The sequence below is a fragment of the Enterobacter chuandaensis genome (assembly GCF_039718975.1).
Taxonomy (GTDB): Bacteria; Pseudomonadota; Gammaproteobacteria; order Enterobacterales; family Enterobacteriaceae; genus Enterobacter; species Enterobacter chuandaensis.
Window position 1 is genome coordinate 4,166,322 of the sequence record NZ_CP097173.1, and the last position, 55,100, is coordinate 4,221,421.

Annotated in this window: 65 protein-coding genes, 2 tRNA genes and 4 rRNA genes (2 of these 71 cut by a window edge); 27 read left to right on the forward strand and 44 right to left on the reverse strand. The window is 52.3% G+C overall.

Going from position 1 to position 55,100, the window contains the following annotated elements; genetic code table 11:
* Window positions 1-589, reverse strand: the 5' portion of a protein-coding gene (gene mreB, locus MX657_RS20030; protein ID WP_000913396.1) for a rod shape-determining protein MreB. 455 nt of this gene lie to the left of the window's left edge; 589 of the gene's 1,044 nt are visible here — the first part of the coding sequence; its start codon is at window positions 587-589; its stop codon lies beyond the left edge, outside the window.
* 282 nt (window positions 590-871) lie between these two features.
* Complete coding sequence (csrD, locus tag MX657_RS20035; protein ID WP_346806553.1) at window positions 872-2,812, reverse strand: RNase E specificity factor CsrD; 1,941 nt, start codon at window positions 2,810-2,812, stop codon at window positions 872-874.
* Between the two features lie 183 nt (window positions 2,813-2,995).
* On the opposite strand from csrD, the gene MX657_RS20040 reads away from it, so the two are divergent.
* From MX657_RS20040 to MX657_RS20105, 14 genes are all read left to right on the forward strand, one after another.
* Window positions 2,996-3,970, forward strand: coding sequence for an MDR family oxidoreductase (locus MX657_RS20040; RefSeq protein WP_080328355.1), 975 nt, complete (start codon window positions 2,996-2,998; stop codon window positions 3,968-3,970).
* A 77-nt stretch (window positions 3,971-4,047) separates the two neighbouring features.
* A complete protein-coding gene (msrP, locus tag MX657_RS20045; protein WP_346806555.1) occupies window positions 4,048-5,049 on the forward strand; it encodes a protein-methionine-sulfoxide reductase catalytic subunit MsrP in 1,002 nt (333 codons plus the stop codon).
* Window positions 5,050-5,649, forward strand: coding sequence for a protein-methionine-sulfoxide reductase heme-binding subunit MsrQ (gene msrQ, locus MX657_RS20050; protein WP_080328357.1), 600 nt, complete (start codon window positions 5,050-5,052; stop codon window positions 5,647-5,649). It abuts the gene before it with no gap.
* A 234-nt stretch (window positions 5,650-5,883) separates the two neighbouring features.
* A complete protein-coding gene (gene aroQ / locus MX657_RS20055; RefSeq protein WP_346806557.1) occupies window positions 5,884-6,336 on the forward strand; it encodes a type II 3-dehydroquinate dehydratase in 453 nt (150 codons plus the stop codon).
* A gap of 21 nt (window positions 6,337-6,357) precedes the next feature.
* On the forward strand, window positions 6,358-6,822 hold the full coding sequence (gene accB / locus MX657_RS20060; protein ID WP_008502856.1) for an acetyl-CoA carboxylase biotin carboxyl carrier protein: 465 nt from the start codon (window positions 6,358-6,360) through the stop codon (window positions 6,820-6,822).
* A gap of 10 nt (window positions 6,823-6,832) precedes the next feature.
* Window positions 6,833-8,182, forward strand: a complete 1,350-nt coding sequence (gene accC / locus MX657_RS20065) for an acetyl-CoA carboxylase biotin carboxylase subunit (protein WP_003860388.1) — start codon at window positions 6,833-6,835, stop codon at window positions 8,180-8,182.
* 108 nt (window positions 8,183-8,290) lie between these two features.
* A complete protein-coding gene (locus tag MX657_RS20070) occupies window positions 8,291-8,533 on the forward strand; it encodes a YhdT family protein (RefSeq protein WP_006178860.1) in 243 nt (80 codons plus the stop codon).
* Window positions 8,523-9,974, forward strand: a complete 1,452-nt coding sequence (gene panF, locus MX657_RS20075) for a sodium/pantothenate symporter (RefSeq protein WP_119916507.1) — start codon at window positions 8,523-8,525, stop codon at window positions 9,972-9,974. The genes MX657_RS20070 and panF overlap by 11 nt, the downstream gene beginning before the upstream one ends.
* 11 nt (window positions 9,975-9,985) lie before the next feature.
* Window positions 9,986-10,867, forward strand: coding sequence for a 50S ribosomal protein L11 methyltransferase (gene prmA, locus MX657_RS20080; protein ID WP_252002206.1), 882 nt, complete (start codon window positions 9,986-9,988; stop codon window positions 10,865-10,867).
* Between the two features lie 138 nt (window positions 10,868-11,005).
* Entirely contained in the window at window positions 11,006-11,746 is a 741-nt protein-coding gene (locus MX657_RS20085) for a carbonic anhydrase (protein WP_265194986.1), read from the forward strand.
* A gap of 330 nt (window positions 11,747-12,076) precedes the next feature.
* Window positions 12,077-13,042, forward strand: coding sequence for a tRNA dihydrouridine synthase DusB (dusB, locus tag MX657_RS20090; RefSeq protein WP_008502861.1), 966 nt, complete (start codon window positions 12,077-12,079; stop codon window positions 13,040-13,042).
* A gap of 23 nt (window positions 13,043-13,065) precedes the next feature.
* Window positions 13,066-13,362 carry a DNA-binding transcriptional regulator Fis gene (gene fis / locus MX657_RS20095; RefSeq protein WP_000462905.1) on the forward strand — a complete coding sequence of 99 codons (297 nt, stop codon included), beginning with the start codon at window positions 13,066-13,068 and terminating at the stop codon, window positions 13,360-13,362.
* Between the two features lie 179 nt (window positions 13,363-13,541).
* Window positions 13,542-13,706 carry a DUF2556 family protein gene (locus MX657_RS20100; RefSeq protein ID WP_014885446.1) on the forward strand — a complete coding sequence of 55 codons (165 nt, stop codon included), beginning with the start codon at window positions 13,542-13,544 and terminating at the stop codon, window positions 13,704-13,706.
* A 138-nt stretch (window positions 13,707-13,844) separates the two neighbouring features.
* Window positions 13,845-15,926, forward strand: coding sequence for a putative bifunctional diguanylate cyclase/phosphodiesterase (locus MX657_RS20105; protein WP_346806562.1), 2,082 nt, complete (start codon window positions 13,845-13,847; stop codon window positions 15,924-15,926).
* Here MX657_RS20105 and envR read toward each other — a convergent pair.
* Complete coding sequence (envR, locus tag MX657_RS20110) at window positions 15,842-16,558, reverse strand: acrEF/envCD operon transcriptional regulator (RefSeq protein ID WP_119916509.1); 717 nt, start codon at window positions 16,556-16,558, stop codon at window positions 15,842-15,844. The genes MX657_RS20105 and envR overlap by 85 nt on opposite strands.
* A gap of 384 nt (window positions 16,559-16,942) precedes the next feature.
* Here envR and MX657_RS20115 point away from each other — a divergent pair, with 384 nt between their 5' ends.
* The 7 genes from MX657_RS20115 (at window position 16,943) to MX657_RS20145 (ending at window position 26,338) form a co-directional block, all read left to right on the forward strand.
* Complete coding sequence (locus tag MX657_RS20115) at window positions 16,943-18,082, forward strand: efflux RND transporter periplasmic adaptor subunit (RefSeq protein WP_346806563.1); 1,140 nt, start codon at window positions 16,943-16,945, stop codon at window positions 18,080-18,082.
* 11 nt (window positions 18,083-18,093) lie between these two features.
* Window positions 18,094-21,207: an efflux RND transporter permease subunit gene (locus tag MX657_RS20120; protein ID WP_333016878.1), complete on the forward strand. Its 3,114-nt coding sequence runs from the start codon at window positions 18,094-18,096 to the stop codon at window positions 21,205-21,207.
* A gap of 303 nt (window positions 21,208-21,510) precedes the next feature.
* Window positions 21,511-21,732 carry a lipoprotein gene (locus tag MX657_RS20125; protein ID WP_008502867.1) on the forward strand — a complete coding sequence of 74 codons (222 nt, stop codon included), beginning with the start codon at window positions 21,511-21,513 and terminating at the stop codon, window positions 21,730-21,732.
* Window positions 21,733-22,185: 453 nt separating this feature from the next.
* Window positions 22,186-23,211 (forward strand): amino acid ABC transporter substrate-binding protein, encoded by a 1,026-nt coding sequence (locus MX657_RS20130; protein WP_080328367.1) that lies wholly within the window; start codon window positions 22,186-22,188, stop codon window positions 23,209-23,211.
* A 66-nt stretch (window positions 23,212-23,277) separates the two neighbouring features.
* Window positions 23,278-24,459, forward strand: coding sequence for an amino acid ABC transporter permease (locus MX657_RS20135; RefSeq protein ID WP_119916512.1), 1,182 nt, complete (start codon window positions 23,278-23,280; stop codon window positions 24,457-24,459).
* A gap of 9 nt (window positions 24,460-24,468) precedes the next feature.
* Window positions 24,469-25,572 (forward strand): amino acid ABC transporter permease, encoded by a 1,104-nt coding sequence (locus MX657_RS20140; protein WP_119916513.1) that lies wholly within the window; start codon window positions 24,469-24,471, stop codon window positions 25,570-25,572.
* Window positions 25,573-25,579: 7 nt separating this feature from the next.
* On the forward strand, window positions 25,580-26,338 hold the full coding sequence (locus tag MX657_RS20145) for an amino acid ABC transporter ATP-binding protein (RefSeq protein ID WP_119916514.1): 759 nt from the start codon (window positions 25,580-25,582) through the stop codon (window positions 26,336-26,338).
* Between the two features lie 106 nt (window positions 26,339-26,444).
* Here the strand turns inward: MX657_RS20145 and rrf (MX657_RS20150) are convergent.
* The 6 genes from rrf (MX657_RS20150) to MX657_RS20175 all read right to left on the reverse strand — a co-directional run bounded on the left by rrf (MX657_RS20150) (window position 26,445) and on the right by MX657_RS20175 (window position 31,662).
* Window positions 26,445-26,560 (reverse strand): 5S ribosomal RNA (gene rrf / locus MX657_RS20150).
* A gap of 43 nt (window positions 26,561-26,603) precedes the next feature.
* A tRNA-Thr gene (locus MX657_RS20155) sits at window positions 26,604-26,679 on the reverse strand.
* Window positions 26,680-26,693: 14 nt separating this feature from the next.
* Window positions 26,694-26,809: ribosomal RNA gene (rrf, locus tag MX657_RS20160) — 5S ribosomal RNA — on the reverse strand.
* Between the two features lie 65 nt (window positions 26,810-26,874).
* Window positions 26,875-29,778 (reverse strand): 23S ribosomal RNA (locus tag MX657_RS20165).
* 183 nt (window positions 29,779-29,961) lie between these two features.
* Window positions 29,962-30,037 (reverse strand) — tRNA-Glu (locus MX657_RS20170).
* Window positions 30,038-30,122: 85 nt separating this feature from the next.
* Window positions 30,123-31,662, reverse strand: a 16S ribosomal RNA gene (locus MX657_RS20175).
* Together the 16S, 23S and 5S rRNA genes with 2 tRNA genes alongside form the textbook arrangement of a ribosomal RNA operon.
* A gap of 471 nt (window positions 31,663-32,133) precedes the next feature.
* Between MX657_RS20175 and MX657_RS20180 the strand changes: the two genes are divergently transcribed.
* Window positions 32,134-32,688, forward strand: coding sequence for a gamma carbonic anhydrase family protein (locus tag MX657_RS20180; RefSeq protein ID WP_080330424.1), 555 nt, complete (start codon window positions 32,134-32,136; stop codon window positions 32,686-32,688).
* Here the strand turns inward: MX657_RS20180 and MX657_RS20185 are convergent.
* Genes MX657_RS20185 through dprA form a run of 6 tightly spaced genes read right to left on the reverse strand, consistent with a single transcriptional unit; the run spans window position 32,664 to window position 36,447 of the window.
* Window positions 32,664-32,912, reverse strand: coding sequence for a DUF1488 domain-containing protein (locus MX657_RS20185; protein WP_080330423.1), 249 nt, complete (start codon window positions 32,910-32,912; stop codon window positions 32,664-32,666). The genes MX657_RS20180 and MX657_RS20185 overlap by 25 nt on opposite strands.
* Window positions 32,909-33,727 carry a shikimate dehydrogenase gene (gene aroE / locus MX657_RS20190; RefSeq protein ID WP_080330422.1) on the reverse strand — a complete coding sequence of 273 codons (819 nt, stop codon included), beginning with the start codon at window positions 33,725-33,727 and terminating at the stop codon, window positions 32,909-32,911. Before aroE ends, MX657_RS20185 begins: the two co-directional genes overlap by 4 nt.
* Window positions 33,728-33,731: 4 nt before the next feature.
* On the reverse strand, window positions 33,732-34,304 hold the full coding sequence (gene tsaC, locus MX657_RS20195; RefSeq protein WP_080330421.1) for an L-threonylcarbamoyladenylate synthase type 1 TsaC: 573 nt from the start codon (window positions 34,302-34,304) through the stop codon (window positions 33,732-33,734).
* Complete coding sequence (locus MX657_RS20200) at window positions 34,297-34,851, reverse strand: DNA topoisomerase family protein (protein ID WP_252002990.1); 555 nt, start codon at window positions 34,849-34,851, stop codon at window positions 34,297-34,299. The genes tsaC and MX657_RS20200 overlap by 8 nt, the downstream gene beginning before the upstream one ends.
* Before the next feature lie 26 nt (window positions 34,852-34,877).
* On the reverse strand, window positions 34,878-35,351 hold the full coding sequence (gene smg, locus MX657_RS20205) for a DUF494 family protein Smg (RefSeq protein ID WP_008503477.1): 474 nt from the start codon (window positions 35,349-35,351) through the stop codon (window positions 34,878-34,880).
* Complete coding sequence (gene dprA / locus MX657_RS20210) at window positions 35,323-36,447, reverse strand: DNA-protecting protein DprA (protein ID WP_346806569.1); 1,125 nt, start codon at window positions 36,445-36,447, stop codon at window positions 35,323-35,325. Before dprA ends, smg begins: the two co-directional genes overlap by 29 nt.
* 128 nt (window positions 36,448-36,575) lie before the next feature.
* Here dprA and def point away from each other — a divergent pair, with 128 nt between their 5' ends.
* From def to mscL, 5 genes are all read left to right on the forward strand, one after another.
* Window positions 36,576-37,085 carry a peptide deformylase gene (def, locus tag MX657_RS20215; protein ID WP_006812188.1) on the forward strand — a complete coding sequence of 170 codons (510 nt, stop codon included), beginning with the start codon at window positions 36,576-36,578 and terminating at the stop codon, window positions 37,083-37,085.
* 25 nt (window positions 37,086-37,110) lie between these two features.
* Window positions 37,111-38,058 carry a methionyl-tRNA formyltransferase gene (fmt, locus tag MX657_RS20220; RefSeq protein ID WP_080330418.1) on the forward strand — a complete coding sequence of 316 codons (948 nt, stop codon included), beginning with the start codon at window positions 37,111-37,113 and terminating at the stop codon, window positions 38,056-38,058.
* A 52-nt stretch (window positions 38,059-38,110) separates the two neighbouring features.
* Window positions 38,111-39,397 carry a 16S rRNA (cytosine(967)-C(5))-methyltransferase RsmB gene (gene rsmB / locus MX657_RS20225; RefSeq protein ID WP_346806572.1) on the forward strand — a complete coding sequence of 429 codons (1,287 nt, stop codon included), beginning with the start codon at window positions 38,111-38,113 and terminating at the stop codon, window positions 39,395-39,397.
* Between the two features lie 22 nt (window positions 39,398-39,419).
* Window positions 39,420-40,796, forward strand: a complete 1,377-nt coding sequence (trkA, locus tag MX657_RS20230; protein WP_080330417.1) for a Trk system potassium transporter TrkA — start codon at window positions 39,420-39,422, stop codon at window positions 40,794-40,796.
* Window positions 40,797-40,942: 146 nt separating this feature from the next.
* Window positions 40,943-41,353, forward strand: coding sequence for a large-conductance mechanosensitive channel protein MscL (mscL, locus tag MX657_RS20235; RefSeq protein ID WP_028014631.1), 411 nt, complete (start codon window positions 40,943-40,945; stop codon window positions 41,351-41,353).
* Here mscL and MX657_RS20240 read toward each other — a convergent pair whose 3' ends face one another.
* The 29 genes from MX657_RS20240 to rplD all read right to left on the reverse strand — a co-directional run.
* Window positions 41,354-41,569, reverse strand: coding sequence for an alternative ribosome-rescue factor A (locus tag MX657_RS20240; protein ID WP_080330416.1), 216 nt, complete (start codon window positions 41,567-41,569; stop codon window positions 41,354-41,356).
* A gap of 57 nt (window positions 41,570-41,626) precedes the next feature.
* Window positions 41,627-42,052, reverse strand: a complete 426-nt coding sequence (gene zntR / locus MX657_RS20245) for a Zn(2+)-responsive transcriptional regulator (RefSeq protein WP_014833516.1) — start codon at window positions 42,050-42,052, stop codon at window positions 41,627-41,629.
* A 2-nt stretch (window positions 42,053-42,054) separates the two neighbouring features.
* Complete coding sequence (locus MX657_RS20250; protein ID WP_346806575.1) at window positions 42,055-42,423, reverse strand: DUF1992 domain-containing protein; 369 nt, start codon at window positions 42,421-42,423, stop codon at window positions 42,055-42,057.
* Between the two features lie 107 nt (window positions 42,424-42,530).
* Window positions 42,531-42,914, reverse strand: a complete 384-nt coding sequence (gene rplQ, locus MX657_RS20255) for a 50S ribosomal protein L17 (RefSeq protein WP_001216368.1) — start codon at window positions 42,912-42,914, stop codon at window positions 42,531-42,533.
* A 40-nt stretch (window positions 42,915-42,954) separates the two neighbouring features.
* Entirely contained in the window at window positions 42,955-43,944 is a 990-nt protein-coding gene (locus tag MX657_RS20260; RefSeq protein WP_002919219.1) for a DNA-directed RNA polymerase subunit alpha, read from the reverse strand.
* Between the two features lie 25 nt (window positions 43,945-43,969).
* On the reverse strand, window positions 43,970-44,590 hold the full coding sequence (gene rpsD, locus MX657_RS20265) for a 30S ribosomal protein S4 (protein WP_004868345.1): 621 nt from the start codon (window positions 44,588-44,590) through the stop codon (window positions 43,970-43,972).
* A 32-nt stretch (window positions 44,591-44,622) separates the two neighbouring features.
* A complete protein-coding gene (rpsK, locus tag MX657_RS20270; RefSeq protein WP_003863312.1) occupies window positions 44,623-45,012 on the reverse strand; it encodes a 30S ribosomal protein S11 in 390 nt (129 codons plus the stop codon).
* 16 nt (window positions 45,013-45,028) lie between these two features.
* Window positions 45,029-45,385 carry a 30S ribosomal protein S13 gene (gene rpsM / locus MX657_RS20275; RefSeq protein ID WP_013099021.1) on the reverse strand — a complete coding sequence of 119 codons (357 nt, stop codon included), beginning with the start codon at window positions 45,383-45,385 and terminating at the stop codon, window positions 45,029-45,031.
* Window positions 45,386-45,531: 146 nt separating this feature from the next.
* On the reverse strand, window positions 45,532-45,648 hold the full coding sequence (rpmJ, locus tag MX657_RS20280) for a 50S ribosomal protein L36 (RefSeq protein WP_000868187.1): 117 nt from the start codon (window positions 45,646-45,648) through the stop codon (window positions 45,532-45,534).
* 31 nt (window positions 45,649-45,679) lie between these two features.
* Window positions 45,680-47,011 (reverse strand): preprotein translocase subunit SecY, encoded by a 1,332-nt coding sequence (secY, locus tag MX657_RS20285; protein WP_003863305.1) that lies wholly within the window; start codon window positions 47,009-47,011, stop codon window positions 45,680-45,682.
* Between the two features lie 7 nt (window positions 47,012-47,018).
* Window positions 47,019-47,453 carry a 50S ribosomal protein L15 gene (rplO, locus tag MX657_RS20290; RefSeq protein ID WP_014885468.1) on the reverse strand — a complete coding sequence of 145 codons (435 nt, stop codon included), beginning with the start codon at window positions 47,451-47,453 and terminating at the stop codon, window positions 47,019-47,021.
* Window positions 47,454-47,456: 3 nt separating this feature from the next.
* Window positions 47,457-47,636, reverse strand: coding sequence for a 50S ribosomal protein L30 (rpmD, locus tag MX657_RS20295; protein ID WP_003863301.1), 180 nt, complete (start codon window positions 47,634-47,636; stop codon window positions 47,457-47,459).
* Between the two features lie 6 nt (window positions 47,637-47,642).
* Entirely contained in the window at window positions 47,643-48,143 is a 501-nt protein-coding gene (gene rpsE / locus MX657_RS20300) for a 30S ribosomal protein S5 (RefSeq protein WP_003863299.1), read from the reverse strand.
* Between the two features lie 14 nt (window positions 48,144-48,157).
* Window positions 48,158-48,511 (reverse strand): 50S ribosomal protein L18, encoded by a 354-nt coding sequence (gene rplR / locus MX657_RS20305; protein ID WP_003863297.1) that lies wholly within the window; start codon window positions 48,509-48,511, stop codon window positions 48,158-48,160.
* Window positions 48,512-48,520: 9 nt separating this feature from the next.
* A complete protein-coding gene (rplF, locus tag MX657_RS20310; protein WP_003863296.1) occupies window positions 48,521-49,054 on the reverse strand; it encodes a 50S ribosomal protein L6 in 534 nt (177 codons plus the stop codon).
* Window positions 49,055-49,066: 12 nt separating this feature from the next.
* Window positions 49,067-49,459 carry a 30S ribosomal protein S8 gene (gene rpsH, locus MX657_RS20315; RefSeq protein ID WP_006178918.1) on the reverse strand — a complete coding sequence of 131 codons (393 nt, stop codon included), beginning with the start codon at window positions 49,457-49,459 and terminating at the stop codon, window positions 49,067-49,069.
* Between the two features lie 30 nt (window positions 49,460-49,489).
* Complete coding sequence (gene rpsN / locus MX657_RS20320; RefSeq protein ID WP_003863291.1) at window positions 49,490-49,795, reverse strand: 30S ribosomal protein S14; 306 nt, start codon at window positions 49,793-49,795, stop codon at window positions 49,490-49,492.
* A 14-nt stretch (window positions 49,796-49,809) separates the two neighbouring features.
* Window positions 49,810-50,349, reverse strand: a complete 540-nt coding sequence (gene rplE, locus MX657_RS20325; protein ID WP_001096202.1) for a 50S ribosomal protein L5 — start codon at window positions 50,347-50,349, stop codon at window positions 49,810-49,812.
* A 14-nt stretch (window positions 50,350-50,363) separates the two neighbouring features.
* Window positions 50,364-50,678: a 50S ribosomal protein L24 gene (rplX, locus tag MX657_RS20330; protein WP_003863287.1), complete on the reverse strand. Its 315-nt coding sequence runs from the start codon at window positions 50,676-50,678 to the stop codon at window positions 50,364-50,366.
* A gap of 10 nt (window positions 50,679-50,688) precedes the next feature.
* On the reverse strand, window positions 50,689-51,060 hold the full coding sequence (gene rplN / locus MX657_RS20335; RefSeq protein WP_002919748.1) for a 50S ribosomal protein L14: 372 nt from the start codon (window positions 51,058-51,060) through the stop codon (window positions 50,689-50,691).
* A 166-nt stretch (window positions 51,061-51,226) separates the two neighbouring features.
* Window positions 51,227-51,481 (reverse strand): 30S ribosomal protein S17, encoded by a 255-nt coding sequence (rpsQ, locus tag MX657_RS20340; protein WP_008503489.1) that lies wholly within the window; start codon window positions 51,479-51,481, stop codon window positions 51,227-51,229.
* Complete coding sequence (rpmC, locus tag MX657_RS20345; RefSeq protein WP_003863282.1) at window positions 51,481-51,672, reverse strand: 50S ribosomal protein L29; 192 nt, start codon at window positions 51,670-51,672, stop codon at window positions 51,481-51,483. Before rpmC ends, rpsQ begins: the two co-directional genes overlap by 1 nt.
* Complete coding sequence (gene rplP, locus MX657_RS20350) at window positions 51,672-52,082, reverse strand: 50S ribosomal protein L16 (protein ID WP_002919759.1); 411 nt, start codon at window positions 52,080-52,082, stop codon at window positions 51,672-51,674. The genes rpmC and rplP overlap by 1 nt, the downstream gene beginning before the upstream one ends.
* A gap of 12 nt (window positions 52,083-52,094) precedes the next feature.
* The gene (gene rpsC / locus MX657_RS20355; protein ID WP_000529945.1) at window positions 52,095-52,796 is read right to left on the reverse strand and encodes a 30S ribosomal protein S3; all 702 of its coding nucleotides are present in this window, start codon (window positions 52,794-52,796) and stop codon (window positions 52,095-52,097) included.
* A 17-nt stretch (window positions 52,797-52,813) separates the two neighbouring features.
* Window positions 52,814-53,146, reverse strand: coding sequence for a 50S ribosomal protein L22 (gene rplV, locus MX657_RS20360; RefSeq protein ID WP_002919773.1), 333 nt, complete (start codon window positions 53,144-53,146; stop codon window positions 52,814-52,816).
* Between the two features lie 14 nt (window positions 53,147-53,160).
* On the reverse strand, window positions 53,161-53,439 hold the full coding sequence (gene rpsS, locus MX657_RS20365; protein ID WP_001138117.1) for a 30S ribosomal protein S19: 279 nt from the start codon (window positions 53,437-53,439) through the stop codon (window positions 53,161-53,163).
* Window positions 53,440-53,455: 16 nt separating this feature from the next.
* Window positions 53,456-54,277: a 50S ribosomal protein L2 gene (rplB, locus tag MX657_RS20370; protein ID WP_000301859.1), complete on the reverse strand. Its 822-nt coding sequence runs from the start codon at window positions 54,275-54,277 to the stop codon at window positions 53,456-53,458.
* Between the two features lie 17 nt (window positions 54,278-54,294).
* Window positions 54,295-54,597, reverse strand: coding sequence for a 50S ribosomal protein L23 (gene rplW, locus MX657_RS20375; RefSeq protein WP_000617546.1), 303 nt, complete (start codon window positions 54,595-54,597; stop codon window positions 54,295-54,297).
* A protein-coding gene (rplD, locus tag MX657_RS20380) for a 50S ribosomal protein L4 (protein WP_000424395.1) crosses the window boundary here: on the reverse strand, window positions 54,594-55,100 show its 3' portion. The gene runs 99 nt beyond the window's last position; 507 of the gene's 606 nt are visible here — the last part of the coding sequence; the start codon falls outside the window, past its right edge — the gene reads right to left on this strand; its stop codon occupies window positions 54,594-54,596. The genes rplW and rplD overlap by 4 nt, the downstream gene beginning before the upstream one ends.

The following is a 55,100-nucleotide window of genomic DNA, read 5'->3' on the forward strand; positions in this document are numbered from 1 at the left end:
CTTCGTCGAAGCGGTCACCACCGATACGCACGGAAGAGGAGTACACCACGCCGTTCAGAGAGATAACGGCCACTTCAGTGGTACCACCACCGATATCCACCACCATAGAGCCGGTAGCTTCAGAAACTGGCAGGCCTGCACCGATAGCCGCAGCCATTGGCTCTTCAATCAGGAATACTTCACGCGCACCTGCGCCCTGAGCGGATTCACGAATCGCGCGACGTTCTACCTGGGTTGCGCCAACCGGCACACACACCAGCACACGCGGGCTTGGGCGCATGAAGCTGTTGCTGTGGACCTGCTTGATGAAGTGCTGAAGCATTTTTTCAGTCACGAAGAAGTCAGCGATAACGCCGTCTTTCATTGGGCGAATGGCGGCAATGTTGCCAGGGGTACGACCCAGCATCTGCTTCGCGTCATGACCCACTGCGGCCACGCTTTTTGGCGAGCCTGCGCGATCCTGACGAATGGCCACAACAGAAGGCTCATTCAATACGATGCCTTGTCCTTTTACATAAATAAGGGTATTCGCGGTACCCAGGTCAATGGACAGGTCATTGGAAAACATGCCACGAAATTTTTTCAACATACTAAGGGATAATCCTGAAAGCTGGGGCGGAAAACAAAATCCGCTTACTTTACCAACCACACGCAGCAGCGACAAGGCGCAAAAATCATCTGCAACGGTGAAAATTTGTGCAGTACGTTTCCTGATGTTACAAAATCATCCCCTGACTCCCTCAGGGCTGAGTTAACAGTCGTGTCCCTCACTAACATTTGTAACCCGTTAAAGGTCGTTCACTGGCTTTTTGCTCGACATACTCAAAGCTACAGGCGCGATATTCTACGTGAAAACAAAGTAAACGGCAGGTCAAACAGAGTATCTTTGCAAATATTTTTTCACGTTGGTGTCAAGCGGCTGAGAGGCGGCAAAAAAATCACCCTGACCGCCCATAACGCCGCGCTCTGTTAACATCTGCCATTCGCCTCTGGAGCGCACGCCCGTGGCAAATACTTGCGTTCGCGTTCCCTTGCACGCTTCAACCAGACTCTGTACCAGCAGCTGATTTTCCGTGCGCTTTTCAATATTCCTTACCAGCCCCGGATGTAATTTTAATAACTCGACATCCAGCTCCTTGATCCAGTTGGTACTGACCAGTGTTAAACCTGCCTGCGTCACTGCTACGCGCGCGCCGAGCGCGTTGATCAAACGTACCACCGGACGCAACCGGCTGATGTGTTGACCCACATCCGCCTCAGCAAGTTCAAAAATAATGCGCTTGCGTTGCGATTTTTCGCATTGCATTAAGGTATCCCGCAGCCAGCGCTGAAAACGCGGGCGAATTAACGACTCCACGGTAACCTGTAATGCCAGATTTTCGTCAGGCCAGAAGGATAAAAACGGAATCAACCGCGTAATTTGCTGGCGGTCATACTCTTCGGACAGCCCAAATTGCAGCACCATCGGCAGATATTCCGCAGAAATAACCTCTTCCGTACCGTCAAAAATACGGCACAGCAGCTCGCGGTGGTGGACGTTACCGTTTTTCAGGACCGCCGGCTTTTGATAAATACGTGGTCCACCGCGACTCAGCATTTGCTCAATCAAAGTACGCCAGCGCACGTTTCCGCGTCCTTTTTCCGGCAGCGAATCGTCATAGACCGCCCAACCGTTCGCCCCCTGCAGCACGGCATTACGGGTGGCCGCTTCCGCATGCTCCATCACCTGCTCTGTCGACTGCCCGCCGCGCCAGGCGCAGATCCCCATATGAACCATATCGTCTCTGTCGAGCATTTTGCTCTGCGGCAGCGCATCGACGGCCTTCAGCAGCTGGCTGGCGATGCTCTCTGACTCCTTCAACGTGCGATGCGGCAGCAACACGGCAAAGTCACTGCGGTGATAGCGGGCCAGCAGCGCGCCCGGGTAGCGCATAATAAAGGTGGAGAGCAGGTTGATCAGCGTAAAGAGATTTTCTTCCGCGGCGCGCTGTCCCCAGGTATCGCGCAGCAGATCGAAATCAGGCAGGCGGACCATCATTACCACCCCGTGGGTGCCCACTTTTTCCGGGTCGTCGAGCAGTGTGGCAAGCTGATTATCAAAGAAAAGGCGGTTGTTCAGGCCTGTTTTATTATCCTGCGCGGCATAAGAGCGGATCAGCGTATCCATACGGCTGCGCTGGTCGCTGGCAAACTGGATTTCGGAGAGCAGCGTATCCAGCGCGCTGCTGGCGCGGGACGGCCATTCGTGAACCGAGCCGCGCACCTGCGGGCCGCGTTCACCGTTCAGGATACGTACGGAGCGGATCTCCAGCAGTTCCTGACCTGAAAGCTGGCGGCGCAGCCAGCGGACCGCGAGAAAAATCAGCAGAATAATGAATGCGACAGCGACGGTGAGCGGCGCGGTGGTCATCATGGAACGGAAATAGCTGGCCATCGGATCGAGGTAGACCATGTGGATGGTCATGCCCGGATTTTTGAGGGAGTGTACCGTCACTTCACGATACTGGCTCACCACGCCCGCAGGTCGATAACTTCCCTGCCGTTCATGGCTTAACACCTGATGCTTTCCCTGCTGAATGTCGATCTGAATAATATCAACCGGCACCATCAGCTCATCCAGTTCCCGGGACAGCTCAGGGAGCGGCGTAGTCAGCAGACGCGTATCAATGACCGACGCAACAGATTCCACCCGGTTGACCAGTTTGTCCTGAATGGCGTTATAAAAGCTCAGAGAGCAACCAAGAAGCGTGACAAAGATGGTAAGCCCCGTCAGCAAAGTGATAAAAGCCGAGAACTTCGTCGTTAATCGCATCCTTGAGATTACTCCGTGGGTTGATGGGGTAGCGAGTAAGCGCTAACTTGCATTTCAAATGCGGCATACTACCAAACCTGGCGTATCTGGCAATTTATTGCGTTAAATCGGCATTGCTTTACCCTGAGCGAGTATAGTCTTCAGAAAGTATTTTCCCATCATATGAGTTGTGAGGACCCCCGTATGCAGGCTTTGATCTTAGAACAGCAGGACGGTAAAACGCTTGCCTCAATACAGGCCGTAGAAGAGAGCCGACTGCCGGAAGGCGAAGTAACCGTCGACATCGACTGGTCCAGTTTAAATTATAAAGATGCGCTGGCTATTACCGGTAAGGGTAAAATCATCCGAAATTTCCCTATGGTGCCGGGTATTGATTTTGCTGGCCGGGTTCATAGCAGCGAAGATCCGCGTTTCCATGCGGGCCAGCAGGTGCTGCTCACCGGCTGGGGCGTGGGTGAAAATCACTGGGGCGGGCTGGCAACACAGGCTCGCGTGAAGGGTGACTGGCTGGTGCCGATGCCAAAAGGCATGGATGGCCGCAAAGCGATGATCGTCGGCACCGCAGGCTTTACCGCCATGCTGTGCGTGATGGCCCTTGAAGATGCTGGCATTCGTCCTGAGTCAGGTGAAATTGTCGTGACCGGGGCCAGCGGTGGCGTGGGCAGCACGGCAGTCACGCTGCTGCATAAGCTGGGTTATCAGGTTGCGGCGGTTTCTGGCCGTGAAAGTACGCATGACTACCTGCGCCAGCTCGGTGCCAGCCGCATTCTTGGCCGCGATGAGTTTGCTGAAACCCGCCCGCTGGAAAAACAGGTCTGGGCAGGCGCGGTGGATACCGTCGGAGACAAAGTGCTGGCAAAGATCCTGGCACAAATGAACTACGGCGGCTGCGTGGCAGCCTGCGGCCTGGCGGGTGGATTTGCCCTGCCAACGACAGTGATGCCATTTATTCTGCGTAACGTCCGCCTGCAGGGTGTGGATTCCGTGATGACGCCTGCGGCTCGCCGTGCAGAAGCGTGGGAGCGTCTGGTGCGCGATCTGCCGGAATCATTCTATACTCAGAGCGCCACCGAGATTACGCTCGGCCAGGCACCGGAATATGCCAGTAAGATTATGGATAACCAGTTCCACGGCCGTGCGCTGGTGAAAATCGCCTAATCTTCAAATTTTCGTGACATATTCGCGCTAATCCTTCTCCTCCGTCATGCTTAGAAAAACGCATGACGGAGGATGCCATGAAAAACCGAAAACTGACGGAAGCCGACGTAACGTCTGAGTCTGTCTTTATGTTACAGCGCCGCCAGATCCTGAAAATGCTTGGCATCAGCGCCACCGCACTGACGCTCTCTCCAGCAGCACACGCTGACCTGCTCGACTGGTTTAAAGGCAACGATCGCCCTAAGGCGCCTTCCGGTGCCCCACTTACCTTTACCAAACCCGCCGAATGGCAAAACACGCTGGCGCTCACGCCGGAAGATAAGGTCACCGGCTACAACAACTTCTACGAATTTGGTCTGGATAAAGCCGATCCCGCCGCCAATGCCGGCAGCATGAAAACCGATCCGTGGACGCTGAAAATCGACGGCGAAGTGGCGAAACCGTTGACGCTGGACCACCACGATCTGACCACCCGCTTCCCGCTCGAAGAGCGTATCTATCGCATGCGCTGTGTAGAGGCGTGGTCGATGGTGGTGCCCTGGGTAGGCTTCCCGCTGCATAAGCTACTGGCGATGGTTGAGCCCACCAGCAATGCAAAATACGTCGCCTTCCAGACGCGCTACGCCCCGGACGAGATGCCGGGTCAGAAGGACCGGTTTATCGGCGGCGGGCTTGAGTATCCGTACGTCGAAGGGTTGCGTCTCGATGAAGCCATGCATCCCCTTACCCTACTGACCGTCGGCGTTTACGGTAAAGCGCTCCCGCCGCAGAACGGTGCCCCCATCCGTTTAACCGTGCCGTGGAAATATGGCTTCAAAGGGATTAAATCTATCGTCAGCATTAAGCTGACCCGCGAGCGTCCGCCAACGACCTGGAACCTGGCGGCCCCGAACGAATATGGTTTCTTCGCCAATGTGAACCCGCATGTGGATCATCCCCGCTGGTCGCAGGCGACGGAACGCTTTATTAGCTCCGGCGGCGCGCTGGACGTGAAGCGTCAGCCCACGCTGCTGTTTAACGGCTATGCAGATGAAGTGGCGTCTCTTTACCGTGGCCTTAATTTACGGGAGAACTTCTGAGTGCGTTTAACGGCAAAGCAGATAACCTGGCTGAAAGTGCTGCTGCATTTAGCCGGGATACTTCCTTTTCTCTGGCTGTTCTGGGCGGCCAGTCAGGGGCTCTTTAGCGCCGATCCGGCAAAGGATATCCAGCATTTTACGGGTCGGATGGCTCTGAAATTTTTGCTGGCAACCTTGCTCGTCTCGCCGCTGGCGCGCTACGCTAAACAGCCATTATTGATACGCACCCGTCGGCTTTTGGGGCTATGGTGTTTTGCCTGGGCGACGCTGCACCTTACCAGCTACGCCCTGCTGGAACTGGGAATTAACAATCTGGCGCTGCTTGGACGCGAACTGGTGACCAGACCTTATCTGACGCTGGGTATCGTGAGCTGGGTAGTTTTACTGGCGTTAGCGCTGACATCCACGCAATATGCGCAGCGCAAGCTGGGTCGTCGCTGGCAGTTGCTGCACAACTTCGTCTATCTTGTCGCGATCCTCACCCCCATTCATTATCTGTGGTCGGTGAAGATCCTCTCTCCGCAGCCGGTCCTCTATGCGCTGGCAGCCGTGGCGCTTTTAGCATGGCGTTATAAGAAGTTCCGCCAGTGGTTGCGATAGTTCGCGAAACTGTGCGTTTTCCCGCAGATTACCTCTCAACCGCAAATCTTTTTTGGATTGCGGTTGATAATCTTCCCTGATAAGACCAGTATTTAGCTGCCAAATGCTACGAAATCGTTATAATGTGCGACCTTGGTTCGCCCGACAGCGGTTTTAGGCCTCTGAAAAGGTGACATTTGCGCTTCGACGGTATATTTTGTTTTTTACCCGAAGATCGCAGGAGATAGCGGCATAATGACTGATAAGTTCCATATCTTAGTTTTAAACGGACCGAACCTGAACATGCTCGGAACCCGTGAGCCAGAGAAGTACGGCACGCTGACATTGAGCGAAATTGTTAACCATCTGAGCACGGAAGCAGCCTCGCTGAATGTGGATTTGGACCATTTTCAGTCAAACGCGGAGTACGCAATCATCGACCGTATTCATCAGGCTAAAGACACTGTGGACTATATCCTGATCAATCCGGCCGCGTTTACGCACACCAGTGTTGCTATTCGCGACGCACTGCTCGCGGTGAGTATCCCGTTTATCGAGGTCCACCTGAGTAATGTGCACGCCCGAGAGCCGTTCCGCCACCATTCGTATCTGTCGGATATCGCTGCTGGCGTTATCTGCGGACTGGGCGCAGACGGCTATTCATACGCTTTACAGACAGCGGTAAAACGCTTGTCACAATCACACTAAACAAGAGTACGGAACCCACTCATGGATATTCGTAAGATTAAAAAACTGATCGAGCTGGTTGAAGAATCAGGCATCTCCGAACTGGAAATTTCTGAAGGCGAAGAGTCTGTACGCATCAGCCGTGCAGCCCCAGCCGCTAGCTTCCCGGTAATGCAGCAAGCTTACGCTGCGCCAGTGCAGCAGCCTGCGCTTTCCGCAGCCGTTGCGCCAGCAGCAGCTGAAGCCGCACCTGCCGCTGCAGCAGAAATCAGTGGTCACATCGTACGTTCCCCAATGGTTGGTACTTTCTACCGCACCCCGAGCCCGGACGCGAAGGCGTTCATCGAAGTGGGTCAGAAAGTCAACGTAGGCGATACCCTGTGCATCGTTGAAGCGATGAAAATGATGAACCAGATCGAAGCTGACAAGTCAGGTACTGTGAAAGCGATTCTGGTCGAAAGTGGTCAGCCGGTTGAATTTGACGAGCCGCTGGTCGTCATCGAGTAACGAGGCGAACATGCTGGATAAAATTGTTATCGCCAACCGTGGCGAGATTGCACTGCGTATTCTTCGTGCCTGTAAAGAACTGGGCATCAAGACCGTGGCCGTGCACTCAAGCGCGGATCGCGATTTAAAACACGTATTGCTGGCGGATGAGACGGTCTGTATTGGCCCGGCTCCGTCCGTAAAAAGCTATCTGAACATCCCGGCTATCATCAGCGCCGCTGAAATCACCGGCGCGGTGGCAATTCATCCGGGTTATGGTTTCCTCTCTGAGAACGCCAACTTTGCTGAGCAGGTTGAACGCTCAGGCTTTATCTTCATCGGTCCGAAAGCTGACACCATCCGCCTGATGGGCGACAAAGTGTCTGCTATCACCGCGATGAAAAAAGCCGGTGTACCAACCGTACCAGGCTCTGACGGCCCTCTGACCGACGACATGGATGCTAACCGTGCTCATGCTAAACGCATTGGCTACCCGGTTATCATCAAGGCGTCCGGCGGCGGCGGCGGTCGCGGTATGCGCGTTGTGCGCAGCGATGCTGAACTGGCGCAGTCCATCTCCATGACCAAAGCAGAAGCGAAAGCCGCTTTCAGCAATGACATGGTGTACATGGAAAAATACCTGGAAAACCCACGTCACATCGAAATTCAGGTGCTGGCTGACGGTCAGGGTAATGCGATCTATCTGGCAGAACGTGACTGCTCCATGCAGCGTCGTCACCAGAAAGTGGTCGAAGAAGCGCCAGCGCCGGGCATTACCCCGGAACTGCGTCGCTACATCGGCGAGCGTTGCGCCAAAGCGTGCGTCGATATCGGCTATCGCGGGGCGGGTACCTTTGAGTTCCTGTTCGAAAACGGCGAGTTCTACTTCATTGAAATGAACACCCGTATTCAGGTTGAACACCCGGTGACCGAAATGATCACTGGCGTTGACCTGATCAAAGAGCAGCTGCGTATCGCAGCCGGTCAGCCTCTGTCCATCAAGCAGGAAGAAGTTGTGGTGAAAGGCCATGCGGTAGAGTGTCGTATCAACGCCGAAGACCCGAACACCTTCCTGCCAAGCCCGGGTAAAATCACGCGTTTCCACGCGCCGGGTGGCTTTGGTGTACGTTGGGAGTCTCATATCTACGCCGGATACACCGTACCGCCGTACTATGACTCAATGATCGGTAAGCTTATCTGCTACGGCGAAAACCGTGATGTGGCGATTGCCCGCATGAAGAACGCCCTGCAGGAGCTGATCATCGACGGTATCAAAACCAACGTTGATCTGCAGATGCGCATTATGAGCGACGAGCACTTCCAGAATGGTGGAACTAACATCCACTACCTGGAGAAAAAACTCGGTCTTAACGAGAAGTAAGACTGCTCTCACGCGAAAAGGCCGGATAATCCGGCCTTTTTTATTTCTGGGGATCGCCACGCCCCATCATGTACAATCCCCGCTTTCTGCATCCACAAGGGACAAAAAATGGACAAACGTTTTGTTCAGGCCCATAAAGAAGCGCGCTGGGCGCTGTGGCTGACCCTTCTCTATCTTGCCGCATGGTTAGTAACTGCTTACTTACCTGACTCCGCTATTGGCATCACCGGCCTGCCGCACTGGTTCGAAATGGCCTGCCTGCTGGTACCGCTGGTGTTTATTCTGCTGTGCTGGGCAATGGTGAAATTCATCTATCGCGATATTCCGCTGGAGGACGATGATGCAGCTTGAAGTCATTCTGCCGCTTGTCGCATACCTGCTGATCGTGTTTGGTTTGTCCATTTATGCCATGCGTAAAAGGGCGACCGGCGCTTTCCTGAATGAGTATTTCCTCGGCAGCCGGTCGATGGGCGGCGTTGTACTGGCGATGACGCTGACCGCCACCTATATCAGCGCCAGCTCGTTTATTGGCGGCCCAGGTGCGGCCTACAAGTACGGGTTAGGCTGGGTATTGCTGGCCATGATCCAGCTACCCGCCGTCTGGCTCTCGCTCGGTATTCTGGGTAAGAAATTTGCCATCCTGGCGCGCCGCTATAACGCCGTCACGCTCAACGATATGCTGTTTGCCCGCTACCGCAGTCGCTTGCTGGTGTGGCTGGCGAGCTTAAGCCTGCTGGTGGCCTTTATTGGCGCGATGACGGTACAGTTTATCGGTGGGGCTCGCCTGCTGGAAACGGCGGCCGGGATCCCCTACGAGACAGGCTTGCTCATCTTCGGGGTAAGCATTGCGCTATACACCGCGTTTGGCGGGTTCCGCGCCAGCGTACTGAACGATACGCTACAGGGAATGGTCATGCTCATTGGCACGATCGTTCTGCTGGTGGGGATTGTTCATGCGGCTGGCGGCCTCAGTCATGCCGTGGAAACTCTGGAAGCGATTGACCCGAAACTGGTTTCACCGCAGGGCGCGGATGACATCCTTTCTCCGACGTTTATGACGTCGTTCTGGGTGCTGGTCTGCTTCGGGGTGATTGGCCTGCCGCATACCGCCGTGCGCTGCATCTCCTATAAAGACAGCAAAGCCGTTCACAAAGGGATCATTATCGGGACGATAGTGGTCGCGGTTCTGATGTTTGGTATGCACCTGGCGGGTGCGCTGGGACGTGCGGTGATCCCTGACCTTACCGTACCGGATCTGGTGATCCCGACGCTGATGGTCAAAGTGCTGCCGCCCTTCGCCGCAGGGATTTTCCTCGCGGCGCCAATGGCGGCGATTATGTCGACCATTAACGCCCAGTTACTGCAAAGTTCCGCTACGATCATTAAAGATCTCTACCTGAATCTACGCCCTGAGCAGGTTGAAAATGAACGACGCCTGAAGCGGATGTCAGCCGTCATTACCCTGGTGTTAGGGGCACTGCTGCTGCTGGCCGCATGGCGTCCGCCGGAGATGATCATCTGGCTGAACCTTCTTGCGTTTGGCGGCCTTGAAGCCGTTTTCCTGTGGCCGCTGGTATTGGGTCTCTATTGGGAACGCGCCAATGCTGCTGGCGCGCTGAGCGCGATGATTGTTGGCGGCGTGCTTTACGCTGTGCTCGCAACGTTTAAAATCCAGTACCTGGGCTTCCATCCGATTGTGCCTTCGTTACTGCTAAGTTTACTGGCATTTGTGGTGGGGAACCGTTTCGGCCAGCCCGCCCCACAAACCGCTATGATTTCTACTGATAAATAAAGAGTTTTGCCATGCCGTGGATCCAACTAAAACTGAACACAACCGGCGCGAACGCCGAAGAGCTGAGCGATGCGCTGATGGAGGCCGGCTCTGTCTCCATTACCTTCCAGGACACGCATGACACGCCGGTGTTTGAGCCGCTGCCGGGCGAAACGCGCCTGTGGGGTGACACTGACGTTATCGGTCTGTTTGATGCCGAAACCGACATGAAAGAGGTCGTCGCTATTCTGGAAAACCATCCCCTGCTGGGCGCAGGTTTTGTGCACAAAATCGAGCAGCTGGAAGACAAGGACTGGGAACGCGAGTGGATGGATAATTTCCACCCGATGCAGTTCGGCAAACGTCTGTGGATTTGTCCTAGCTGGCGCGATGTACCGGATGAAAATGCCGTCAACGTAATGCTTGACCCAGGCCTGGCGTTTGGCACCGGCACCCACCCAACCACCTCTCTGTGCCTGCAGTGGCTGGACGGTCTGGATCTGGAAGGTAAAACGGTGATCGACTTCGGATGCGGCTCCGGGATCCTCGCAATTGCCGCCCTGAAACTGGGCGCGGCGAAAGCCATCGGGATCGATATCGATCCGCAGGCCATTCAGGCCAGCCGCGATAATGCCGAGCGAAACAGCGTTTCCGATCGTCTGGAGCTATATCTGCCGGATGCGCAGCCAGAAGCCATGAAAGCCGATGTGGTGGTCGCAAACATTCTCGCGGGCCCGCTGCGTGAACTTGCGCCATTAATCAGCGTGCTGCCCGTTGAGGGCGGTCTGCTGGGGCTTTCCGGCATCCTGGCAAGCCAGGCGGAGAGCGTTTGCGAAGCCTACGCCGACCTTTTCGCTCTCGACCCGGTTGTAGAGAAAGAAGAGTGGTGCCGTATTACCGGTCGTAAAAAATAAGTATTTGGCGTGGTCCTCTGACCACGCCTCCTCCCCTCTAATATTCCTCCCGCCCTTTGCCTGCCTCCGGTAAAATAACCACACAAATCATATTGATAAATTTTGGTTTGGATAATAAAAATTCACAGGAAGAATATTATGAAACACGTTTATAGCAAGGCAGCGCTGCTGGCGCTCGGCATCATCTCGGCATCAGCAAACGCATCACACTGGAGCTACAAAGGAGAAGGTTCACCGGAGCACTGGGGAGAACTGGATGAGACATACAAAACCTGTCAAAGCGGAATGTACCAGTCTCCGATTGATATTGATTCGACCGCTAACGCCCACCTTTCCCCGCTGCAAACGCACTACATTGATGGCCCTGTGACGCTGACAAACAATGGCCATACCATTCAGGCAAGCGAACAGACTGACACCCGCGACACCATCACGCTGGATAAGCAAACCTGGACGTTACAGCAGTTCCACTTCCACGCACCGAGCGAAAATACCGTGCATGGCAAGCATTACGCGATGGAAATGCACCTTGTGCATAAAAATACGAAGGGAGAGCTGGTTGTTGTTGCGGTCATGTTCGACAAAGGGGCAGAGAACCGTGAGCTTGATAAACTGTGGAGCGTTATGCCTCAGCAGGCTGATCTGAACGTCTCCATCAAACAGGATCTCAATCTGAACACGTTGCTGCCGAAAGATAAAACGTACTGGCGCTTTAGCGGCTCGCTGACCACGCCACCCTGTTCGGAAGGCGTGACCTGGATTGTGCTTAAGCATCCTCTGACAGTGTCTGCCGAGCAACTCGAGAAATTCACCCACACAATGCATCACGATAATAACCGTCCGGTACAGTCCCTTCATGGTCGTGTTGTCGTCGAATAACGACTATTTTTTGTCCTGACATCATGTTCTAAAATGCGACGCAGATCGCAAAGAAGTGGGGAAATCTGCTGCTAAAAACAGCAGATTATCCCGCTCATGTGTCGCATTTATTCAGAATTGATGAGAAGTTACGGGAAATTGTAAGCGCACATAAAATAACCATCACCGCATAACCCAATGATTTAAATAATGAATAATTTTAAACAGAAAGACTGTGCGGCGATTCCTTGATCTACAACAGTGGATTGTTCAAAGTTTGGCCTTTCATCTCGTGCAAAAAATGCGTAATATACGCCGCCTTGCAGTCACAGTATGGTCATTTCTTAACTCATGCGCATCGGACACCACCAGCTTAGAAATCGCCTGATCGCAGCCCCAATGGCAGGTATTACCGACCGGCCGTTCAGGACGCTGTGCTATGAGATGGGAGCCGGTTTAACCGTATCCGAGATGATGTCGTCTAACCCGCAGGTCTGGGAAAGCGACAAATCCCGCCTTCGGATGGTGCACATTGATGAACCAGGTATTCGCACCGTGCAAATTGCCGGAAGCGTCCCTGAAGAGATGGCAGATGCCGCGCGTATTAACGTGGAAAGTGGCGCCCAGATTATTGATATCAATATGGGTTGCCCGGCCAAAAAGGTGAATCGCAAGCTTGCAGGTTCAGCCCTTCTGCAATACCCCGACCAGGTGAAAGCTATCCTGACGGCGGTTGTCAGCGCAGTGGACGTTCCTGTTACGTTAAAGATTCGCACGGGTTGGTCGCCGGAACACCGTAACTGTGTAGAGATTGCCCAACTGGCCGAAGACTGTGGCATTCAGGCCCTGACCATCCATGGACGCACTCGCGCCTGTTTGTTCAATGGTGAAGCTGAATACGACAGCATTCGGGCAGTTAAGCAGAAGGTTTCCATTCCGATTATCGCGAATGGCGACATAACTGACCCGCTTAAAGCCAGGGCTGTACTCGACTATACGGGAGCTGATGCTCTGATGATAGGACGTGCAGCTCAGGGAAGACCCTGGATCTTCCGGGAAATCCAGCATTATCTGGACACTGGGGAGCTGCTTGCCCCGCTGCCACTGGCAGAGGTAAAGCGCTTGCTTTGTTCGCATGTTCGGGAACTGCATGACCATTACGGTCAGGCAAAAGGGTACCGAATTGCGCGTAAACACGTCTCCTGGTATCTCCAGGAGCACGCTCCAGATGACCAGTTTCGGCGCACATTCAACGCCATTGAGGATGCCAGCGAACAGCTGGAGGCGTTGGAGGCATACTTCGAAAATCTTGCGTAATGAAATAAAGAGCTGACAGAACTATGTTCGAACAACGCGTAAATTCTGACGTACTGACCGTTTCTACCGTTAACTCTCAGGATCAGGTAACTCAAAAGCCCCTGCGTGACTCGGTTAAACAGGCACTGAAGAACTATTTTGCTCAACTGAACGGTCAGGATGTTAATGACCTGTATGAGCTGGTACTGGCTGAAGTTGAACAGCCACTGTTGGACATGGTGATGCAATACACCCGCGGTAACCAGACCCGCGCTGCGCTGATGATGGGTATCAACCGTGGTACTCTGCGTAAGAAACTGAAAAAATACGGCATGAACTGATTTCGATTAGCGAAATGCTTGTTTAAAAAGGCGCTACCTGGCATGGGGATGCGCCTTTTTTATTATCCGCTCCCGTCACCGTCAACGCTTTGTAAACCTTCCCTTATCCCGCTTTTAAACCGCGGCTTTTCGTGTATATTTCCACCACTTCAGTGGCTCTCTTCTCGCGGAATGACACAATGATTCGTAAATACTGGTGGCTGGTTGTCTTTGCAATCTCCGTTTTCCTTTTCGATGCCCTCCTGATGCAGTGGATTGAACTGATGAGCACCGAAACCGACAAGTGCCGCAATATGAACTCCGTCAATCCGCTGAAATTAGTGAACTGTTCAGAACTCGATTGACTCCCCCACGTCGCTGCCACCCCGTTATTACCCACTAAAAACGGGGATTTAAATCCCTTTGAGCCGTTCCCTGACGGTGATAATGTCTCGCCCTTCTCAACCGCTCTTGCGTAACATCACACTCGAGTAGAACTGTCCATGCTGGTTAGCCAATACAACCCTGTCCTTGTCGTCCTCTCCTTTGTTGTTGCCATTCTTGCGGCTTATACCGCGCTGAATATGGCTGCACGCGTCGCCGGGAGTCAGGGTGCAGCAGCGCGCATCTGGCTGGCGGGTGGCGGTATTGCCATGGGTATTGGCGTGTGGGCCATGCACTTTATCGGCATGCTGGCGATGGACCTGTCCATGAGCATGAGCTACAACGCGACCCTGACGATTTTATCCATGGTCATCGCCGTCGGTTCGTCGCTGTTTGCGTTATGGCTCGTCAGCTGCGAGCAGTTGCGCTTGCGCCGCCTGCTGCCCGGCGCTCTGGTGATGGGAAGCGGCATTGTCGCGATGCATTACACGGGTATGGCCGCGCTGGAAGTGATGCCCGGGATTATCTGGGACAAGGGCTGGGTGGCCATGTCTGTCGTGATTGCGCTCGCTGCTTCGCTTGCTGCATTGTGGCTGACGTTTCGCCTGCGTCACGAAGCCGCGCAGGTGGTACTGATGCGCATGGGGGCCGCCATCACGATGGGGATTGCCATTGCCGGCATGCACTACGCCGGGATGAAAGCCGCACAGTTTCCGATGTCCACGATGGTTCATCATCAGGGCATCAACGGAAGCTGGCTGGCGGTGCTGGTCAGCGTCGTCGCGCTCTCTATCCTGGGGATCACCCTGCTGGTGTCGATGCTGGATGCCCGCCTGCAGGCACGTACCGCCCTTCTGGCCTCATCGCTTGCGGAAGCTAACCGGGAACTCGCTCAACTGGCATTGCAGGATACCCTGACGCGCTTGCCCAACCGTATCCTGCTGGAAGACAGACTCGATCAGGCCATCAGCAAAGCCGATCGTGAAGGCACCCATTTTGCCCTGATGTTCATGGATCTCGACGGTTTTAAAGCCATCAATGATGCCTACGGTCATGATGTCGGTGACAGGCTACTGGTCGCCGTTACGCAGCGTCTGCTGCATCTCCTGAAGGGCCAGTTCACCCTTGCACGCATTGGCGGCGATGAGTTTGTTCTGCTGGCAGAGGGAGAAGGACCGGACGATGCGGCCTCGCTGGCAAATTCACTGGTGCGGGCGATAGATAACCCGTTCACTCTCGACCCCTATGAACTGGTAGTGACCCTCAGCATTGGCATCGCGCTGTATCCTCACGACGGCAAAAGCGAACGTGAGCTGATGTTTAACGCCGATGCGGCGATGTACCACACCAAGCATATGGGTCGAAACGGCTATCACTTCTTCCAGCCCTCCATGAATACTCTGGCGCAGACCCATCTTCAGTTAATGAACGATCTGTGGATGGCCATCGATCGCAATGAACTGCGCCTGCTTTATCAGCCAAAGTTTCATGCGCCTGCGGGACCTCTGCTCGGCTTTGAGGCACTGCTGCGCTGGCAACACCCTAAACAGGGCTTACTGACGCCAGACCTTTTCCTGCCGCTGGCGGAAAAAACCGGGCTCATCATCCCCATTGGTAACTGGGTGATCAACGAAGCCTGTCGTCAGCTGAGGGAATGGCACCTTCAGGGACATCATAACTGGTCTATGGCAGTTAACCTGTCGACATTGCAGTTTGAACAACCCTCACTGGTGAAAACGGTTCTCGACTGCCTTGCCCTTCATCACGTCCCGCCGGAAATGCTCATTCTGGAAGTGACGGAAACCACGGCAATGAGCAACCCGGATGAAAGCGTGCGGGTGCTGACAGAGCTGACGGATGCAGGAGTGAAAGCCTCCATTGATGACTTTGGTACCGGCTATTCCAGCCTGCTCTATCTCAAGCGTTTACCGGCGTGTGAACTGAAGATCGACAGGGCATTTGTGAAAGAATTAAGCGGTGAAAGCGAGGATGCGACCATTGTCTCAGCGATTGTGGCCCTCGCAAAAACGCTGAACCTGAAAGTTGTGGCTGAAGGTGTGGAAACCGAAGCGCAGCAAACCTTTTTGACGGAGCTGGGCTGTAATACCCTTCAGGGCTATCTGTTAGGTAAGCCTGTCAGCGCGCAGACCATCGACACGCTTTGCGCCCGGGGCGAAATGTTGCCTGGCGCTGAGCTGTAATCATCATGTGGCGATACTCGCATGACCGGGAGTGTCGCCAGAATACTATCGACCAGGGCGGGAGCCTGCTGATAAAGATTAAAACTGTCGCTATTCATTAACCAGTTTTTAATGATTCCGCTAAAAAAACCGTGGAAAACAATCATCGTCAGCTCAACATTCACCTGCGGCGCAACGATTTTCCGGGAAATACATTTCTCCAGTGTGACGCGCAAAAAGTCATAATTGAATCCAATCCTTTTTCTGATTTCAGCCTCGGAAATCATATCGCTATTAAATTCACATTTATGATACAGGATTTGCAGAAGCGCACATTGACGGGGCTCGCGTGCAATATATTGCAATGCAGTAATAAATTGCTCACGAAGCATTAACAACGGGTCATCGTTTTCAGAAAGAGAAAGCCTGTCGCGAATAACATCCCGAAGCGGTAACTGCTGTTCCCAGATAGCGTTAAATATTTCGGCCTTACTGGCAAAGTGCCAGTAGATTGCGCCGCGCGTCACCTTCGCAGCATCCGCGATATCCGTCAGGGTCGTGTTGGCTACGCCTCGCGTCGCAAACTGCCCGATAGCCGCCTCAATCAACTGCTGTCGGGTTTGTTGAGCCTCTTCTTTCTTTTTACGTGCCATAGACAGCTACTCGTTACTCACAAGGTTGATACGGGACACCGGGTTAAGATGTGCGAAAGTATTCACTAAAACACGTTTTAATTTTGCACAAAAAAAGTCAATCTTCTTAATTTATAATCAAGGCAAATACATAGTGATATTTATATTCACAGAATGAATATGTAGACGCATTAAACCTTATTTACCTTATTAGTCTGACAGAAGTATACCCGCATTTTATCCGGGTCTGATTCTGATTTTCCCGTCAGGCCTCGTCATTCGCACTTATAAATTAAAAAACATTAAATACCCTCATTATTATACGCAGCTACATTTTATTTTTTTCCCTGCCCCAACTACCGATCTACGGCAAACATCGGTTAATGGGTATTTAAAGGAACAGTAATGACGAATCATTTCAGACGCTTGCCCTTATCCGTTTTCATTGTCTGCGCTGTACTGCTCACTGGATGCGATGGCCAGGAAAACCCACAACAACATGCGCAGGCACCTCAGGTCAGCGTTCATATTGTGAAAAGCGCGCCTCTGGCTGTCACAACTGAACTCCCGGGTAGAACAGATGCGTTCCGCGTTGCGGAGGTTCGTCCACAGGTTAGCGGTATCATCTTACGCCGCAACTTCACGGAAGGTAGCGATGTAAAAGCAGGAGATTCACTGTACCAGATCGATCCTGCGACCTATCAGGCGGCCTATGACAACGCGAAAGGCGAGCTGGCAAAGGCACAGGCGGCCGCCAATATTGCGCACCTGACGGTGAAACGCTACCTCCCGCTGATGGGAACGCAGTACGTCAGCAAACAAGAGTATGACCAGGCCGTGGCCACGGCCCAGCAGGCAGATGCCAGCGTCGTCGCCGCAAAAGCGGGCGTAGAAAGCGCACGTATCAACCTTGCGTATACCAAAGTAACGTCCCCTGTCGATGGCCGCATCGGCAAATCAAGCGTAACGGAAGGGGCGCTCGTGACGAACGGGCAGGCCGCAGCGCTGGCAACGGTCCAGCAGCTTGATCCGATTTATGTCGATGTCACCCAGTCGAGCAATGAATTTATGCGTCTGAAGCAGACGAGCCTGCAAAAAGGTGATAAGGCAAGCAGCGTTGAGCTGCTGATGGAGAATGGTCAGCCCTATCCGCTGAAAGGCACGTTGCAGTTCTCTGACGTTACGGTGGACGAAAGTACCGGATCAATTACCCTGCGTGCCATTTTCCCTAACCCTCAACATTTGCTGTTACCGGGGATGTTTGTTCGCGCCCGCATTGATGAAGGCACACAGCCAGATGCCATCCTGGTTCCGCAGCAGGGCGTTACCCGCACACCGCGCGGCGACGCAACCGTACTGGTGGTTAATGATAAAAATCAGGTTGAATCACGTACCGTTGTTGCGCCTCAGGCAATCGGCGATCGCTGGCTGGTGACGGAAGGGTTGAAAAACGGTGACAAAGTGATCGTCAGCGGCCTGCAAAAAGTCAGGCCTGGAGCTACCGTCGTTGCCGCGCCTGATACCACCACGACTCCCGCCAGTTAAGGAACGACGACATGGCTAATTTCTTCATTCAGCGGCCGGTTTTCGCCTGGGTACTTGCCATCATTTTGATGATTGCAGGCGGTCTGGCGATTCTCAAATTGCCCGTTGCCCAGTATCCGACAATTGCCCCTCCTGCCGTGGCGATTTCCGCAACCTACCCCGGCGCTGACGCCCAGACGGTGCAGGATACCGTGACCCAGGTTATCGAACAGAACATGAACGGTATCGATAACCTGATGTATATGTCTTCCACCAGCGATTCAGCAGGTAACGTCACTATCACCCTGACCTTCGAGTCAGGAACAGACCCCGATATCGCCCAGGTCCAGGTGCAGAACAAGCTGCAGCTTGCCATGCCGCTACTGCCGCAAGAGGTACAGCAGCAAGGGATTGGCGTTGAGAAATCCAGCAGCAGCTTCCTGCTGGTCGCCGGTTTTGTTTCGGACAACAAAAGCCTGACGCAGGATGATATCTCCGACTATGTCGCCTCGAACGTCAAAGATGCTATCAGCCGAACGACGGGTGTCGGCGACGTCCAGCTGTTTGGCGCCCAGTATGCGATGCGCATCTGGCTCGACAGCAACGCGATGAACAAATACCAGCTGACGCCGCTGGATATTATCAACCAGTTGAAAACGCAGAACGACCAGATAGCGGCAGGTCAACTGGGCGGTACGCCATCGGTTCCTGGACAACAATTGAATGCCTCCATCATCGCGCAAACTCGCCTGAAATCACCGGAAGAGTTTGGCCGCGTGACGCTCAAGGTGAACCAGGACGGCTCGATGGTTCACCTGAAGGATGTCGCTCGCATTGAGCTCGGCGGCGAAAACTACAATATGGTGACCAAAATCAACGGGCAGGCAGCAACCGGCTTGGGGATTAAGCTGGCAACCGGTGCAAACGCGCTGGACACCGCGGCAGCCATCAAGAGCAAGCTGGCGCAACTGCAGCAGTTCTTCCCGCAGGGGCTTAAGGTCGTCTACCCCTATGACACCACACCATTCGTGAAAATCTCCATTCACGAAGTGGTGAAAACCCTGTTTGAAGCGATCGTTCTGGTCTTCCTGGTCATGTACCTGTTCCTGCAAAACCTGCGGGCGACGCTCATCCCGACAATCGCAGTGCCGGTGGTTCTGCTGGGCACCTTCGCGGTTCTGGCGGCGTTCGGTTTCTCCATCAACACCCTGACGATGTTCGGGATGGTACTGGCGATAGGGCTACTGGTTGATGACGCCATCGTGGTGGTCGAAAACGTTGAGCGCGTGATGGTAGAGGACAAGCTGCCGCCGAAAGAGGCCACGCAGAAGTCGATGGAGCAGATCCAGGGTGCGCTTGTGGGGATCGCAATGGTGCTCTCGGCGGTATTTGTTCCCATGGCTTTCTTTGGTGGCTCGACAGGTGCCATCTATCGCCAGTTCTCGCTGACCATCGTTTCAGCCATGGCGCTCTCCGTCCTGGTTGCGCTGATCCTGACGCCAGCACTCTGCGCCACGTTGCTTAAGCCCGTCTCCGGCGATCATCACGAGAAGAAAGGTGGCTTCTTCGGCTGGTTTAACGCGCGCTTTGATAAGAGCGTGGAACACTACAGCAACAGCGTGAGCGGTATTTTGCGTAAGACAGGCCGTTACCTGGTGGTGTACGTCATTATTGTCGGTGGGATGGCGGTACTGTTCCTGCGCTTACCGACCTCCTTCCTGCCCGAAGAGGATCAGGGGGTGTTTATGACGATGGTTCAACTCCCGGCGGGTGCGACCCAGACGCGGACTCAGCAGGTTCTCGACCAGGTTCAGAACTACTATCTGACCAAAGAGAAGGCGAACGTTGAATCCGTCTTTACCGTTAACGGCTTTAGCTTTAGCGGTCAGGGCCAGAACTCAGGTATCGCCTTCATCAGCCTGAAGCCCTGGGAAGAGCGTTCGGGTGAAGAAAATAGCGTTGAGGCGATCGTAGGCCGTGCAACGAAAGCGTTCAGTCAGATTAAAGACGGCCTTGTGTTCCCGTTTAACCTGCCTGCCATTATCGAGCTGGGAACCGCAACGGGCTTCGACTTCGAGCTGATCGATCAGGCTAACCTGGGGCATACCCAGCTGACGCAGGCTCGCAACCAACTGCTTGGCATGGTGAAAGAGCACCCTGACCTGCTGGTTCGCGTACGTCCTAACGGTCTGGAGGATACACCGCAGTTCAAGCTGGATGTCGATCAGGAGAAAGCGCAGGCGCTGGGTATTAGCCTCTCTGACGTCAACCAGACGATCTCAACGGCATTGGGCGGCACGTATGTGAATGACTTTATCGATCATGGCCGCGTGAAAAAGGTCTATGTACAGGCCGACGCAAAATTCCGTATGTTGCCAGGGGACATCAACAACCTCTACGTGCGCAGCGCAAATGGGGAAATGGTGCCGTTCTCATCCTTTAGCAGCGCGCACTGGGTTTACGGTTCTCCTCGCCTGGAGCGCTACAACGGCATGCCATCCATGGAAATTCTCGGAGAGTCCGCGCCGGGCAAAAGTACCGGTGAAGCCATGGCCTTAATGGAAAGCCTCGCAGCAAAATTGCCTTCTGGTATCGGCCATGACTGGACGGGAATGTCTTATCAGGAACGGCTTTCAGGAAACCAGGCGCCTGCACTGTACGCCATTTCACTGATAGTGGTGTTCCTGTGTCTGGCTGCCCTGTACGAAAGCTGGTCCATTCCCTTCTCCGTTATGCTGGTTGTGCCGCTGGGTGTCATCGGGGCTCTTCTCGCAGCATCGCTGCGCGGGTTAAACAATGACGTCTATTTCCAGGTCGGCCTGCTGACGACGATTGGCTTATCGGCGAAAAACGCCATTCTGATCGTCGAATTTGCTAAAGACCTGATGGAAAAAGAAGGTAAAGGGATCATTGAGGCCACACTCGAAGCGTCAAGAATGCGACTTCGCCCGATCCTGATGACCTCCCTGGCCTTCATACTTGGCGTCATGCCGCTGGTGATCAGCACCGGGGCCGGGAGCGGCGCGCAAAACGCAGTCGGTACGGGCGTTATGGGAGGCATGCTTTCCGCAACGCTTCTGGCTATTTTCTTTGTGCCCGTTTTCTTTGTGGTTGTCCGGAGACGATTTACCAACCATAAGGATTAACGTATCCCTCAAGGCACCGTTTGGTGCCTTTTGTATTTTTAATATAAACAATGAATTAGACATTACCGAATTGCAGCGTTAAAAATGCAGCTGTTTGCATTAAGTAAACATTCCCTTTTACCGCTCCATAATTTCTCCATGAATTTATCCTGAAAACGATTTTTCTCCATGATTTTTACAAAGTACATAATTTGAGATTATTCCTCGTGTAACGGCAACTTACCCTGGTGGTAAAATAACCTCCAGTTCGTTAATAGCCCTCCTGGCTTTGTAGCGAATGAGAAATAATACTGAGGTAACATCATGAAAAGATTCATTTCCGTTGCACTTCTCGCTGCGCTGCTTGCTGGTTGCGCGCACGACTCTCCATGTGTACCGGTTTACGACGACCAGGGTCGACTGGTTCATACCAATACCTGTATGAAAGGCACCACTCAGGATAACTGGGAAACAGCAGGTGCTATCGCCGGCGGCGCTGCCGCTGTGGCGGGTTTGACGTTGGGTATCGTTGCCCTGACGAAGTAACATTTGTTCAGAAAGCGCGGCTCCGGCCGCGCTTTTGCTTTTAATGAGTGCACTATTTTCCAGTAAGTAAAAAAATAGCCCCGTATTTATTCTTTCATGTAATTTCAACCGACCACAGTTAATATCTTTTTCTTATACCCGATGTTTTTCACACGTTAATACTATTGAATACTCTGCCAATATTCACTTCAGAAACTATCTCTTCTTTTTATCTCATACCCGTTGAAACTTTTGCTCTGATTTGTGGCGCAGGTTGTAATTTCGCACCGTTTCGGGGCGCTCGTTTTATTTAAGCCTGTCTACACTCAGCATTAAGCGTTCACTCATCACGCATTTTGTTGAACGTAAAACTGGCATTACGTTTGCTTTATAAACGTTGGCCAACGCCACAGACAGGTAAAGCGTTTTAAGAAACGCCTCTATAACGATAAATTTCGCCACACAGGATGCATTATGAAAAAGACGATGATAGCCAGCCTGGCTGCTGCAGGCATGATGTTTGCCGTAGCCGGTCAAGCCCATGCGGGAACGACACTGGATGCCGTTAAAAAGAAAGGTTTTGTTCAATGTGGTATCAGTGATGGTTTGCCTGGCTTCTCCTATGCCGATGCGAACGGCAAATTTACCGGTATTGATGTTGATGTCTGCCGTGGCGTTGCAGCCGCCGTTTTTGGTGATGACAGCAAAGTAAAATATACCCCGCTGACGGCGAAAGAACGCTTTACGGCGCTGCAGTCCGGCGAGGTCGACATGCTCTCCCGTAATACCACCTGGACCTCCTCCCGCGACGCAGGCATGGGAATGTCATTTACGGGCGTGACCTATTATGACGGCATCGGCTTCCTGACCCACAATAAAGCGGGCCTGAAAAGCGCTAAAGAACTGGATGGTGCCACCGTGTGTATCCAGGCGGGTACCGATACCGAGCTGAACGTCGCGGATTATTTCAAAGCAAATAAGATGAAATACACCCCTGTGACATTCGACCGCTCGGATGAATCAGCCAAAGCGCTGGAATCCGGTCGCTGCGACACGCTGGCCTCTGACCAGTCACAACTGTATGCCTTACGCATCAAGCTAAGCAACCCGGCTGAGTGGATTGTTCTACCTGAAGTGATCTCCAAAGAACCTCTCGGACCGGTTGTCCGTCGTGGCGATGAAGACTGGTTCTCTATCGTTCGCTGGACGCTATTTGCCATGCTGAATGCAGAAGAGATGGGCATCAATTCGAAAAACGTCGATGAAAAAGCAGCGAATCCTTCCACCCCGGACATGGCGCACCTGCTCGGTAAAGAAGGCGATTTCGGCAAGGATCTGAAGCTGGATAACAAGTGGGCTTATAACATCATCAAACAGGTGGGCAATTACTCTGAGATCTTCGAGCGCAACGTGGGATCGGAAAGCCCGCTGAAGATCAAACGCGGCCAGAACAATCTCTGGAATAACGGCGGCATTCAGTACGCGCCACCGGTACGTTAAGTCATTGTGGTAATGGGCACTGCTCTGGCAGTGCCCAATTCAGAGTCATGGTTACTGAGGTTTTTTATGTCCCATCGCCGCTCAGCCGTAAAAGGATCGCTATCCTTTTCTCATCCCGCGGTCCGCGCCTGGCTATTCCAGATTATTGCTATTGTTGCGGTTGTTCTCATCGCCGTGTATCTCATCCATAACACCATAACCAACCTGAATAATCGCGGTATTACGTCCGGATTTGCGTTTCTGGATCGCAGCGCGGGGTTTGGTATCGTTCAGCACCTGATTGATTACCAGGAAGGTGATACTTATGGACGCGTATTTGTAGTCGGCTTGCTGAATACGCTGTTGGTCTCAGCACTTTGTATCATCTTCGCGTCGATACTGGGCTTCTTTATTGGCCTTGCGCGCCTTTCTGAAAACTGGCTCCTGCGGAAACTGTCGACTGTGTATATTGAGACGTTTCGCAATATCCCGCCGCTGCTGCAGATCTTCTTCTGGTATTTCGCTGTGCTGCGTAACCTTCCCGGTCCCCGCCAGGCCGTCGATGCGTTTGAGCTGTTTTTCCTGAGTAACCGTGGGCTGTATATTCCTTCTCCTGAATCTGGCGAAGGGCTGTATCCCTTCATTGCTGCGATTGTGATAGCACTTGCTCTCTCTGCCGGGATATTCCGCTTTAACCGTAAACACCAGATTAAAACCGGTCAGCTTCGTAAAACCTGGCCCACGGCGGCAGTACTGATCGTTGGCCTGCCGCTATTGGCGCACTGGTTGTCTGGAGCCGCGCTGCACTGGGATGTTCCGCATCTGCGGGGCTTTAACTTCCAGGGTGGAATGGTGTTGATTCCTGAACTGGCAGCCCTGACGCTGGCACTTTCGATTTATACGTCCGCCTTTATCGCTGAGATTATTCGTGCCGGGATCCAGGCCGTCCCGCACGGGCAACACGAAGCAGCGCGCTCATTGGGGCTACCTCATACGGTGACGCTTCGCCAGGTCATTATTCCGCAGGCGCTGCGGGTCATCATTCCGCCCCTGACCAGCCAGTACCTCAACATCGTCAAAAACTCGTCGCTGGCCGCCGCTATTGGTTATCCGGATATGGTATCTCTGTTCGCCGGAACCGTGCTTAACCAGACCGGGCAAGCCATTGAAACTATCGCCATCACCATGTCTGTCTATCTGATCATCAGCCTGATGATTTCGTTGCTGATGAACCTGTATAACCGTCGCATTGCACTGGTCGAGCGCTAAGGATCTATGATGACAAAAGCGATACTGTCGCACTCCCCGCGCCCAACCAGCGTCACAGGGGGGCGTTTTATTCTCTGGGCGCGTAAGAATCTTTTCTCCAGCTGGAGCAACAGCCTGCTGACGCTTGTTTGCCTGTGGCTCATGTGGGAATTGATCCCACCTCTCCTGAACTGGGCATTTCTGCAGGCTAACTGGGTCGGTTCCACTCGTGCTGACTGCACGAAGGCGGGCGCATGCTGGGTGTTTATTCATGAGCGCTTCGGCCAATTCATGTATGGATTGTATCCCCATGAACAGCGCTGGCGGATTAATCTGGCGCTGGTTATCGGCCTGCTTTCTATCGCGGCCATGTTCTGGAAAAAGCTGCCGCATCGTGGACGCTATATTGCCTGCTGGGCAGTGGTATATCCCATTATCGTTTGGGTGCTGTTATATGGGGGCTTCCTGGGACTGGAGCGCGTTGAAACCCGCCAGTGGGGCGGTTTGACGCTGACGTTGATCATTGCTTCAGTGGGGATAGCTGGTGCGCTACCGTGGGGAATTCTACTTGCGCTGGGGCGGCGTTCAAAAATGCCGGTTGTACGCATGCTCTCCGTTATCTTCATCGAGTTCTGGCGCGGCGTACCGCTTATCACCGTTCTGTTTATGTCTTCAGTCATGCTGCCGCTGTTTATGGCGGAAGGCACAACGATCGACAAGCTGATCCGTGCCCTGGTCGGTGTGATTCTTTTCCAGTCTGCCTATGTTGCAGAGGTTGTGCGAGGTGGTTTGCAGGCATTGCCTAAGGGGCAATATGAAGCCGCAGAATCACTGGCGCTCGGTTACTGGAAAACGCAGGGACTGGTCATTCTTCCACAAGCACTCAAGCTGGTCATTCCGGGGCTGGTTAACACTATTATTGCCCTCTTCAAAGATACCAGCCTGGTGATCATTATCGGATTGTTCGATCTCTTTAGTAGCGTGCAGCAGGCTACCGTTGACCCTGTCTGGCTGGGTATGTCCACCGAGGGATATGTCTTTGCCGCACTGATCTACTGGATCTTCTGTTTTAGCATGTCGCGCTATAGCCAGCATCTGGAAAAGCGCTTTAACACCGGGCGTACACCGCACTGAGGAAATTATGAGCCAAATAACTATGACACCCGCCGACGCGATGATTACGCTGGAAAACGTCAATAAATGGTATGGACAGTTTCATGTCCTGAAGGACATCAATCTTAAGGTGAAGCAGGGCGAACGTATCGTTCTTTGTGGGCCTTCCGGTTCAGGAAAATCAACAACCATTCGCTGTATTAACCATCTTGAAGAACATCAGCAGGGGCGCATTGTGGTTGATGGTATCGAGCTGAATGAAGATGTCCGCAATATCGATCGTGTACGGCAGGAAGTAGGTATGGTGTTCCAGCACTTCAATTTGTTTCCCCATCTGACCGTTTTACAAAACTGCACGCTGGCCCCCATTTGGGTTCAAAAGATGCCGAAAAAGGAGGCCGATGCGCTGGCTATGCACTACCTGGAACGAGTGCGTATCGCTGAACATGCCAATAAATTCCCAGGGCAGATATCCGGCGGTCAACAACAGCGCGTGGCTATCGCCCGTTCGCTGTGTATGAAGCCTAAAATCATGCTGTTTGACGAACCGACATCTGCGCTGGATCCGGAAATGGTGAAAGAGGTGCTGGACACGATGATTGGGCTGGCACAATCCGGAATGACGATGCTGTGCGTGACGCATGAGATGGGTTTTGCCAGAACGGTAGCAGATCGGGTGATCTTTATGGATCGTGGTGAAATTGTTGAACAGGCACCGCCGGATGAATTCTTTGCGCATCCTAAGTCTGAACGTACGCGGGCATTCCTGTCGCAGGTGATTCATTAGTCGTTTATTCTGCCGGGTGGCGGCTTCGCCTTACCCGGCCTGCCGTTTTTTCGACGCATAAACGCAAAAAGGCCATCCTTTCGGATGGCCTTCTCACTTATTTGATGTCTGGCAGTTCCCTACTCTCACATGGGGAGACCCCACACTACCATCGGCGCTACGGCGTTTCACTTCTGAGTTCGGCATGGGGTCAGGTGGGACCACCGCGCTAAAGCCGCCAGACAAATTCTTTTACTTCTTGCCGAACTTTAACCTAAGTATAAAGTGGTGCTGATACCCAGAGTCGAACTGGGGACCTCACCCTTACCAAGGGTGCGCTCTACCAACTGAGCCATATCAGCACGCTAAATTTGATGCCTGGCAGTTCCCTACTCTCACATGGGGAGACCCCACACTACCATCGGCGCTACGGCGTTTCACTTCTGAGTTCGGCATGGGGTCAGGTGGGACCACCGCGCTAAAGCCGCCAGGCAAATTCTGTTAATCTGTATCAGGCTGAAAATCGTGTCTCTTCGCCAAAACATCTTCGGCGTTGTAAGGTTAAGCCTCACGGTTCATTAGTATCGGTTAGCTCAACGCATCGCTGCGCTTACACACCCGACCTATCAACGTCGTCGTCTTCAACGTTCCTTCAGGAGACTTAAAGTCTCAGGGAGAACTCATCTCGGGGCAAGTTTCGTGCTTAGATGCTTTCAGCACTTATCTCTTCCGCATTTAGCTACCGGGCAGTGCCATTGGCATGACAACCCGAACACCAGTGATGCGTCCACTCCGGTCCTCTCGTACTAGGAGCAGCCCCCCTCAATTCTCCAGCGCCCACGGCAGATAGGGACCGAACTGTCTCACGACGTTCTAAACCCAGCTCGCGTACCACTTTAAATGGCGAACAGCCATACCCTTGGGACCTACTTCAGCCCCAGGATGTGATGAGCCGACATCGAGGTGCCAAACACCGCCGTCGATATGAACTCTTGGGCGGTATCAGCCTGTTATCCCCGGAGTACCTTTTATCCGTTGAGCGATGGCCCTTCCATTCAGAACCACCGGATCACTATGACCTGCTTTCGCACCTGCTCGAGCCGTCACTCTCGCAGTCAAGCTAGCTTATGCCATTGCACTAACCTCCTGATGTCCGACCAGGATTAGCTAACCTTCGTGCTCCTCCGTTACTCTTTGGGAGGAGACCGCCCCAGTCAAACTACCCACCAGACACTGTCCGCAACCCGGATCACGGGTCTACGTTAGAACACCAGCCATTAAAGGGTGGTATTTCAAGGACGGCTCCACGCAGACTGGCGTCCACGCTTCAAAGCCTCCCACCTATCCTACACATCAAGGACCAGTGTTCAGTGTCAAGCTATAGTAAAGGTTCACGGGGTCTTTCCGTCTTGCCGCGGGTACACTGCATCTTCACAGCGAGTTCAATTTCACTGAGTCTCGGGTGGAGACAGCCTGGCCATCATTACGCCATTCGTGCAGGTCGGAACTTACCCGACAAGGAATTTCGCTACCTTAGGACCGTTATAGTTACGGCCGCCGTTTACCGGGGCTTCGATCAAGAGCTTCGCGTTGCCGCTAACCCCATCAATTAACCTTCCGGCACCGGGCAGGCGTCACACCGTATACGTCCACTTTCGTGTTTGCACAGTGCTGTGTTTTTAATAAACAGTTGCAGCCAGCTGGTATCTTCGACTGATTTCAGCTCCACCCGCAGGGGCTTCACCTACATATCAGCGTGCCTTCTCCCGAAGTTACGGCACCATTTTGCCTAGTTCCTTCACCCGAGTTCTCTCAAGCGCCTTGGTATTCTCTACCTGACCACCTGTGTCGGTTTGGGGTACGATTTCGTGTTACCTGATGCTTAGAGGCTTTTCCTGGAAGCAGGGCATTTGTTACTTCAGCACCGTAGTGCCTCGTCATCACACCTCAGCGTTAAAAGGTACCGGATTTACCTGGAACCTCCGCCTACATGCTTAAACCGGGACAACCGTCGCCCGGCTAACATAGCCTTCTCCGTCCCCCCTTCGCAGTAACACCAAGTACAGGAATATTAACCTGTTTCCCATCGACTACGCCTTTCGGCCTCGCCTTAGGGGTCGACTCACCCTGCCCCGATTAACGTTGGACAGGAACCCTTGGTCTTCCGGCGAGCGGGCTTTTCACCCGCTTTATCGTTACTTATGTCAGCATTCGCACTTCTGATACCTCCAGCAACCCTCACAGGCCACCTTCAACGGCTTACAGAACGCTCCCCTACCCAACAACACATAGTGTCGCTGCCGCAGCTTCGGTGCATGGTTTAGCCCCGTTACATCTTCCGCGCAGGCCGACTCGACCAGTGAGCTATTACGCTTTCTTTAAATGATGGCTGCTTCTAAGCCAACATCCTGGCTGTCTGTGCCTTCCCACATCGTTTCCCACTTAACCATGACTTTGGGACCTTAGCTGGCGGTCTGGGTTGTTTCCCTCTTCACGACGGACGTTAGCACCCGCCGTGTGTCTCCCGTGATAACATTCTTCGGTATTCGTAGTTTGCATCGGGTTGGTAAGCCGGGATGGCCCCCTAGCCGAAACAGTGCTCTACCCCCGAAGATGAGTTCACGAGGCGCTACCTAAATAGCTTTCGGGGAGAACCAGCTATCTCCCGGTTTGATTGGCCTTTCACCCCCAGCCACAGGTCATCCGCTAATTTTTCAACATTAGTCGGTTCGGTCCTCCAGTTAGTGTTACCCAACCTTCAACCTGCCCATGGCTAGATCACCGGGTTTCGGGTCTATACCCTGCAACTTAACGCCCAGTTAAGACTCGGTTTCCCTTCGGCTCCCCTATACGGTTAACCTTGCTACAGAATATAAGTCGCTGACCCATTATACAAAAGGTACGCAGTCACCCCATAAAGAGGCTCCCACTGCTTGTACGTACACGGTTTCAGGTTCTTTTTCACTCCCCTCGCCGGGGTTCTTTTCGCCTTTCCCTCACGGTACTGGTTCACTATCGGTCAGTCAGGAGTATTTAGCCTTGGAGGATGGTCCCCCCATATTCAGACAGGATACCACGTGTCCCGCCCTACTCTTCGAGTTCACAACCTGTGTGCTTTCGTGTACGGGACTATCACCCTGTACCGTCGGACTTTCCAGACCGTTCCACTAACACACAAGCTGATTCAGACTCCGGGCTGCTCCCCGTTCGCTCGCCGCTACTGGGGGAATCTCGGTTGATTTCTTTTCCTCGGGGTACTTAGATGTTTCAGTTCCCCCGGTTCGCCTCGTTAACCTATGTATTCAGTTAACGATAGTGCAACGGATTGCACTGGGTTTCCCCATTCGGACATCGCCGGGTCAAAGGTTCATATCACCTCGCCGGCGCTTTTCGCAGATTAGCACGTCCTTCATCGCCTCTGACTGCCAGGGCATCCACCGTGTACGCTTAGTCGCTTAACCTCACAACCCGAAGATGTTTCACTTCATGATTGCGAAAATTTGAGAGACTCGAACACACATAACATGTGTGTCGTTTCAATTTTCAGCTTGATCCAGATTTTTAAAGAGCAAATATCTCAAACATGACTCGCAAGTCAGTTTTGAGATATGACGGCAGGTGACTTTCACTCACGAACCAGCAAGTGGCGTCCCCTAGGGGATTCGAACCCCTGTTACCGCCGTGAAAGGGCGGTGTCCTGGGCCTCTAGACGAAGGGGACACTGAAGTCTCAATCGCAAGACGCCTTGCTGCTTACTTTTCATCAGACAATCTGTGTGGACACTACAAAGGCAGGTTCTTTAAGGTAAGGAGGTGATCCAACCGCAGGTTCCCCTACGGTTACCTTGTTACGACTTCACCCCAGTCATGAATCACAAAGTGGTAAGCGCCCTCCCGAAGGTTAAGCTACCTACTTCTTTTGCAACCCACTCCCATGGTGTGACGGGCGGTGTGTACAAGGCCCGGGAACGTATTCACCGTGGCATTCTGATCCACGATTACTAGCGATTCCGACTTCATGGAGTCGAGTTGCAGACTCCAATCCGGACTACGACGCACTTTATGAGGTCCGCTTGCTCTCGCGAGGTCGCTTCTCTTTGTATGCGCCATTGTAGCACGTGTGTAGCCCTACTCGTAAGGGCCATGATGACTTGACGTCATCCCCACCTTCCTCCAGTTTATCACTGGCAGTCTCCTTTGAGTTCCCGGCCTAACCGCTGGCAACAAAGGATAAGGGTTGCGCTCGTTGCGGGACTTAACCCAACATTTCACAACACGAGCTGACGACAGCCATGCAGCACCTGTCTCAGAGTTCCCGAAGGCACCAAAGCATCTCTGCTAAGTTCTCTGGATGTCAAGAGTAGGTAAGGTTCTTCGCGTTGCATCGAATTAAACCACATGCTCCACCGCTTGTGCGGGCCCCCGTCAATTCATTTGAGTTTTAACCTTGCGGCCGTACTCCCCAGGCGGTCGACTTAACGCGTTAGCTCCGGAAGCCACGCCTCAAGGGCACAACCTCCAAGTCGACATCGTTTACGGCGTGGACTACCAGGGTATCTAATCCTGTTTGCTCCCCACGCTTTCGCACCTGAGCGTCAGTCTTTGTCCAGGGGGCCGCCTTCGCCACCGGTATTCCTCCAGATCTCTACGCATTTCACCGCTACACCTGGAATTCTACCCCCCTCTACAAGACTCTAGCCTGCCAGTTTCGAATGCAGTTCCCAGGTTGAGCCCGGGGATTTCACATCCGACTTGACAGACCGCCTGCGTGCGCTTTACGCCCAGTAATTCCGATTAACGCTTGCACCCTCCGTATTACCGCGGCTGCTGGCACGGAGTTAGCCGGTGCTTCTTCTGCGGGTAACGTCAATCGACAAGGTTATTAACCTTATCGCCTTCCTCCCCGCTGAAAGTACTTTACAACCCGAAGGCCTTCTTCATACACGCGGCATGGCTGCATCAGGCTTGCGCCCATTGTGCAATATTCCCCACTGCTGCCTCCCGTAGGAGTCTGGACCGTGTCTCAGTTCCAGTGTGGCTGGTCATCCTCTCAGACCAGCTAGGGATCGTCGCCTAGGTGAGCCGTTACCCCACCTACTAGCTAATCCCATCTGGGCACATCTGATGGCAAGAGGCCCGAAGGTCCCCCTCTTTGGTCTTGCGACGTTATGCGGTATTAGCTACCGTTTCCAGTAGTTATCCCCCTCCATCAGGCAGTTTCCCAGACATTACTCACCCGTCCGCCACTCGTCACCCGAGAGCAAGCTCTCTGTGCTACCGTTCGACTTGCATGTGTTAGGCCTGCCGCCAGCGTTCAATCTGAGCCATGATCAAACTCTTCAATTTAAGTTTGATGCTCGTGAATTAAACTTCGTAATGAATTACGTATGTTCACTCAGAGACTTGGTATTCATTTTTCGTCCGAGGACGTTAAGAATCCATGTCACTTTGAGTGCCCACACAGATTGTCTGATAAATTGTTAAAGAGCAGTGCAACGCGGCTTTCGCTCACCGTTGCGAGGTGGCGTATATTACGCTTTCCTCTTTCAGAGTCAACCCGTTATTTCAGGATTTTTTCTCTTCAACCGAACCGGCTGTTTGTGAAGTGATTCACATCCGCCGTGTCGATGGAGGCGCATTATAGGGATCCCATTTTTTAGCACAAGTATTTTTTAGATCTTTTTTTCCGACTGCTGATTTTCCGCGCTTTTCGCTGAAATCCCGCCCGATTTGCTTAAATATTGACGTATTTTGCCTTGCCTCGATCCATTACTATGATCAAAGTCTTCTGTATAGCGCTCATTGTTAGAGGTAGATATGCCCGCAGTATTACGTCCTTATAAAGATCTGTTCCCCAAAAAAGGCGATCGCGTGATGATCGATCCCAGCAGCGTGATCATTGGTGATGTCCGAATGGCCGATGACGTCAGCATCTGGCCGCTCGTCGCCATCAGGGGAGATGTTAACTATGTGTCGATTGGCGCACGTACCAACATCCAGGACGGTAGCGTTCTGCATGTCACGCACAAATCCTCCTATAACCCGGAGGGCAATCCCCTGATCATTGGAGAAGAGGTTACCGTCGGCCATAAAGTGATGCTTCACGGCTGCACTATCGGAAACCGCGTACTTGTTGGCATGGGATCGATTTTGCTGGATGGTGTAATAGTAGAAGAAGATGTAATGATTGGTGCCGGTAGCCTGGTCCCGCAGAACAAACGGCTGGAGAGTGGCTATCTTTATCTGGGAAGCCCGGTAAAACAGATCCGCCCCCTGAAGGAGGCAGAGATCGAAGGGTTAAAATACTCGGCGAACAACTACGTTAACTGGAAGAATGACTATTTGGATCAGGACAACCAAACCCAGCCCTGATCGTCTTCCTGCTGATCGCGGATTAAATCGCTGGCTTCCTCTTCCAGATCCCAGCGATTTTCGCAAAATACCGCTATCGGGTCTGAACCGCCAAAACGACGCAACAGTGTTTCCCCATGAATGGCACAGGTCAGTTGCATACCCTGTACCAGCACCGGGAAACAAACCGCTTGTTTACTCTCATCCCAGTTCTCTCTGTCCGGGAAATGAATAGCCTGGTTCACGCCGAAAGCTCCTGCTTTAACTTTTCAATGACAGGTTCAACCGCAGGCAACACGCCATGCCAGAGCAGCACCGCATGCGCGGCCTGTCCCACCAGCATTCCTAGCCCATCGGCTAAATGTTTCGCGCCATGTTGCTCGCACCAGTTCAGGAAGGGGGTATTCCCTTTCTGATAAAACATGTCATAGAAATAGACGTGAGCGCTTACCAGGGAAGCTGGGATTGCCGGGATCTCACCATTAATGCCGCTGGAGGTGGCATTGATAACCAGATCAAATTCATGCCCGGCAAGCTCGTCAAGCGCTACCGCACTCACGCTGCCAGTATGCGCAAACAACGCAGCCAGCGCTTCTGCCCGGGAAAAGGTTCTGTTAGTAATGGTCACCGCACAGTCCAGGGAAAGCAGAGGCAACAGCACTCCCCGCGACGCGCCACCCGCACCAATCAGCAGGACCCGGAACCCGGGTTTGATAAAGGAGAGTCTTTCCAGGTCGCTCAGCAAACCAATTCCATCTGTGTTGTCACCCAGAAGGCGTCCATCCTCAAGCCGTTTCAGGGTATTTACTGCACCAGCAAGAGAAGCGCGCTCGGTCAGTTCATCCGCACGTTCGAAGGCTTCCTCTTTAAAGGGAACCGTTACATTCGCACCTTTGCCACCGTCGGCGAAAAAAGCCTCCAGCGTCGGAATAAATGCATCCACCGGTGCCAGTACGCGGCCATAGAGATGATTTATCTGCAACTGCTCCGCAAATTGCTGATGGATTAACGGTGACTTGCTGTGTGCAATCGGATTACCAAAAACAGCATAGGTTTCCATGAGATTACCCCTGGCGAAAACGTTCGCCGGTCAAAGCGTCGCGAATTTCAGACGGATTCAGGCGCCCTCCCGTCTCTCCAGCAGCAACCGGGAAGTCATTACCGAACTGTGCCAGCACTTCTTCGGTTGTACGACAAGGTGGCAACCCGGTCAGGTTGGCGCTGGTTGAGACCAGCGGTTTACCAAATGCCAGGCAAAGCTCAACCACCAGCGGATGATCGGTGACGCGAACGGCAAGGGAATCAAAGCGCCCGGTCAACCAGCGTGGTGTTGTTGGCTGCGCCGGGAAAACAAAGGTCACCGGTCCCGGCCATGCGGAGAAGATAGTCTCGCGCTGCGCTGGCGTCAGCATGGAGTCATCGATGTAGGGTTTTAGCTGCTCGTAATTCGCAGCGATCAAAATCAGCCCTTTCTCGACGGGTCTTTGTTTTAAGGCAAGCAGGCGGCTTACAGCCGTCTCGCTGTCAGGATCGCAACCGACCCCAAAAACAGCTTCAGTTGGATAGGCGATGACTTCTTCTTTTTTCAGCACGTCCACAGCATGCGCAATGGAGCCTGATGGCAGGTTATTATTCACTATTTTGATCCGCCGCAACCGGCTTTCCACATTGTTTACTGGCGCAGAAGCGTTTCATACCTTGCGCCGTTTTCTTCTCGATAAGTAGCGGATAATTGCAATGAGCGCAGACGCCCGCTACCGGTTTGAAATTGATAACGAACTGGCATTCAGGATAGCGATCACAGGAATGGAAGGTTTTACCAAAACGGGAACGACGCTGTACCAGCTGGCCGTGTTGACATTGTGGGCAAGCAATGGCCGTTTCATCAGGCTTATCAATTTGTTCCGTATGTTCACATTCTGGATAACGGCTACAGCCAATAAACATACCGAAACGCCCCTGACGTAACGCTAATTCACCGCCACAAAGAGGACAAGGCTGTCCCTCCAGAATTTTAACAATATGTCCATCCGCCTGGCTTTTCAGGGGACGGACATAATCACATTCCGGATAGTGTGAACAACCGAGAAACGGACCGTGTTTCCCGGACCGAATAACAAGTTCAGCCCCGCACTGCGGGCAGGGCTCGTTTTTATGCACCGTGAATAGTGCTGATTTGGCCATAACAACTCTTGGTGCTGCACATAGAATTAATGCAGCATACCTTCATTCACTTCAAAGAGTAATTCTTCCATTTGCTGATAGGCATTTTCACAGCCAGGGATATTAAACAGAACCATCAGAATCACCCATTTGAGATCTTCCAGTTCAAATTCTGCCGTATCCAGCGCCATGACACGCTCTATCACCATTTCTCTCGTTTCGAGGTTCAGCACCTGAATCTGCTCAAGGAATAAGATGAACCCCCGGCAGCTGGCGTCCAGCCTTTCACACTCTTCAGCGGTATAAATGCGTACTGACAATGGGTCAGAAGCAAGCTGCATCGGTTCGGCGAGGCCTTCCTGATAATCAGCCAGTTTTTCCAGCCACATCAACGCATTGTAGATATCTTCCCGCTCAAACCCCGCATCGGTAAGATCCTGTGTCAATTTGTCCTGATCCACTCGCATTTCTGCTTCGTTATGGATGTAAGTCTCAAACAAATACATCAGTACGTCGAACATGGCATGCCCTCCTTAATCGGACATAGCCGCCGGGTACAGCTGCGATCCACCCTGCTAACTCCAGTTCGAGTAGCTGTGCTACCGTTACTGGCACAGGTTGGCCGGCACGTTCAGCGACAACGTCAACAGGTGTTACCTCATCTCCTACGTTAGCCAGGAGCTTGGGAAATGGCAATGCCACCTTTCCCTGATCTGATGAATAATGTCGCTTTTCGGGATCTTCCTGCAGACATTGCAAGCCATATTGCAAATTTTCAAGAATGTCCCGCACTTCTGTTACCGGCGTCGCACCCTGCTTTATCAGCCAGTGTGGTCCTTCGCACCCCGGGTTACCAATCGGGCCGGGTAAGGCGAAAACTTCCCTCCCCTGATCGAGCGCGCATCGTGCTGTGACCAACGAGCCGCTTCGCACTGCCGCTTCAACGACCAATACTCCCTGGCTAAGCCCGCTGATAATCCGATTACGACGCGGGAAGTTTACCGGTCGAGGCTGCGCGGAAAGAGGGAACTCAGATACTATCGCCCCGTCAGATTCGATTAATCGCATAGCCAAAGCCTGGTGCCGACGGGGATAAATGCTAAACAGGCCGTTCCCCAGTACGGCCACGCTACGCCCTTTTACAGACAGCGCGGCGTTGTGAGCAATGCCGTCTACACCGCAGGCCAGCCCGCTGGTGATCGTGAAACCACATTGCGAAAGTTGTTCACATAGAATTTTCCCCCACCGTTCTCCGTACCATGACGGCGCACGGCTACCCACGACCGCCAGTTGGACAGCATTAAGGATTTCAGGGTTACCTTTTACGAATAGTGCGCCGGGATAATCAGGAATTGCTCGAAGTAAAGGAGGATAAAGCGGATGGTTTGCCGTCAGCAGATGATTCCCCGGCTGCTCAAGCCATATCAGACTACGCTCCAGTTCACTTTCATCTGGGGTAAAGAACCGCTCAGCCTGTTTTGCTGTCAGCCCGGCCCCTCTGACAGCGGGAACATCTATATTTGCCCGTTTGCACAGTTGTGCCGCCGCTTCCAGCATTCCATCACCACATAGTGAACCTGTGTGTATTAGGCGTAGCCATATCTCGATAGACGTCATCCTTTCCTCCTGCCACAAGCGGCCTACGCAATCATTGCGATTGGTCACTGATGCTGTCAATCGACCGGGGATTTGTCTAGAATAGAAGTAATATTCTTATCAACTCCTGAACACGACTCTGGAAATTTATGGCAGTTTTGCAAGTGTTACATATTCCGGACGAGCGCCTTCGCATCGTCGCTGAACCAGTTAAAGAAGTGAATGCAGAAATCCAGCGTATCGTTGATGATATGTTCGATACTATGTACGCCGAAGAAGGCATTGGCCTGGCGGCGACGCAGGTAGACATTCACAAGCGTATTATCGTGATCGACGTCTCTGAGAATCGCGATGAGCGGCTGGTACTGATCAACCCTGAGCTGCTTGAAAAGAGCGGCGAAACGGGTATTGAGGAAGGCTGTCTGTCTATTCCTGAACAGCGCGCGTTAGTGCCGCGTGCCGAAAAAGTGAAAATCCGCGCCCTGGATCGTGACGGAAATCCGTTCGAGCTGGAAGCAGACGACCTGCTGGCAATTTGTATTCAGCATGAGATGGATCACCTGGTCGGTAAACTGTTTATCGATTATCTCTCTCCGCTAAAACAGCAGCGTATTCGTCAGAAAGTAGAGAAACTGGATCGTTTGCGCTCTCGCGCATAGCATCCCCCCGGATACAAGGATCATCGTGTCTAAAACACTACGTATTATCTTCGCGGGTACCCCTGATTTTGCAGCGCGTCATCTTGACGCGCTGTTATCTTCTGGTCACCAGGTTGTTGGCGTCTTTACCCAGCCGGACCGTCCGGCCGGTCGGGGTAAAAAACTGATGCCGAGCCCAGTTAAGGTGCTGGCAGAAGAGCATGGACTACCTGTTTTCCAGCCTGCATCCTTACGCCCTCAGGAAAACCAGCAGTTAGTAGCTGACCTCAACGCCGACGTAATGGTGGTAGTGGCTTACGGTTTAATTCTGCCAAAAGCGGTGCTTGATATGCCTCGTCTGGGTTGTATCAACGTGCATGGTTCCCTGCTCCCGCGTTGGCGCGGTGCGGCGCCTATCCAGCGCTCCCTGTGGGCAGGTGATGCCGAAACGGGCGTTACCATCATGAAGATGGACGTAGGTTTAGACACCGGCGATATGCTGTATAAACTGGCCTGCCCCATTACGTCTGACGATACCAGCGCCACACTGTATGACAAACTGGCAGACCTCGGTCCGCAAGGGCTTATCGAAACGCTGCAGCAGCTGGCTGATAATACGGCGAAACCGGAAGTTCAGGATGACGCGCTGGTGACTTATGCCGAAAAACTGAGCAAAGAAGAAGCGCGTATCGACTGGTCTTTGTCTGCGGCTCAACTTGAACGCTGCATTCGCGCTTTTAATCCGTGGCCAATGAGCTGGATGGAGATTGATGAGCAGCCGGTGAAAGTCTGGAAGGCCTCCGTCATTAGCGGTGATACTGCAGCTGAACCCGGTACGATTATCGAAGCCAGCAAGAACGGGATCCAGGTGGCGACTGCAGAAGGGATCCTGAATCTTGAGTCGCTGCAACCGGCCGGGAAGAAAGCCATGAGCGCTCAGGATCTCTTAAATTCCCGTCGCGAATGGTTTATGCCGGGCAATCGTCTTGCCTGACCTAATATATGCTTAAGGCCCGGTGTTTCCGGGCATTTTTATTTTTACGGTTATGAAAAAACAAAATCTACGCAGTATGGCGGCCCAGGCCGTTGAGCAGGTTATCGAGCAGGGGCAATCACTGAGTAATGTCCTGCCTCCGCTGCAACAAAAAGTCTCTGATAAAGACAAAGCTCTGCTTCAGGAACTCTGCTTTGGCGTCCTGCGCACGCTTTCTCAGCTTGAGTGGCTCATTAATAAGCTGATGTCACGCCCAATGACAGGCAAACAGCGCACCGTACATTATTTGATTATGGTGGGGTTTTATCAGCTTCTTCATACCCGCATTCCTCCTCACGCTGCACTGGCTGAAACGGTGGAAGGTGCCGTTGCGATTAAACGCCCTCAGTTGAAGGGATTAATCAACGGCGTACTGCGACAGTTCCAGCGTCAACAGGACGAGCTTCTGGCTGAATTTGCACAAAGTGAAACACGTTTTCTGCACCCGGACTGGCTGTTGAAGCGCCTGAAAAAAGCGTATCCGCAGCAGTGGCAGGACATTGCCGAAGCCAATAACCAGCGCCCGCCAATGTGGTTGCGCATCAATCGTAATCACCTAACCCGTGACGCATGGCTGGCATTACTGGAAGAAACGGGAATGAGTGGATTCACCCATGAAGCCTACCCTGATGCGGTGCGTTTAGCTTCCCCTGCACCGGTACATGCTTTACCCGGTTTTGATGAAGGCTGGGTGACCGTGCAGGATGCCTCGGCTCAGGGCTGCATGGCCTGGCTTGAACCTAAAAACGGGGAACAGATCCTCGACCTTTGTGCTGCTCCAGGCGGAAAAACAACGCACATCCTGGAAGTGGCTCCGCAGGCCAACGTCATGGCAGTGGATGTCGATGAACAGCGCCTCTCACGCGTCTACGATAACCTCAAGCGTCTGGGTATGAAGGCACAGGTTAAGCAGGGCGACGGACGCAAGCCCGCAGAATGGTGTGGTGAAACGCAATTCGATCGTATTTTGCTGGATGCCCCTTGTTCAGCAACCGGCGTTATTCGCCGTCATCCGGACATCAAGTGGCTTCGCCGCGATCGTGACATTAAAGAACTTTCGCAGCTGCAATCCGATATTCTGGATGCCATCTGGCCACATCTCAAACCCGGCGGAACGCTGGTCTATGCAACCTGCTCCGTATTGCCAGAAGAAAACAGTCAGCAAATCGCGGCCTTCCTTAAACGCACCCCAGACGCAGCGTTGCACGATACGGGAACGCCTGAATGCCCGGGTCAGCAGAACCTGCCCGGTGCGGAAGAGGGTGATGGCTTCTTTTACGCTAAGCTAATCAAAGAGTGATGTTGATAACAGGTCACGAGATATGAAGATTATCATTCTGGGCGCAGGGCAAGTGGGCGGAACGCTGGCAGAAAACCTGGTTGGAGAAAACAACGACATTACGATTGTTGATACCAACGGCGATCGTCTGCGTGTTTTACAGGACAAGTTTGACCTACGCGTGGTGCAGGGTCATGGTTCGCACCCGCGGGTTCTTCGCGAGGCAGGCGCCGACGATGCCGATATGCTTGTTGCGGTCACCAGTTCTGACGAAACCAATATGGTAGCTTGCCAGGTGGCCTACTCGCTTTTCAACACACCTAATCGAATCGCGCGTATCCGTTCCCCGGACTATGTCCGTGATGCCGAGAAGCTCTTTAATTCAGAAGCGGTTCCTATTGACCATCTCATCGCGCCAGAACAGCTGGTTATCGACAATATCTATCGTCTGATCGAATATCCGGGCGCCCTGCAGGTAGTCAACTTTGCCGAAGGTAAAGTCAGTCTGGCTGTCGTGAAGGCTTATTACGGCGGTCCGTTAATCGGCAATGCGCTTTCCACCATGCGCGAGCACATGCCGCATATCGATACGCGCGTCGCCGCCATTTTCCGTCACGACAGACCTATTCGCCCGCAAGGCTCCACGATTGTCGAAGCAGGGGATGAAGTCTTCTTTATTGCGGCCTCTCAGCATATCCGTGCGGTGATGAGTGAGTTGCAGCGTCTCGAAAAGCCTTATAAACGTATTATGCTGGTCGGCGGTGGCAATATTGGAGCGGGTCTCGCACGCAGGCTGGAAAAAGACTACAGCGTGAAGTTGATCGAGCGCGATCAGCAGCGTGCTGCTGAGCTGGCGGAAAAGTTGCAAAATACGATCGTATTTTACGGCGATGCCTCGGATCAGGAACTGCTGGCTGAAGAACATATTGATCAAGTTGATCTCTTTATTGCCGTCACCAATGACGACGAGGCGAATATAATGTCCGCCATGCTCGCCAAGCGTATGGGGGCAAAGAAGGTCATGGTGCTTATCCAGCGCAAGGCATATGTCGATCTGGTTCAGGGCAGCGTTATTGATATTGCCATTTCGCCGCAGCAGGCGACGATTTCTGCCCTGCTTAGCCATGTACGTAAAGCAGATATTGTCGGCGTTTCATCTCTGCGTCGCGGGGTGGCAGAAGCCATTGAAGCGGTAGCTCATGGAGATGAAACCACCTCCCGCGTAGTGGGCCGCGCCATCGACGAAATTAAGCTGCCGCCGGGCACAATTATCGGCGCCGTAGTGCGCGGGAATGACGTTATGATCGCCAATGATAATTTGCGTATTGAGCAAGGCGACCACGTAATTATGTTCCTTACCGATAAAAAATTTATTACCGACGTCGAACGTTTATTCCAGCCAAGTCCATTCTTCCTTTAATGCTTTGGGTGCTCAAGCAAGAGCACCCGAACTTTATCCTTTTAATTCCTGTGCCTTTTATTTTTCATAACGTTTAATTATCCCGAATGGCAATTGGCTAATCATTTGTTAAACTTATACTCGTCAGCTGGCACAAGGAGAACATAATGAGTTTTATTAAAGAATTTCGCGAATTTGCGATGCGCGGGAACGTGGTGGATTTGGCAGTGGGTGTCATTATTGGTGCGGCATTCGGCAAGATTGTTTCATCATTAGTGGCAGACATTATCATGCCACCTTTAGGGCTACTAATCGGGGGCATTGATTTCAAACAATTCGCCTTCACGCTGCGTGAAGCCCAGGGGGATATCCCGGCAGTCGTGATGCATTACGGCGTATTTATCCAGAACGTATTTGATTTCGTGATCGTGGCGTTTGCCATTTTTATGGCTATCAAGCTAATCAACAGGCTCAACCGTAAAAAAGAAGAGCCAGCAGCAGCGCCTGCACCAACAAAAGAAGAAGTGTTACTGAGTGAAATTCGCGATCTGTTAAAAGAGCAGAATAACCGCGTTTAATCAGCAGTTAAAAACAGGAAGGCCAGTGGTAAATAAGCGATTCGCTTGCTTGCCACTGGCCTCCCAGTTACCCCGTTTTCCGTGCTTGTCTTTACGCAGATAACTTCCCTTCCCTTTTTTATTCTTTTCAACGCGCTGTCGAAAAAGCGGGTCATGAAGTAAAGCCTCAATGGCATTGTCTTTAATTTGTCCCTTCGTGTGCTGATAGCGGCTCATAATGTCTCCTGAGCATGGTTTATGACGACGGAAGTCTAGACCCGGGTGGACTAAAAATCAACAACCCTGAGTTTCTCCACTGGCTCCCTGTTCAAGGGCTTCCAGAATGGAACAATAAATACTGCTATGGGCTGTTCCGCAGCAGGCATCATTAAGCCTTTGCAAAGAGCGCTGCATGGTTTGCAGTTCCTGAATGCGCGCTTCAACTTCATCCAGCCGGGCCTGGACAATGCTTTTTGATTCCTGGCAGGTGTGATGAGCAGGATCGATGCGGATCGATAACAACTCGCGGATCGAATCCAGCGTGAAGCCAAGTTGTCGCGCATAGCGTATGAATCTCAGACGCTGTAGATCATTATCGGTATAAAGCCGAAAGCCCCCCTCCGTGCGTACTTCATGATCGATCATCTGCTGCTTTTCGTAATATCGGATGGTATCCGGCGTTACGTTCGCGAGCTTTGCAAGTTCACCGATACGGTACATCGTTACTCCTCATCTATTTTCTGCATCAATCTTTCACTGTATTCACCATGCAGGAATTCAGTGTCCATCCCGGCCTGCTGTAGCTTGAGCTCGATTAGCGCAAGCCTGCGGCTAAATTCTGTATGTCGGGGGTCGTCCTGACGAATTCCTTTGAGAAGATCGGCCAGCTCGACAGCCTCTCTGCGCTGCTCAAGCTCAGGTGGGAGGCAGCCAGCATTTTTCAGTAAACGGTAACCAGCCCTAAGTTCAGGCGCGATGTGCAAATCATCTTCAAGTACCAGGGGCTCTCCACTTCCGGGTAGATTGTCGAATTCACCTTTATTTTGGGCATCGCGAATATGGCGTTCTGCCCACTGGTCGAGCAACCACATGATGAGCTCCAGGGGATGAACAAAATTGATACAGGCATTGTAGATAAGTGGGGATATGGCGGATATAAAAAAACCCGCCGGAGCGGGTTTTTTTACGTTACTGCAGATTACTCTGCAGCAGCTTCTGCTTTCTCTGAACGATCAACCAGCTCGATGTAAGCCATCGGCGCGTTGTCGCCTGCACGGAAACCACACTTCAGAATGCGAGTGTAACCACCGGCACGGCTCGCGAAACGCGGGCCCAGTTCGTTAAACAGTTTTGCCACGATCTCGTTATCACGAGTACGGGCGAATGCCAGACGACGATTAGCAACGCTGTCAGTCTTGGCAAGAGTAATCAGCGGCTCAACTACGCGACGCAGCTCTTTCGCTTTTGGCAGGGTCGTCTTGATGATTTCATGACGAACCAGTGAACCTGCCATGTTGCGGAACATAGCCTGGCGATGGCTGCTGTTGCGGTTCAGTTGACGACCACTCTTACGATGGCGCATGACCTTATCCTTCTCAGTAAAACCTTAACCTGTGATCCGGTTACTCGTCAGCAATGCTTGCCGGTGGCCAGTTTTCCAGGCGCATGCCCAGAGACAGACCACGTGAAGCCAGCACGTCTTTAATCTCGGTAAGAGATTTTTTACCCAGGTTCGGCGTTTTCAGCAACTCAACCTCGGTACGCTGTACCAGATCACCGATATAGTGGATAGCTTCTGCCTTGAGGCAGTTAGCAGAGCGGACAGTCAATTCGAGATCGTCAACAGGGCGCAGCAGGATCGGATCGAATTCTGGTTTCTCTTCTTTCACTTCCGGCTGACGTACATCACGTAAGTCAACGAAAGCTTCCAGTTGTTCTGCCAGGATGGTCGCCGCACGACGAATCGCCTCTTCAGGATCGATTGTGCCGTTGGTTTCCATTTCGATGACCAGCTTGTCCAGGTCGGTACGCTGTTCTACACGCGCTGCTTCAACATTGTAGGCAATACGCTCTACAGGGCTATAGCATGCGTCGACCAGCAGACGGCCGATTGGGCGCTCATCTTCTTCCGAATGAATTCGGGCAGAAGCCGGCACATAACCACGACCGCGCTGAACTTTGATACGCATGCTAATAGCTGCGTTCTCATCGGTCAGGTGGCAGATCACGTGCTGCGGCTTGACGATTTCAACATCACCGTCGTGGGTGATGTCGGCTGCAGTCACAGGGCCAATGCCAGATTTATTCAGAGTAAGAATAACTTCATCTTTACCCTGAACTCTCACCGCCAGCCCTTTCAGGTTGAGCAGGATTTCAAGGATATCTTCCTGAACGCCTTCTTTGGTGCTGTACTCATGAAGTACACCATCAATCTCAACCTCGGTCACCGCGCAACCCGGCATCGATGAGAGCAGAATACGGCGCAGTGCGTTACCCAGAGTATGGCCAAAGCCACGCTCTAAAGGCTCAAGGGTCACCTTGGCGTGCGTCGAACTCACTTGCTCGATATCTACCAGGCGCGGTTTTAGAAACTCTGTCACAGAACCCTGCATTGTGTCCTCTCTTTGGTACTAAGCTTTACTTGGAGTAAAGCTCGACGATCAGGTGTTCGTTAATGTCCGCAGACAGATCAGAACGCTCAGGCTGACGCTTGAACGTACCTTCCATCTTGCCAGCATCAACTTCCAGCCAGGTTGGCTTTTCACGCTGCTCAGCCAGCTCCAGAGCGGCCTTCACGCGAGATTGCTTTTTCGCTTTCTCACGAATGCTAACAACGTCATTCGCTTTAACCTGATAAGAAGCGATGTTAACAACACGACCGTTTACCATGATTGCTTTGTGGCTAACCAGCTGACGTGATTCAGCACGAGTAGCGCCGAAGCCCATACGGTATACAACGTTGTCCAGACGACCTTCCAGCAGAGCCAGCAGGTTTTCACCTGTGTTGCCTTTCAGACGTGCTGCTTCTTTATAGTAGTTACGGAACTGACGCTCCAGCACACCGTACATACGGCGAACTTTTTGCTTTTCACGCAACTGCACACCATAGTCAGACAGACGCGGTTTACGCGCACCGTGCTGGCCAGGAGCTTGTTCAATTTTACACTTGGTATCGATCGCGCGAACGCCAGACTTAAGGAATAAGTCGGTGCCCTCACGACGGCTCAGCTTGAGCTTAGGACCCAAATATCTTGCCATTTTCTATCTCCAACTAACCTAAAAAACGAGCGTTATACGCGACGTTTTTTCGGCGGACGACAACCGTTATGAGGGATCGGAGTCACATCAGTAATATTCGTGATGCGGAAACCAGCGGCGTTCAGAGCGCGAACAGTAGATTCACGACCCGGACCCGGACCTTTAACCATAACTTCCAGATTCTTGATGCCGTATTCTTTTACGGCTTCAGCGCAACGCTCTGCTGCAACCTGAGCTGCGAACGGAGTGGATTTGCGAGAACCACGGAAACCGGAACCACCGGCTGTTGCCCAACCCAATGCGTTACCCTGACGATCAGTAATAGTAACGATGGTGTTGTTGAAAGAAGCATGGATATGAGCCACGCCGTCAGAGACTTGTTTTCTTACACGTTTACGTGCACGAACTGGTGCCTTTGCCATTATTCAATCACCCCGATTATTTCTTGATCGGTTTGCGCGGACCCTTACGGGTACGTGCGTTGGTCTTAGTACGCTGACCGCGCACTGGCAGACCACGACGATGACGCAAACCGCGATAGCAACCAAGATCCATCAGGCGCTTGATGCTCATGCTGATTTCACGGCGCAGATCACCTTCAACGACAAATTTGGCAACTTCGTCACGCAGCGTGTCGATTTGTCCTTCAGACAGCTCACTGATCTTAACATCTTCAGCGATACCCGCTGCAGCCAGGATGGCTTTAGAACGGGTCTTGCCGATGCCGTAGATCGAAGTTAATGCGATCACAGCATGTTTCTGATCAGGAATGTTAATGCCTGCTATACGGGCCACTATGCACTCCTACTATTTAATATGTACGCACCATGCTGAAAAGCCCGTTTTCAGGATACTCAAATGGAAACGTACAGACATACAAAAGATTGGCTGGCTAATCTAGCCAGCTCAACCCAACTTTGCAAGAAAAATATGCGAAATAATCAGCCTTGGCGCTGTTTATGCTTCGGCTCGGCACTGCAAATCACACGGATGACACCATCACGCTTAACGATTTTGCAGTTACGGCATAATTTCTTGACGGAAGCACGAACTTTCATTTTTACTCTCCGTAACTTCTCAGGCGACCAATTAGCGGCCGTAGCCTTTCAGGTTCGCCTTCTTCAATGCAGACTCATACTGACTGGACATCATCAGAGTTTGCACTTGAGCCATAAAGTCCATAATCACGACAACAACGATAAGCAGTGAGGTTCCACCGAAGTAGAACGGTACTTTCATTGCATCACGCATGAACTCCGGGATCAGGCAGATAAAAGTAATATAAAGCGCACCAACCAAAGTCAGGCGGGTCATTACTTTATCGATATACTTCGCCGTTTGCTCTCCCGGACGAATTCCTGGTACAAATGCACCGGACTTCTTCAGGTTATCTGCTGTTTCACGCGGGTTGAAGACCAACGCCGTGTAGAAGAAACAGAAGAAGATGATCGCAGACGCATAGAGTAACACATAAAGTGGTTGCCCAGGCTGCAAATACAGCGAAATTGTTGTCAGCCAGTTCCAACCAGTACCGCCCCCGAACCATGACGCGATGGTTGCCGGGAACAGAATAATACTGGAAGCGAAGATAGCCGGGATAACCCCCGCCATATTCACTTTCAGCGGTAAATGTGTGCTCTGTGCAGCATAGACACGACGACCTTGCTGACGCTTAGCGTAGTTCACCACAATGCGGCGTTGACCACGTTCAACGAAGACAACAAAGAACGTCACTGCAAATACTAATACTGCAACCAACAGCAACAGGAGGAAGTGCAGGTCGCCTTGACGCGCTTGCTCGATAGTATGGGCGATGGCCGGCGGGAGACCCGCAACGATACCGGCGAAGATAATGATTGAGATACCGTTACCGATACCACGCTCAGTAATCTGTTCGCCGAGCCACATCAGGAACATCGTCCCTGTGACCAGACTAACAACAGCAGTGAAATAGAATGCAAAGCCTGGGTTTAATACCAGGCCCTGCATACCAGGCATATTCGGCAGACCGGTAGCAATACCGATCGACTGGAATATTGCCAGCACCAGAGTACCGTAACGGGTGTACTGACTAATCTTACGACGTCCAGACTCCCCTTCTTTCTTCAGCTCTGCCAGGGCCGGATGAACGACCGTCAGCAGCTGGATAATAATAGAGGCCGAAATGTACGGCATAATACCCAGCGCAAAGATAGAAGCACGGCTGAGAGCACCACCAGAGAACATGTTGAACATTTCAATGATGGTGCCTCGCTGTTGCTCAAGCAGTTTGGCAAGTACAGCGGCATCGATACCAGGGATCGGAATAAAAGAGCCAATACGGAACACAATCAGCGCGCCGATAACAAACAGCAGTCTGCGTTTCAGCTCGCCAAATCCACCTTTGGCACTTTGAAAATCTAATCCCGGTTGCTTAGCCATCTGCTACTTATTCCTCAATTTTACCGCCAGCAGCTTCGATAGCAGCACGAGCACCTTTAGTAACACGCAGGCCACGAACAGTTACCGGAGTAGAAACTTCACCAGACAGGATCACTTTCGCGAACTCGATCTGAATACCGATAATGTTAGCCGCTTTCAGCGTGTTCAGGTCTACAACGCCGCCTTCAACTTTCGCCAGGTCAGACAGACGGATTTCCGCTGTGATCGCTGCTTTGCGAGAGGTGAAGCCGAACTTCGGCAGACGACGGTACAGTGGCATCTGACCACCCTCGAAACCGCGACGTACGCCACCGCCAGAACGAGAGTTCTGACCTTTGTGACCACGACCACCGGTTTTGCCGAGGCCAGAACCGATACCACGACCCAGGCGTTTACCCGCCTTTTTAGAGCCTTCGGCCGGAGACAGAGTATTTAAACGCATCTCTTACTCCTCAACTTTAACCATGAAGTAAACCGCGTTGACCATACCACGAACAGCAGGAGTATCCTCGCGCTCAACGGTATGACCAATACGACGCAGACCCAGGCCAAGCAGCGTTGCCTTGTGTTTCGGCAGACGACCGATTGCACTGCGGGTTTGAGTGATTTTAATAGTCTTTGCCATGGTCAATTACCCCAGAATTTCTTCAACGGATTTACCACGCTTGGCAGCGACCATTTCTGGAGAATTCATATTTTCCAGGCCATCAATAGTTGCACGAACCACGTTGATCGGGTTGGTGGAACCATATGCTTTAGCCAGTACGTTATGAACCCCAGCAACTTCCAGAACGGCGCGCATTGCACCACCGGCGATGATACCGGTACCTTCTGAAGCTGGCTGCATGAATACACGAGAACCCGTGTGAACACCTTTAACTGGGTGCTGCAGGGTGCCGTTGTTCAGCGCGACGTTAATCATATTGCGACGGGCTTTTTCCATCGCTTTCTGGATCGCTGCTGGAACTTCACGCGCTTTACCGTAACCAAAACCAACGCGACCGTTACCATCGCCTACTACAGTCAGAGCTGTGAAGGAGAAAATACGACCACCTTTAACGGTTTTAGATACGCGGTTTACCGCGATCAGCTTTTCCTGCAGTTCGCCAGCCTGTTTTTCGATGTGAGCCATCTTACACCTCTACCTTAGAACTGAAGGCCAGCTTCACGGGCAGCATCTGCCAGTGCCTGGACACGACCATGATATTGGAACCCGGAACGGTCAAAGGAAACATTGCTGATGCCTTTTTCCAGAGCGCGTTCTGCAACAGCTTTACCTACAGCTGCAGCGGCGTCTTTGTTACCGGTGTACTTCAATTGTTCTGAGATAGCTTTTTCTACAGTAGAAGCAGCTACCAGAACTTCAGAACCGTTCGGTGCAATTACCTGTGCGTAAATATGACGCGGGGTACGATGTACCACCAGGCGAGTTGCACCCAGCTCTTTGAGCTTGCGGCGTGCGCGGGTCGCACGACGGATACGAGCAGATTTCTTATCCATAGTGTTACCTTACTTCTTCTTAGCCTCTTTGGTACGCACGACTTCGTCGGCGTAACGAACACCCTTGCCTTTATAAGGCTCAGGACGACGGTAGGCGCGCAGATCTGCTGCAACCTGACCGATCAGCTGTTTATCAGCGCCTTTCAGCACGATTTCAGTCTGAGTCGGGCATTCTGCAGTGATACCGGCCGGCAGCGGATGCTCAACAGGGTGTGAGAAGCCCAGAGACAGGCCTACTGCATTCCCTTTGATAGCTGCACGATAACCTACACCAACCAGCTGAAGCTTTTTAGTGAAGCCTTCGGTAACACCAACAACCATTGAGTTCAGCAGGGCACGCGCGGTACCAGCCTGAGCCCATCCATCCACGAAACCATCACGTGGACCGAAGGTCAGAGCGTTATCTGCATGTTTAACTTCAACAGCTTTGTTGAGGGTACGAGTCAGCTCGCCGTTTTTACCTTTGATCGTAATAACCTGACCGTCGATTTTTACATCAACGCCGGCAGGAATAACGACCGGTGCTTTAGCAACACGAGACATTCTTTCCTCCGATTAGGCTACGTAGCAGATAATTTCGCCACCAAGACCAGCCTGGCGCGCTGCACGATCAGTCATAACACCTTTTGAGGTAGAAACAACTGCGATACCAAGGCCAGCCATAACTTTTGGCAGCTCATCTTTTTTCTTATAGATGCGCAGACCTGGGCGGCTGACACGCTGAATGCTTTCTACAACAGCTTTACCCTGGAAATACTTGAGAGTAAGTTCCAGTTCCGGCTTGGTGTCGCCTTCAACTTTAAAATCTTCGATAAAACCTTCTTCCTTCAGCACGTTGGCAATTGCCACTTTCAGCTTGGCGGAAGGCATGGTGACCGCAACTTTGTTCGCGGCCTGACCGTTACGGATACGGGTCAGCATATCCGCGATCGGATCTTGCATGCTCATCTGTCTTTACTCCCGTGATTCAATTGGTAATTACCAGCTAGCCTTTTTCAAGCCTGGCACTTCACCGCGCATGGCGGCTTCACGCAGTTTGATACGGCTCAACCCAAACTTGCCCACATAACCATGTGGACGACCTGTTTGACGACAGCGGTTACGCTGACGAGACGGGCTGGAATCACGCGGCAGAGACTGCAGCTTGAGAACCGCATTCCAACGATCTTCGTCGGAAGCGTTCACATCAGAAATGATCGCTTTCAGTTCAGCGCGTTTAGCGAAGAATTTATCAGCTAAAGCTACGCGCTTTACTTCGCGTGCTTTCATTGATTGCTTAGCCATTCAGTAACCCTACCTTACTTGCGGAACGGGAAGTCAAAGGCAGCCAGCAGAGCACGGCCTTCTTCGTCAGATTTCGCAGTAGTGGTAATGGTAATATCCAAACCACGCACGCGGTCGACTTTATCGTAGTCGATTTCTGGGAAGATGATCTGCTCACGGACACCCATGCTGTAGTTACCACGACCGTCGAAAGACTTAGCGGACAAGCCACGGAAGTCACGGATACGTGGAACAGCAATAGTGATCAGGCGCTCAAAGAACTCCCACATGCGTTCGCCACGCAGAGTTACTTTACAGCCGATCGGATAGCCCTGACGGATTTTGAAGCCTGCAACAGATTTGCGTGCTTTGGTGATCAGCGGTTTTTGACCGGAGATTGCTGTCAGATCAGCTGCTGCGTTATCCAGCAGTTTCTTGTCAGCGATCGCTTCACCAACACCCATGTTCAGGGTGATCTTCTCGACCCGAGGGACTTGCATGACAGAATTGTAGTTAAACTCGGTCATGAGTTTCTTAACTACTTCGTCTTTGTAGTAATCATGCAGTTTCGCCATCGTACTACTCCAAATTACTTGATAGTTTCGCTGTTAGACTTGAAGAAACGGACTTTTTTGCCGTCTTCGAATCTAAAGCCTACACGGTCAGCCTTGCCGGTAGCCGCATTGAAGATTGCAACGTTAGAAACCTGAATAGCAGCTTCTTTTTCAACGATGCCGCCTGGTTGGTTCAGGGCCGGAACCGGCTTCTGATGTTTTTTAACCAGGTTGATACCTTCAACGACAAGTTTGCCGGAAGACAGAACATTTTTTACTTTACCGCGTTTACCTTTATCTTTACCGGTTAACACGATAACTTCGTCATCACGACGGATTTTCGCTGCCATGATTCGCTCCTTAGAGTACTTCTGGTGCCAGAGAGATAATTTTCATGAACTTCTCAGTACGAAGTTCACGAGTTACCGGCCCAAAGATACGCGTGCCGATAGGCTGCTCGCTGTTATTGTTTAAAATAACGCATGCATTACCATCGAAGCGAATGACAGAACCGTCAGGGCGACGAACACCCTTCTTGGTGCGCACCACTACCGCCTTCAGCACATCACCTTTTTTGACCTTACCACGTGGAATTGCTTCCTTGATGGTGATCTTGATGATGTCGCCTACGCCTGCGTAGCGACGGTGCGAGCCACCCAGAACCTTGATACACATTACGCGACGTGCACCGGAGTTGTCGGCGACGTTCAGCATAGTCTGTTCTTGGATCATTTTAGTGCTCCGCTAATGTCAACTACTACCTGAGACTCTAAAATCAGAGCCGTTAAAAAGCCCCATATCGAGGGCGCGGCATTATAACACCGCTTCTGCAATATGGGTAGAAAAAATAAACGGCTCATCGCTGAGCCGTTTATTCGTATTGAGAAGGCGTACTGTATTACAGAACCGCTTTCTCTACAACGCGAACCAGCGTCCAGGACTTAGTCTTGGACAGTGGACGGCATTCACGGATTTCAACCTTGTCGCCGATACCACATTCGTTGTTCTCGTCATGTACGTGCAGTTTGGTCGTACGCTTGATGAATTTACCGTAGATCGGGTGTTTCACAATACGTTCGATAGCTACAACAATGGATTTCTCCATTTTGTCGCTAACAACACGACCTTGCAGAGTACGGATTTTATCGGTCATTACGCACCCGCCTTCTGAGTCAGTAAAGTCTTAACGCGTGCAACATTGCGACGCACTTGCTTCAGCAGGTGAGTCTGTTGCAGCTGGCCACTTGCAGCCTGCATACGCAGGTTGAACTGCTCACGCAGCAGGTTCAGCAGCTCAGCGTTCAGCTCTTCAACGCTTTTTTCACGCAGCTCTTTTGCTTTCATTACATCACCGTCTTAGTTACAAAGGTGGTTTTGATAGGCAGTTTCGCTGCTGCCAGGCCGAAGGCTTCACGGGCCAGCTCTTCCGGAACACCGTCCATTTCATAAAGGACTTTGCCCGGTTGGATCAAGGCAACCCAGTACTCCACGTTACCTTTACCTTTACCCATACGAACTTCCAGCGGCTTCTCGGTGATCGGTTTGTCCGGGAATACACGGATCCAGATCTTACCTTGACGCTTAACTGCACGGGTCATTGCACGACGTGCTGCTTCGATCTGACGTGCAGTCAGACGACCACGGCCAACAGCTTTCAGACCGAAAGTGCCGAAGCTAACATCCGTACCCTGCGCCAGACCACGGTTGCGGCCTTTGTGCACTTTACGGAATTTTGTACGCTTTGGTTGTAACATCAGCGACGCTCCTTATTTACGGCCTTTACGCTGCTGCTTTTTAGGTTGAGCAGCCGGTTTTTCCGGTTGTTCAACAGCAGCCATACCACCCAGGATCTCACCTTTGAAGATCCATACCTTAACGCCGATTACACCGTAAGTGGTGTGCGCTTCAGATGTGTTGTAGTCGATGTCAGCACGCAGAGTGTGCAGCGGTACGCGACCTTCACGGTACCATTCGGTACGTGCGATTTCCGCGCCGCCCAGACGGCCGCTAACTTCAACTTTGATACCTTTAGCGCCCAGACGCATTGCGTTCTGTACAGCACGCTTCATAGCACGACGGAACATAACACGACGTTCCAGCTGTGAAGTGATGCTGTCAGCAACCAATTTAGCGTCCAGTTCAGGCTTACGAACTTCAGCGATATTGATCTGTGCAGGAACGCCAGCGATATCCGCTACGACCTTGCGCAGTTTTTCTACGTCTTCGCCTTTCTTACCGATAACGATGCCAGGACGAGCAGTGTGAATAGTCACACGGATGCTCTTCGCTGGACGCTCGATAACGATACGAGATACAGACGCTTTAGCCAGTTCCTTAGTCAGGTACTGACGTACTTTAAAATCGCTGTCCAGGTTGTCAGCGAATTCTTTGGTGTTCGCAAACCAGGTAGAGTTCCATGGTTTTACAATACCCAGGCGAATACCATTAGGATGTACTTTCTGACCCATTGCTAGTCTCCAGAGTCTCAGCGATCGGACACAACCACAGTAATGTGGCTGGTGCGCTTCAGGATGCGATCTGCACGACCTTTCGCACGCGGCATAATGCGCTTCATGCTTGGGCCTTCATCTACGAAAATTTTCGCGACTTTCAGATCGTCGATGTCAGCGCCATCGTTGTGTTCAGCGTTAGCAATGGCAGATTCCAGTACTTTCTTGACCAATACCGCAGCTTTCTTGTTGGTATAGGTCAGGATGTCCAGGGCCTGCGACACTTTCTTACCGCGAATCAGGTCAGCAACAAGGCGAACCTTCTGTGCAGAAGAACGAGCATGGCGATGTTGAGCTAAAGTTTCCATCTCTTCCTCCTACCTTATTTCTTCTTCGCTTTTTTATCAGCAGCGTGGCCGCGATAAGTACGAGTCGGTGCGAATTCACCCAGTTTGTGACCAACCATTTCGTCGGTAACAAAGACTGGAACGTGCTGACGACCATTATGGACAGCGATGGTCAAACCGATCATGTTAGGAAAGATCGTTGAACGACGGGACCAAGTGCGCAGGGGCTTCTTGTCTCCGCTTTCCACCGCTTTCTCTACCTTCTTCAGCAAGTGCAGGTCAATAAAAGGACCTTTCTTGAGAGAACGTGGCATGGCTTATCCTCTAAAATTATTTGCTACGGCGACGTACGATAAATTTATCAGTACGCTTGTTGCTGCGGGTCTTCTTACCTTTGGTCTGAACGCCCCACGGAGTTACCGGGTGCTTACCAAAGTTACGACCTTCACCACCACCATGTGGGTGGTCGACTGGGTTCATCGCAGTACCGCGAACGGTAGGACGAACACCACGCCAGCGTGCAGCACCTGCTTTACCCAGAACGCGCAGCATATGCTCAGCATTGCCAACTTCGCCCAGAGTAGCGCGGCAGTCTGCTTCGACTTTACGCATTTCACCAGAACGCAGACGCAGGGTGACATAAGCACCGTCACGCGCAACGATCTGAACGTAAGTACCAGCGGAACGTGCCAGCTGACCGCCTTTACCTGGTTTCATTTCTACGTTATGAACGGTAGAACCAACCGGGATATTGCGCATCGGCAGGGTGTTGCCTGCTTTGATTGCAGCATCAACGCCAGACTGAATCTGGTCGCCAGCTTTCAGGCCTTTAGGGGCCAGGATGTAACGGCGTTCGCCATCTTTGTACAGAACCAGCGCGATGTTCGCGGAACGGTTCGGATCGTACTCAAGACGCTCAACAACTGCTGGGATACCGTCTTTGTTGCGTTTGAAGTCAACAATACGATAAGCCTGCTTGTGGCCACCACCGATGTGACGAGTGGTGATACGGCCATTGTTGTTACGACCACCGGATTTGCTGTTTTTTTCCAGCAACGGAGCAAAAGGTTTGCCCTTGTGCAGCTCAGGGTTAACCACTTTAACTACGTGGCGACGACCCGGAGATGTCGGTTTACATTTAACAACTGCCATTGTATTACTCCTCCGACTTACTCAGCGCCGCCAACGAAGTCCAGGTTCTGGCCTTCTTTAAGGGTGACGTAAGCTTTTTTCCAGTCGCTACGACGACCGATACGCTGTCCGTGACGTTTAACTTTCCCTTTAACTACCAGGGTGTTAACGACTTCGACTTCGACTTCAAACAGTTTCTGCACAGCAGCTTTGATCTCTGCTTTGGTCGCGTCTTTAGCAACTTTGAGAACGATGGTGTTTGTTTTTTCCATCGCAGTAGACGCTTTTTCAGAAACGTGCGGTGCGCGAAGCACCTTCAGCAGACGTTCTTCACGAATCATGCCAGCATCTCCTCAACTTGCTTAACAGCATCAGCAGTCATTACGACTTTGTCGAAGGCGATCAGGCTAACCGGGTCGATACCAGTCGCATCGCGTACGTCAACCTTGTGCAGGTTACGTGCGGCCAGGAACAGGTTCTCGTCCAGCTCACCGGTGATGATCAGCACATCTTCCAGAGCCATGTCTTTCAGTTTCTGTGCCAGCAGCTTAGTTTTAGGCGCTTCAACAGAGAACTTCTCGACAACGATCAGACGATCCTGACGTACCAGTTCGGACAGGATGCTTTTCAGCGCGCCGCGGTACATCTTTTTGTTAACTTTTTGACTGTGGTCCTGTGGACGCGCAGCGAAGGTCACGCCACCTGAACGCCAGATCGGGCTCTTGATAGAACCTGAACGCGCACGGCCGGTACCTTTCTGGCGCCATGGCTTTTTGCCAGAACCAGTTACTTCAGCACGAGTCTTCTGAGCACGAGTACCCTGACGAGCACCAGCTGCATAAGC

Excerpts from the sequence above, each read along its gene's own strand:
- csrD (WP_346806553.1), bottom strand. The coding sequence starts at position 2,812 with ATGCGATTAACGACGAAGTTCTCGGCTTTTATCACTTTGCTGACGGGG.
- MX657_RS20040 (WP_080328355.1), top strand. The coding sequence starts at position 2,996 with ATGCAGGCTTTGATCTTAGAACAGCAGGACGGTAAAACGCTTGCCTCA.
- msrP (WP_346806555.1), top strand. The coding sequence starts at position 4,048 with ATGAAAAACCGAAAACTGACGGAAGCCGACGTAACGTCTGAGTCTGTC.
- aroQ (WP_346806557.1), top strand. The coding sequence starts at position 5,884 with ATGACTGATAAGTTCCATATCTTAGTTTTAAACGGACCGAACCTGAAC.
- accB (WP_008502856.1), top strand. The coding sequence starts at position 6,358 with ATGGATATTCGTAAGATTAAAAAACTGATCGAGCTGGTTGAAGAATCA.
- accC (WP_003860388.1), top strand. The coding sequence starts at position 6,833 with ATGCTGGATAAAATTGTTATCGCCAACCGTGGCGAGATTGCACTGCGT.
- MX657_RS20070 (WP_006178860.1), top strand. The coding sequence starts at position 8,291 with ATGGACAAACGTTTTGTTCAGGCCCATAAAGAAGCGCGCTGGGCGCTG.
- panF (WP_119916507.1), top strand. The coding sequence starts at position 8,523 with ATGCAGCTTGAAGTCATTCTGCCGCTTGTCGCATACCTGCTGATCGTG.
- prmA (WP_252002206.1), top strand. The coding sequence starts at position 9,986 with ATGCCGTGGATCCAACTAAAACTGAACACAACCGGCGCGAACGCCGAA.
- MX657_RS20085 (WP_265194986.1), top strand. The coding sequence starts at position 11,006 with ATGAAACACGTTTATAGCAAGGCAGCGCTGCTGGCGCTCGGCATCATC.
- dusB (WP_008502861.1), top strand. The coding sequence starts at position 12,077 with ATGCGCATCGGACACCACCAGCTTAGAAATCGCCTGATCGCAGCCCCA.
- fis (WP_000462905.1), top strand. The coding sequence starts at position 13,066 with ATGTTCGAACAACGCGTAAATTCTGACGTACTGACCGTTTCTACCGTT.
- MX657_RS20100 (WP_014885446.1), top strand. The coding sequence starts at position 13,542 with ATGATTCGTAAATACTGGTGGCTGGTTGTCTTTGCAATCTCCGTTTTC.
- MX657_RS20105 (WP_346806562.1), top strand. The coding sequence starts at position 13,845 with ATGCTGGTTAGCCAATACAACCCTGTCCTTGTCGTCCTCTCCTTTGTT.
- envR (WP_119916509.1), bottom strand. The coding sequence starts at position 16,558 with ATGGCACGTAAAAAGAAAGAAGAGGCTCAACAAACCCGACAGCAGTTG.
- MX657_RS20115 (WP_346806563.1), top strand. The coding sequence starts at position 16,943 with ATGACGAATCATTTCAGACGCTTGCCCTTATCCGTTTTCATTGTCTGC.
- MX657_RS20120 (WP_333016878.1), top strand. The coding sequence starts at position 18,094 with ATGGCTAATTTCTTCATTCAGCGGCCGGTTTTCGCCTGGGTACTTGCC.
- MX657_RS20125 (WP_008502867.1), top strand. The coding sequence starts at position 21,511 with ATGAAAAGATTCATTTCCGTTGCACTTCTCGCTGCGCTGCTTGCTGGT.
- MX657_RS20130 (WP_080328367.1), top strand. The coding sequence starts at position 22,186 with ATGAAAAAGACGATGATAGCCAGCCTGGCTGCTGCAGGCATGATGTTT.
- MX657_RS20135 (WP_119916512.1), top strand. The coding sequence starts at position 23,278 with ATGTCCCATCGCCGCTCAGCCGTAAAAGGATCGCTATCCTTTTCTCAT.
- MX657_RS20140 (WP_119916513.1), top strand. The coding sequence starts at position 24,469 with ATGACAAAAGCGATACTGTCGCACTCCCCGCGCCCAACCAGCGTCACA.
- MX657_RS20145 (WP_119916514.1), top strand. The coding sequence starts at position 25,580 with ATGAGCCAAATAACTATGACACCCGCCGACGCGATGATTACGCTGGAA.
- MX657_RS20180 (WP_080330424.1), top strand. The coding sequence starts at position 32,134 with ATGCCCGCAGTATTACGTCCTTATAAAGATCTGTTCCCCAAAAAAGGC.
- aroE (WP_080330422.1), bottom strand. The coding sequence starts at position 33,727 with ATGGAAACCTATGCTGTTTTTGGTAATCCGATTGCACACAGCAAGTCA.
- MX657_RS20200 (WP_252002990.1), bottom strand. The coding sequence starts at position 34,851 with ATGGCCAAATCAGCACTATTCACGGTGCATAAAAACGAGCCCTGCCCG.
- smg (WP_008503477.1), bottom strand. The coding sequence starts at position 35,351 with ATGTTCGACGTACTGATGTATTTGTTTGAGACTTACATCCATAACGAA.
- dprA (WP_346806569.1), bottom strand. The coding sequence starts at position 36,447 with ATGACGTCTATCGAGATATGGCTACGCCTAATACACACAGGTTCACTA.
- def (WP_006812188.1), top strand. The coding sequence starts at position 36,576 with ATGGCAGTTTTGCAAGTGTTACATATTCCGGACGAGCGCCTTCGCATC.
- rsmB (WP_346806572.1), top strand. The coding sequence starts at position 38,111 with ATGAAAAAACAAAATCTACGCAGTATGGCGGCCCAGGCCGTTGAGCAG.
- trkA (WP_080330417.1), top strand. The coding sequence starts at position 39,420 with ATGAAGATTATCATTCTGGGCGCAGGGCAAGTGGGCGGAACGCTGGCA.
- mscL (WP_028014631.1), top strand. The coding sequence starts at position 40,943 with ATGAGTTTTATTAAAGAATTTCGCGAATTTGCGATGCGCGGGAACGTG.
- MX657_RS20240 (WP_080330416.1), bottom strand. The coding sequence starts at position 41,569 with ATGAGCCGCTATCAGCACACGAAGGGACAAATTAAAGACAATGCCATT.
- zntR (WP_014833516.1), bottom strand. The coding sequence starts at position 42,052 with ATGTACCGTATCGGTGAACTTGCAAAGCTCGCGAACGTAACGCCGGAT.
- MX657_RS20250 (WP_346806575.1), bottom strand. The coding sequence starts at position 42,423 with ATGTGGTTGCTCGACCAGTGGGCAGAACGCCATATTCGCGATGCCCAA.
- rplQ (WP_001216368.1), bottom strand. The coding sequence starts at position 42,914 with ATGCGCCATCGTAAGAGTGGTCGTCAACTGAACCGCAACAGCAGCCAT.
- MX657_RS20260 (WP_002919219.1), bottom strand. The coding sequence starts at position 43,944 with ATGCAGGGTTCTGTGACAGAGTTTCTAAAACCGCGCCTGGTAGATATC.
- rpsD (WP_004868345.1), bottom strand. The coding sequence starts at position 44,590 with ATGGCAAGATATTTGGGTCCTAAGCTCAAGCTGAGCCGTCGTGAGGGC.
- rpsK (WP_003863312.1), bottom strand. The coding sequence starts at position 45,012 with ATGGCAAAGGCACCAGTTCGTGCACGTAAACGTGTAAGAAAACAAGTC.
- rpmJ (WP_000868187.1), bottom strand. The coding sequence starts at position 45,648 with ATGAAAGTTCGTGCTTCCGTCAAGAAATTATGCCGTAACTGCAAAATC.
- secY (WP_003863305.1), bottom strand. The coding sequence starts at position 47,011 with ATGGCTAAGCAACCGGGATTAGATTTTCAAAGTGCCAAAGGTGGATTT.
- rplO (WP_014885468.1), bottom strand. The coding sequence starts at position 47,453 with ATGCGTTTAAATACTCTGTCTCCGGCCGAAGGCTCTAAAAAGGCGGGT.
- rpmD (WP_003863301.1), bottom strand. The coding sequence starts at position 47,636 with ATGGCAAAGACTATTAAAATCACTCAAACCCGCAGTGCAATCGGTCGT.
- rpsE (WP_003863299.1), bottom strand. The coding sequence starts at position 48,143 with ATGGCTCACATCGAAAAACAGGCTGGCGAACTGCAGGAAAAGCTGATC.
- rplR (WP_003863297.1), bottom strand. The coding sequence starts at position 48,511 with ATGGATAAGAAATCTGCTCGTATCCGTCGTGCGACCCGCGCACGCCGC.
- rplF (WP_003863296.1), bottom strand. The coding sequence starts at position 49,054 with ATGTCTCGTGTTGCTAAAGCACCGGTCGTTATTCCTGCCGGCGTTGAT.
- rpsH (WP_006178918.1), bottom strand. The coding sequence starts at position 49,459 with ATGAGCATGCAAGATCCGATCGCGGATATGCTGACCCGTATCCGTAAC.
- rpsN (WP_003863291.1), bottom strand. The coding sequence starts at position 49,795 with ATGGCTAAGCAATCAATGAAAGCACGCGAAGTAAAGCGCGTAGCTTTA.
- rplE (WP_001096202.1), bottom strand. The coding sequence starts at position 50,349 with ATGGCGAAACTGCATGATTACTACAAAGACGAAGTAGTTAAGAAACTC.
- rplX (WP_003863287.1), bottom strand. The coding sequence starts at position 50,678 with ATGGCAGCGAAAATCCGTCGTGATGACGAAGTTATCGTGTTAACCGGT.
- rplN (WP_002919748.1), bottom strand. The coding sequence starts at position 51,060 with ATGATCCAAGAACAGACTATGCTGAACGTCGCCGACAACTCCGGTGCA.
- rpsQ (WP_008503489.1), bottom strand. The coding sequence starts at position 51,481 with ATGACCGATAAAATCCGTACTCTGCAAGGTCGTGTTGTTAGCGACAAA.
- rpmC (WP_003863282.1), bottom strand. The coding sequence starts at position 51,672 with ATGAAAGCAAAAGAGCTGCGTGAAAAAAGCGTTGAAGAGCTGAACGCT.
- rplP (WP_002919759.1), bottom strand. The coding sequence starts at position 52,082 with ATGTTACAACCAAAGCGTACAAAATTCCGTAAAGTGCACAAAGGCCGC.
- rpsC (WP_000529945.1), bottom strand. The coding sequence starts at position 52,796 with ATGGGTCAGAAAGTACATCCTAATGGTATTCGCCTGGGTATTGTAAAA.
- rplV (WP_002919773.1), bottom strand. The coding sequence starts at position 53,146 with ATGGAAACTTTAGCTCAACATCGCCATGCTCGTTCTTCTGCACAGAAG.
- rpsS (WP_001138117.1), bottom strand. The coding sequence starts at position 53,439 with ATGCCACGTTCTCTCAAGAAAGGTCCTTTTATTGACCTGCACTTGCTG.
- rplB (WP_000301859.1), bottom strand. The coding sequence starts at position 54,277 with ATGGCAGTTGTTAAATGTAAACCGACATCTCCGGGTCGTCGCCACGTA.
- rplW (WP_000617546.1), bottom strand. The coding sequence starts at position 54,597 with ATGATTCGTGAAGAACGTCTGCTGAAGGTGCTTCGCGCACCGCACGTT.